At 59.8% G+C, this 56,906-nt stretch carries 50 protein-coding genes (1 of these 50 running past the window's edge); 19 read left to right on the forward strand and 31 right to left on the reverse strand.

All coding sequences use genetic code 11. The annotated features are described in order from the left end of the window. Nucleotides 1-168: 168 nt before the first annotated feature. Both AC1D2Q_RS27920 and AC1D2Q_RS27925 read right to left on the reverse strand, forming a co-directional pair. Nucleotides 169-546, reverse strand: coding sequence for a DUF6124 family protein (locus AC1D2Q_RS27920; protein ID WP_477815355.1), 378 nt, complete (start codon nt 544-546; stop codon nt 169-171). Nucleotides 547-882: 336 nt separating this feature from the next. Further along, nucleotides 883-1,851, reverse strand: coding sequence for a LysR family transcriptional regulator (locus AC1D2Q_RS27925; protein WP_018927142.1), 969 nt, complete (start codon nt 1,849-1,851; stop codon nt 883-885). A 270-nt stretch (nt 1,852-2,121) separates the two neighbouring features. Here AC1D2Q_RS27925 and AC1D2Q_RS27930 point away from each other — a divergent pair, with 270 nt between their 5' ends. From AC1D2Q_RS27930 to AC1D2Q_RS27945, 4 genes are read left to right on the forward strand one after another with little or no spacing between them, the layout of a single operon-like run. Next, nucleotides 2,122-3,621 (forward strand): efflux transporter outer membrane subunit, encoded by a 1,500-nt coding sequence (locus AC1D2Q_RS27930; RefSeq protein WP_477815313.1) that lies wholly within the window; start codon nt 2,122-2,124, stop codon nt 3,619-3,621. A gap of 59 nt (nt 3,622-3,680) precedes the next feature. Further along, nucleotides 3,681-5,873, forward strand: a complete 2,193-nt coding sequence (locus AC1D2Q_RS27935) for an FUSC family protein (protein ID WP_477815314.1) — start codon at nt 3,681-3,683, stop codon at nt 5,871-5,873. Next, nucleotides 5,863-6,063 (forward strand): DUF1656 domain-containing protein, encoded by a 201-nt coding sequence (locus AC1D2Q_RS27940; RefSeq protein ID WP_007896379.1) that lies wholly within the window; start codon nt 5,863-5,865, stop codon nt 6,061-6,063. The genes AC1D2Q_RS27935 and AC1D2Q_RS27940 overlap by 11 nt, the downstream gene beginning before the upstream one ends. 25 nt (nt 6,064-6,088) lie before the next feature. Beyond that, nucleotides 6,089-6,952, forward strand: coding sequence for an efflux RND transporter periplasmic adaptor subunit (locus tag AC1D2Q_RS27945; RefSeq protein ID WP_477815315.1), 864 nt, complete (start codon nt 6,089-6,091; stop codon nt 6,950-6,952). A gap of 45 nt (nt 6,953-6,997) precedes the next feature. On the opposite strand, the gene AC1D2Q_RS27950 is transcribed toward AC1D2Q_RS27945, so the two are convergent. Genes AC1D2Q_RS27950 through AC1D2Q_RS27960 form a run of 3 tightly spaced genes read right to left on the reverse strand, consistent with a single transcriptional unit; the run spans nt 6,998 to nt 8,765 of the window. Continuing rightward, nucleotides 6,998-7,396, reverse strand: a complete 399-nt coding sequence (locus AC1D2Q_RS27950; RefSeq protein WP_477815316.1) for a DUF4440 domain-containing protein — start codon at nt 7,394-7,396, stop codon at nt 6,998-7,000. Nucleotides 7,397-7,443: 47 nt separating this feature from the next. After that, nucleotides 7,444-8,268: an SDR family oxidoreductase gene (locus AC1D2Q_RS27955; protein ID WP_477815317.1), complete on the reverse strand. Its 825-nt coding sequence runs from the start codon at nt 8,266-8,268 to the stop codon at nt 7,444-7,446. A 32-nt stretch (nt 8,269-8,300) separates the two neighbouring features. Next, complete coding sequence (locus AC1D2Q_RS27960) at nt 8,301-8,765, reverse strand: multidrug transporter (RefSeq protein ID WP_477815318.1); 465 nt, start codon at nt 8,763-8,765, stop codon at nt 8,301-8,303. Nucleotides 8,766-8,943: 178 nt separating this feature from the next. Between AC1D2Q_RS27960 and AC1D2Q_RS27965 the strand changes: the two genes are divergently transcribed. Next, a complete protein-coding gene (locus tag AC1D2Q_RS27965; protein ID WP_477815356.1) occupies nt 8,944-11,649 on the forward strand; it encodes an RHS repeat domain-containing protein in 2,706 nt (901 codons plus the stop codon). A gap of 82 nt (nt 11,650-11,731) precedes the next feature. On the opposite strand, the gene AC1D2Q_RS27970 is transcribed toward AC1D2Q_RS27965, so the two are convergent. From AC1D2Q_RS27970 to yaaA, 13 genes are all read right to left on the reverse strand, one after another. Then, complete coding sequence (locus tag AC1D2Q_RS27970) at nt 11,732-13,183, reverse strand: mannose-1-phosphate guanylyltransferase/mannose-6-phosphate isomerase (protein WP_477815319.1); 1,452 nt, start codon at nt 13,181-13,183, stop codon at nt 11,732-11,734. Nucleotides 13,184-13,331: 148 nt separating this feature from the next. Beyond that, entirely contained in the window at nt 13,332-14,000 is a 669-nt protein-coding gene (locus AC1D2Q_RS27975) for an alginate O-acetyltransferase AlgF (protein ID WP_477815320.1), read from the reverse strand. Between the two features lie 17 nt (nt 14,001-14,017). Continuing rightward, nucleotides 14,018-15,193 carry an alginate O-acetyltransferase gene (locus AC1D2Q_RS27980; RefSeq protein WP_477815321.1) on the reverse strand — a complete coding sequence of 392 codons (1,176 nt, stop codon included), beginning with the start codon at nt 15,191-15,193 and terminating at the stop codon, nt 14,018-14,020. Nucleotides 15,194-15,204: 11 nt separating this feature from the next. Continuing rightward, nucleotides 15,205-16,770: an MBOAT family O-acyltransferase gene (locus AC1D2Q_RS27985; protein ID WP_477815322.1), complete on the reverse strand. Its 1,566-nt coding sequence runs from the start codon at nt 16,768-16,770 to the stop codon at nt 15,205-15,207. 208 nt (nt 16,771-16,978) lie between these two features. Beyond that, on the reverse strand, nt 16,979-18,112 hold the full coding sequence (locus AC1D2Q_RS27990; RefSeq protein WP_477815323.1) for a mannuronate-specific alginate lyase: 1,134 nt from the start codon (nt 18,110-18,112) through the stop codon (nt 16,979-16,981). 11 nt (nt 18,113-18,123) lie between these two features. Continuing rightward, entirely contained in the window at nt 18,124-19,575 is a 1,452-nt protein-coding gene (locus AC1D2Q_RS27995) for an alginate O-acetyltransferase (protein ID WP_477815324.1), read from the reverse strand. Nucleotides 19,576-19,585: 10 nt separating this feature from the next. Continuing rightward, the gene (gene algG, locus AC1D2Q_RS28000; protein ID WP_477815325.1) at nt 19,586-21,187 is read right to left on the reverse strand and encodes a mannuronan 5-epimerase AlgG; all 1,602 of its coding nucleotides are present in this window, start codon (nt 21,185-21,187) and stop codon (nt 19,586-19,588) included. 26 nt (nt 21,188-21,213) lie between these two features. Then, complete coding sequence (locus AC1D2Q_RS28005) at nt 21,214-22,701, reverse strand: alginate export family protein (RefSeq protein WP_477815326.1); 1,488 nt, start codon at nt 22,699-22,701, stop codon at nt 21,214-21,216. Next, nucleotides 22,698-24,122 carry an alginate biosynthesis TPR repeat lipoprotein AlgK gene (algK, locus tag AC1D2Q_RS28010; protein WP_477815327.1) on the reverse strand — a complete coding sequence of 475 codons (1,425 nt, stop codon included), beginning with the start codon at nt 24,120-24,122 and terminating at the stop codon, nt 22,698-22,700. Before algK ends, AC1D2Q_RS28005 begins: the two co-directional genes overlap by 4 nt. A gap of 9 nt (nt 24,123-24,131) precedes the next feature. Next, nucleotides 24,132-25,301 (reverse strand): PilZ domain-containing protein, encoded by a 1,170-nt coding sequence (locus AC1D2Q_RS28015; protein WP_477815328.1) that lies wholly within the window; start codon nt 25,299-25,301, stop codon nt 24,132-24,134. 35 nt (nt 25,302-25,336) lie between these two features. Further along, complete coding sequence (gene alg8 / locus AC1D2Q_RS28020; RefSeq protein ID WP_477815329.1) at nt 25,337-26,818, reverse strand: mannuronan synthase; 1,482 nt, start codon at nt 26,816-26,818, stop codon at nt 25,337-25,339. 229 nt (nt 26,819-27,047) lie between these two features. Then, complete coding sequence (locus AC1D2Q_RS28025; protein ID WP_305480130.1) at nt 27,048-28,364, reverse strand: nucleotide sugar dehydrogenase; 1,317 nt, start codon at nt 28,362-28,364, stop codon at nt 27,048-27,050. Between the two features lie 837 nt (nt 28,365-29,201). Further along, complete coding sequence (gene yaaA / locus AC1D2Q_RS28030; RefSeq protein WP_477815330.1) at nt 29,202-29,981, reverse strand: peroxide stress protein YaaA; 780 nt, start codon at nt 29,979-29,981, stop codon at nt 29,202-29,204. Nucleotides 29,982-30,146: 165 nt separating this feature from the next. Here yaaA and AC1D2Q_RS28035 point away from each other — a divergent pair, with 165 nt between their 5' ends. The 6 genes from AC1D2Q_RS28035 (at nt 30,147) to AC1D2Q_RS28060 (ending at nt 35,339) form a co-directional block, all read left to right on the forward strand. After that, a complete protein-coding gene (locus AC1D2Q_RS28035) occupies nt 30,147-31,271 on the forward strand; it encodes a polysaccharide deacetylase family protein (protein WP_477815331.1) in 1,125 nt (374 codons plus the stop codon). Between the two features lie 335 nt (nt 31,272-31,606). Next, nucleotides 31,607-32,998 carry a PhoH family protein gene (locus AC1D2Q_RS28040; protein WP_018927120.1) on the forward strand — a complete coding sequence of 464 codons (1,392 nt, stop codon included), beginning with the start codon at nt 31,607-31,609 and terminating at the stop codon, nt 32,996-32,998. 157 nt (nt 32,999-33,155) lie between these two features. Beyond that, nucleotides 33,156-33,629 carry a cyclic pyranopterin monophosphate synthase MoaC gene (gene moaC / locus AC1D2Q_RS28045; RefSeq protein WP_305410093.1) on the forward strand — a complete coding sequence of 158 codons (474 nt, stop codon included), beginning with the start codon at nt 33,156-33,158 and terminating at the stop codon, nt 33,627-33,629. After that, the gene (locus AC1D2Q_RS28050; protein WP_477815332.1) at nt 33,626-33,868 is read left to right on the forward strand and encodes a MoaD/ThiS family protein; all 243 of its coding nucleotides are present in this window, start codon (nt 33,626-33,628) and stop codon (nt 33,866-33,868) included. Before moaC ends, AC1D2Q_RS28050 begins: the two co-directional genes overlap by 4 nt. Before the next feature lie 3 nt (nt 33,869-33,871). Beyond that, on the forward strand, nt 33,872-34,324 hold the full coding sequence (gene moaE, locus AC1D2Q_RS28055) for a molybdopterin synthase catalytic subunit MoaE (RefSeq protein ID WP_477815333.1): 453 nt from the start codon (nt 33,872-33,874) through the stop codon (nt 34,322-34,324). Nucleotides 34,325-34,562: 238 nt separating this feature from the next. Further along, nucleotides 34,563-35,339, forward strand: a complete 777-nt coding sequence (locus AC1D2Q_RS28060; RefSeq protein WP_349745729.1) for an ABC transporter substrate-binding protein — start codon at nt 34,563-34,565, stop codon at nt 35,337-35,339. An 86-nt stretch (nt 35,340-35,425) separates the two neighbouring features. On the opposite strand, the gene AC1D2Q_RS28065 is transcribed toward AC1D2Q_RS28060, so the two are convergent. The 5 genes from AC1D2Q_RS28065 to AC1D2Q_RS28085 form a co-directional block, all read right to left on the reverse strand. Continuing rightward, nucleotides 35,426-36,067: a helix-turn-helix transcriptional regulator gene (locus AC1D2Q_RS28065; RefSeq protein ID WP_477815334.1), complete on the reverse strand. Its 642-nt coding sequence runs from the start codon at nt 36,065-36,067 to the stop codon at nt 35,426-35,428. 93 nt (nt 36,068-36,160) lie between these two features. Next, nucleotides 36,161-37,288, reverse strand: coding sequence for an NAD(P)/FAD-dependent oxidoreductase (locus AC1D2Q_RS28070; protein ID WP_477815335.1), 1,128 nt, complete (start codon nt 37,286-37,288; stop codon nt 36,161-36,163). 60 nt (nt 37,289-37,348) lie between these two features. After that, the gene (locus AC1D2Q_RS28075; RefSeq protein ID WP_477815336.1) at nt 37,349-38,296 is read right to left on the reverse strand and encodes an ornithine cyclodeaminase family protein; all 948 of its coding nucleotides are present in this window, start codon (nt 38,294-38,296) and stop codon (nt 37,349-37,351) included. A gap of 140 nt (nt 38,297-38,436) precedes the next feature. Further along, nucleotides 38,437-39,924, reverse strand: a complete 1,488-nt coding sequence (rhlB, locus tag AC1D2Q_RS28080; RefSeq protein WP_477815337.1) for an ATP-dependent RNA helicase RhlB — start codon at nt 39,922-39,924, stop codon at nt 38,437-38,439. Between the two features lie 85 nt (nt 39,925-40,009). Further along, the gene (locus AC1D2Q_RS28085; RefSeq protein ID WP_007936275.1) at nt 40,010-40,666 is read right to left on the reverse strand and encodes an alpha/beta hydrolase; all 657 of its coding nucleotides are present in this window, start codon (nt 40,664-40,666) and stop codon (nt 40,010-40,012) included. Nucleotides 40,667-41,136: 470 nt separating this feature from the next. Here AC1D2Q_RS28085 and AC1D2Q_RS28090 point away from each other — a divergent pair, with 470 nt between their 5' ends. From AC1D2Q_RS28090 to AC1D2Q_RS28115, 6 genes are all read left to right on the forward strand, one after another. Then, nucleotides 41,137-42,168, forward strand: coding sequence for an amino acid ABC transporter substrate-binding protein (locus tag AC1D2Q_RS28090; RefSeq protein WP_477815338.1), 1,032 nt, complete (start codon nt 41,137-41,139; stop codon nt 42,166-42,168). A 65-nt stretch (nt 42,169-42,233) separates the two neighbouring features. Next, nucleotides 42,234-43,415, forward strand: coding sequence for an amino acid ABC transporter permease (locus tag AC1D2Q_RS28095; protein WP_305410087.1), 1,182 nt, complete (start codon nt 42,234-42,236; stop codon nt 43,413-43,415). A gap of 10 nt (nt 43,416-43,425) precedes the next feature. Continuing rightward, entirely contained in the window at nt 43,426-44,523 is a 1,098-nt protein-coding gene (locus AC1D2Q_RS28100) for an amino acid ABC transporter permease (RefSeq protein WP_477815339.1), read from the forward strand. 11 nt (nt 44,524-44,534) lie between these two features. After that, entirely contained in the window at nt 44,535-45,299 is a 765-nt protein-coding gene (locus AC1D2Q_RS28105) for an amino acid ABC transporter ATP-binding protein (protein ID WP_253418977.1), read from the forward strand. A 190-nt stretch (nt 45,300-45,489) separates the two neighbouring features. After that, a complete protein-coding gene (locus AC1D2Q_RS28110) occupies nt 45,490-46,149 on the forward strand; it encodes a FadR/GntR family transcriptional regulator (RefSeq protein WP_477815340.1) in 660 nt (219 codons plus the stop codon). Continuing rightward, entirely contained in the window at nt 46,139-47,446 is a 1,308-nt protein-coding gene (locus AC1D2Q_RS28115; protein ID WP_477815341.1) for a CynX/NimT family MFS transporter, read from the forward strand. Before AC1D2Q_RS28110 ends, AC1D2Q_RS28115 begins: the two co-directional genes overlap by 11 nt. A 1-nt stretch (nt 47,447) precedes the next feature. Here the strand turns inward: AC1D2Q_RS28115 and AC1D2Q_RS28120 are convergent, their stop codons facing one another. The 8 genes from AC1D2Q_RS28120 to AC1D2Q_RS28155 form a co-directional block, all read right to left on the reverse strand. Further along, nucleotides 47,448-48,098 carry a DUF1120 domain-containing protein gene (locus AC1D2Q_RS28120; protein WP_477815342.1) on the reverse strand — a complete coding sequence of 217 codons (651 nt, stop codon included), beginning with the start codon at nt 48,096-48,098 and terminating at the stop codon, nt 47,448-47,450. 78 nt (nt 48,099-48,176) lie between these two features. Then, entirely contained in the window at nt 48,177-48,839 is a 663-nt protein-coding gene (locus AC1D2Q_RS28125; protein WP_477815343.1) for a DUF1120 domain-containing protein, read from the reverse strand. Nucleotides 48,840-48,872: 33 nt separating this feature from the next. Next, entirely contained in the window at nt 48,873-50,003 is a 1,131-nt protein-coding gene (locus AC1D2Q_RS28130) for a DUF1120 domain-containing protein (RefSeq protein ID WP_477815344.1), read from the reverse strand. A gap of 11 nt (nt 50,004-50,014) precedes the next feature. Then, nucleotides 50,015-52,471 carry a fimbria/pilus outer membrane usher protein gene (locus AC1D2Q_RS28135; protein ID WP_477815345.1) on the reverse strand — a complete coding sequence of 819 codons (2,457 nt, stop codon included), beginning with the start codon at nt 52,469-52,471 and terminating at the stop codon, nt 50,015-50,017. Nucleotides 52,472-52,602: 131 nt separating this feature from the next. Then, complete coding sequence (locus tag AC1D2Q_RS28140; protein WP_477815346.1) at nt 52,603-53,319, reverse strand: fimbria/pilus chaperone family protein; 717 nt, start codon at nt 53,317-53,319, stop codon at nt 52,603-52,605. A 50-nt stretch (nt 53,320-53,369) separates the two neighbouring features. Further along, on the reverse strand, nt 53,370-53,990 hold the full coding sequence (locus AC1D2Q_RS28145) for a DUF1120 domain-containing protein (RefSeq protein ID WP_477815347.1): 621 nt from the start codon (nt 53,988-53,990) through the stop codon (nt 53,370-53,372). Nucleotides 53,991-54,058: 68 nt separating this feature from the next. After that, nucleotides 54,059-54,688, reverse strand: a complete 630-nt coding sequence (locus AC1D2Q_RS28150) for a DUF1120 domain-containing protein (protein ID WP_477815348.1) — start codon at nt 54,686-54,688, stop codon at nt 54,059-54,061. Nucleotides 54,689-54,932: 244 nt separating this feature from the next. Next, nucleotides 54,933-55,562 carry a DUF1120 domain-containing protein gene (locus AC1D2Q_RS28155; RefSeq protein ID WP_477815349.1) on the reverse strand — a complete coding sequence of 210 codons (630 nt, stop codon included), beginning with the start codon at nt 55,560-55,562 and terminating at the stop codon, nt 54,933-54,935. A gap of 353 nt (nt 55,563-55,915) precedes the next feature. Here AC1D2Q_RS28155 and AC1D2Q_RS28160 point away from each other — a divergent pair, with 353 nt between their 5' ends. Further along, nucleotides 55,916-56,548, forward strand: a complete 633-nt coding sequence (locus AC1D2Q_RS28160) for a response regulator (RefSeq protein WP_477815350.1) — start codon at nt 55,916-55,918, stop codon at nt 56,546-56,548. A 103-nt stretch (nt 56,549-56,651) separates the two neighbouring features. Beyond that, nucleotides 56,652-56,906, forward strand: the 5' portion of a protein-coding gene (locus tag AC1D2Q_RS28165; RefSeq protein ID WP_477815351.1) for a nuclear transport factor 2 family protein. The gene runs 216 nt beyond the window's last position; the window shows 255 of its 471 coding nt (coding positions 1-255); it begins with the start codon at nt 56,652-56,654; its stop codon lies beyond the right edge, outside the window.

Genomic DNA, 56,906 nt, shown 5'->3' on the forward strand with positions numbered 1-56,906 from the left:
GCTGCCGCCGAAGGCTGCGATCTTTTGATCTTGATTTTTAAGATCAAAAGATCGCAGCCTTCGGCAGCTCCTACGTGAAGTGGACTTGCTCGCGGTATAGGCGTGTCAGGCGACATCCATGTTGAATGTGAGAAAGCCTTCGCGGGCAAGCCTCGTTCCTACAGGGGATCAGCTGTGTGGCGCGGGTTTTGGTACGTTGACGTTATCGAGCATCCGGTTCACCGCCAGCTCGGCCAGCATGACGATCTGCTGAATCGCCATCGCCGTGTGCCGATGCGGCCCTTCCAGATACCGCGCAAAATCACTCGCCATCACACTGGCCTGGGCCAACGACTCACAGGTGTGGGCCAACAGGTCTTCGTCTTTGATATCCGGTGCAACCATAAACATCGTGCTCGGCTTGCGGGCCACGGGGGATTTGAGGGCGGAGGGGTTGAGGTAGTGATCGAGCGCGCGTTCGGCGGCGTCGTGGAGCTTTTTCGAATCGAGGGATTCGTAGGGGGAAACGTCGTCGGTTTCCGGAGGGTTCGGTGTTTCTTTAATCATGCGGAAGTTACTCATTGGCAGGTGAAGTGAAACTGCCATCTTTCGTTTTCCAGACGAAAGGGTGGCAGCCATGCGCGGACTGGAAAAACCGGTACACCTACCAAAAACCGGCACACCCGAAGGTCTCCCGCGCACAGCTGCCATAACAAGGAATTGCGTGCAGAAAAAAGCGCCGCAGTATGCCATGGGCTGTGGTCAGTGTTCGCCAGGTTTTCCAGACCTGATCGCTGATTTGGCAGCGACCCACAAAGCCTACCCACTTCGCTTCCGACGCAACAACCGCCAAAACTTGTCGGAAACCTCCCCAAAAACCACCGCGTCTGTAGGACCGTGAAATCAGTTCGCCAGCCGAGCCCCACCCAAACTCCCACTCAACTCATACGCCGCTAATTCCGCCTGATGCGCCGCCAGAATCTCCGGCAACGACCCACGCAAGTATTCGACCCAGGTCTTGATCTTCGCATCCAGGTACTGCCGCGAAGGATAAATCGCGTACAGGTTCAATTCCTGCGACCGATACTTGGGCATCACCCGCACCAGTGTGCCGTTGCGCAAGCCTTCAATCGCTGCATACACCGGCAACACACCAACACCCATGCCGCTGGTGATCGCTGTCTTCATCGCATCAGCGGAGTTCACCAAAAACGGTGAGCTGTTGATGGTGACCATTTCCTGGCCTTCGGGGCCATCGAAAGCCCACTTTTCCAGCGGGATCACCGGGCTCACCAGGCGCAAGCACATGTGATTGAGCAAATCGCTGGGCTTCTGCGCGCAGCCGTTGGCTTTTACATAGGCTGGGGATGCGCAAACGATGCTGTAGGTGATGCCCAAACGCTGGGAGACGAAGCCCGAGTCGGGCAGTTCGCTGGCGAGCACGATGGACACGTCGTAGCCCTCATCGAGCAGGTCCGGCACACGGTTGGCCATGGTCAGGTCGAAGGTCACGTCGGGGTGGGTCTTGCGGTAGCGGGCGATGGCGTCGATCACGAAGTGCTGACCGATGCCGGTCATGGTGTGCACCTTGAGTTGCCCGGCCGGGCGCGCGTGAGCATCGCTGGCCTCGGCTTCGGCTTCTTCTACATAGGCCAGGATCTGCTCGCAGCGCAACAGGTAGCGCTTGCCCGCTTCGGTCAGGGCAATGCGGCGGGTGGTGCGGTTGAGCAGGCGGGTTTGCAGGTGGGCTTCCAGGTTGGAGACCGCGCGCGAGACATTGGCCGTGGTGGTGTCCAGTTGCACGGCGGCGGCGGTGAAGCTGCCGGCCTCGGCCACGTAACTGAAGGCGCGCATGTTTTGCAAAGTGTCCATGGGGTGCTCTCTTGACGAATGGCAAATTGTGACACGAAGTTTCAGAGACTGAGACCCCGACCAAGGGATTATCTCGTTAACGGTAACAAAGATTCACAAGAATCCCGGCTTATCGCCAACAAGGCCCACCCCTAGAATTACGCCGACTGTAGGAGCCGGCTTGCTGGCGATGGCATCACTGCGGTCTTCAGATAGACCGCGGCGTTCCCATCGCCAGCAAGCCGGCTCCTACAGGACTTCGTACCTTCCCTATTTCAGGAAATCGCAGCAGTGCCGCGTCGCATCAACAGAGCGCTCAAGACGCTCAGTGTTTTGGCTTTAACCGTGACCATCAGCGGCTGCATCGGAACCGGCGGGATTGCCCCGCAAGGCAAGGCACTGGAGGCCGATTCACTGGCCACCGACGAAGCCATTCAGAGCGCCGCCCGGGACGCTCACTGGCCCACCGCCCAATGGTGGCAAGCCTACGGCGACCCCCAACTGAACCGCTGGATCTCCCTCGCCCTGCAAGACAGTCCGAACATGGCCATGGCCGCCGCGCGAGTGCGTCAGGCCCGGTCCATGGCGGGTATTGCCGAGTCCGCCGAGTCGCTGCAGATCAATGGCCAGTCGACCCTCAAACGCCACAACTGGCCCACCGATCAGTTCTACGGCCCCGGTGAGTTGGCCAATACCACCACTTGGGACAACAACGCCGCGCTGGGCTTCAGCTATGCCCTCGACCTCTGGGGGCGCGAAAGCAACGCCACCGAGCGTGCCGTGGACATGGCGCACATGAGCGCCGCCGAGGCGCGGCAGGCCCAGCTCGAATTGCAGAACAACATCGTGCGCGCCTACATCGAACTCTCGTTGCATTACGCGCAACGGGACATCGTCGCGGCGACTTTGAAGCAGCAACAGCAAATCCTCGACCTGGCGCAAAAACGCCTGGACGGTGGCATCGGCACGCACTTCGAAGTCAGCCAGGCCGAAACGCCGCTACCGGAAACCCATCGCCAACTCGATGCGCTGGATGAAGAAATCGCCCTCAGCCGTAACCAGCTCGCGGCCTTGGCCGGTAAGGGACCGGGGGAGGGCGCGCAGTTGCAACGGCCGACGCTGTCGTTGGGAACTGCGCTGAAATTACCGTCGTCGCTGCCGGCGCAATTGCTCGGGCAACGCCCGGACGTGGTTGCCAGTCGCTGGCAAGTGGCGGCCCAGGCGCGGGGCATCGATGTCGCTCACGCAGGTTTCTACCCCAACGTCGATCTGGTCGGCAGCCTCGGCTACATGGCCACTGGCGGCGGTGCGCTGGAGTTCCTGACCGGCAAGAAGCTCAACTACAGCGTGGGACCTGCGATTACATTGCCGATTTTTGACGGCGGCCGCTTGCGTTCCGAGCTGGGTGAAGCCTCGGCCGGTTATGACATCGCCGTGGCCAAATACAACCAGACGCTGGTCAACGCGCTGAAGAACATCTCCGATCAGTTGATCCGCCGCGAGTCGATGGACAAGCAGCAAACGTTCGCCGCCGAATCGGTGGCCACGGCGCAGAAGACCTACGACATCGCGATGATCGCCTATCAACGTGGGCTCACCGATTACCTCAACGTGCTCAATGCGCAGACTTTGCTGTTCAAGCAACAGCAAGTGCAGCAGCAGGTTCAGGCTGCGCGGTTGAGTGCTCATGCTGAGCTGGTGACGGCTTTGGGCGGAGGCCTGGGCGCTGGCAACGACGTCCCGAGTGCCGAGAAAACCCAGCCCCCGAAAACCCCGAGCCTTTTGAAGTGAGCACGACGTTTCAGGCACACCCACAGTTCCTCAAGCCCTAGACCATTGAGCAAAATTTCATGACTCCCTTGCCCGCACCTTTGCGCTGGCTGTATTCCCTTGAATGGCGCCGGGGGTTCTTCGACTGGGCGCGCAGCGACGGCGTGACCTGGGTCTACATTTTCAAGGTGCTGTTCGCCGCATTCCTCACCCTGTGGCTGGCCATGCGCCTTGAATTGCCGCAACCACGCACCGCGATGATTACCGTGTTCATCGTCATGCAACCGCAAAGCGGCCAGGTGTTCGCCAAGAGTTTCTATCGCTTCCTCGGCACGTTGGCCGGTTCGGCGGTGATGGTCGCGCTGATTGCCTTGTTCGCACAGAACACGGAGCTGTTCCTCGGCTCGCTGGCGATCTGGGTCGGCCTGTGCACGGCTGGCGCAGCGCGTTGTCGCAACTTCCGCGCCTACGGATTTGTGCTCGCCGGTTATACGGCGGCGATGGTTGGACTGCCCGCTCTGGCGCATCCGGACGGCGCATTCATGGCTGCGGTCTGGCGGGTGCTGGAAATCTCTCTGGGGATTCTCTGCTCGACGCTGGTCAGCGCCGCGATCCTGCCGCAAACCGCCAGCGCCGCGATGCGCAACGCCTTGTATCAGCGCTTCGGCGTGTTCGCGTTGTTCGTCACTGATGGCTTGCGCGATCGGAGCAAACGGGATGCTTTCGAAGCCAGCAACGTGCGCTTCATCGCCGAGGCGGTGGGCCTGGAAGGACTGCGCAGCGTCACGGTGTTCGAAGACCCGCACATGCGTCGACGCAACGGACGACTCAGTCGCTTGAACAGCGAGTTCATGGGCATCACCACGCGTTTCAACGCCCTGCATCAGTTGCTCGAGCGCCTGCGCAGTAGCAGCGCCGATCATGTTGTCGCGGCGATCAAACCAGGGTTGCAGGACTTGGCCGAAGTACTCGACGGTTTCAGCGGCCGTGCGTTGACCAGCCCTGATGCCGCTCGCCTGGCCAGCGCCTTGGCGACTTACAAGGACAACTTGCCGGCGCGGGTGCGCAAGCTGCGGACGAGGTTTCAGGAGAGCGACCCGAGCGACGCCGAGCAGCTGGATTTTCACACCGCCTACGAACTGCTTTATCGCTTCGTCGACGACTTGCACAGTTATGCACAGACCCACGCGTCGCTCGCCGATCACAGCCACGAACGGGAGCGTTGGGACGAGCCCTTCACCCCGCAAACCAACTGGCTGGCCTCGGCCGCGTCGGGGATTCGCGCAGCGTTCATCCTTGTGGTGCTCGGCAGCTATTGGGTGGCCACCGCGTGGCCGAGCGGGGCGACCATGACCCTGATCGCTGCCGCCACCGTCGGCCTGTCAGCCGCGACGCCAAACCCCAAGCGCATGGCGTTTCAGATGGCCTGCGGGACCTTGCTCGGGGCGCTGATCGGCTTCGTCGAGATGTTTTTCATCTTCCCCTGGATCGACGGTTTTCCATTGCTTTGCGTGATGCTCGCGCCGGTGATCGTGCTCGGCTCGTTCCTCACTTCACGGCCGCAATACGCCGGGGTTGGGCTGGGGTTGCTGATCTTCTTCAGCACCGGTTCCGTGCCGGACAACCTCACGGTCTACAACCCTTACGCCTTTATCAACGACTACATCGCCATGGTCATGGGCATGCTGGTGTGCGCGGCGGCCGGGGCAATCATTCTGCCGCCCAACAGCCGCTGGTTGTGGCGGCGGCTGGAGCAGGACTTGCGCGGGCAAGTGGTGTACGCCATCAGCGGCAAACTCAAAGGCCTGGCGTCGAGTTTTGAAAGTCGCACGCGGGACTTGCTGCATCAAGCCTATGGCCTCGCCGCAGGGCAGCCGCAGGTGCAGCGGGACTTGTTGCGCTGGATGTTGGTGGTGCTGGAAGTCGGCCACGCGATTATCGAACTGCGTAAGGAACAAGCGATTCTGCCGGTGCACCCGGCGTATGCCGAATCCCAGCCGTGGCGCCAGTCCATCCGGGTGATGGGGCGTTCGCTGGTGCGGCTGTTTCTGCAACCGGGCCAGAGCAATCTGGAGCGTGCGCTGGTCGCCGTCGACCACGCGATCGGCCGCGTGCAGGCCACCGACGAACCCTTCGCGCCGCACTTCGACACCTCTGCCTTGCGCCGGGTGAAGAGCTATCTGCACTTCATCCGCACCTCGTTGCTCGACCCGCAATCGCCGCTGGCCTCATACACCACTGCCAAGCCCGAAGGACTTGAACATGCCTCGTGAAATCGCCTTCCACGGCGTGTACATGCCGACCATGACCCTGATGTTTTTCATTGCGGCGGCGCTGGCCTGGGCGCTGGACCGGTTCTTGTCCGGGTTCGATCTGTACCGTTTCTTCTGGCACCCGGCGCTGCTGCGCCTGAGCCTGTTTACCTGTCTGTTCGGCGCCCTGGCGCTGACTGTCTACCGTTGACTCTCTATCACTGAAGAAGGCCCTGATGAAAAAGCTTTTCAGCCTGCTCGCGACCCTGCTGGTGCTGGCCCTTGCCCTGTGGATCGGCCGGACCTTGTGGGTGCATTACATGAACACGCCCTGGACCCGTGACGGCCGGGTGCGCGCCGACATCATCAATGTCGCCGCCGACGTGACCGGTGAGGTGGTGGAGGTGCCGGTGCGCGACAACCAATTGGTGAAAAAGGGCGACCTGCTGATGCGCATCGACCCCGAGCATTACCGCCTCGCGGTGAAACAGGCGCAGAGCCTGGTGGCCTCGCGCAAGGCCACGTGGGAGATGCGCAAGGTCAACGCCCATCGCCGCGCCGACCTCGACAACCTGGTGATCTCCAGGGAAAACCGCGACGACGCCACCAACATCGCCGACTCGGCCCTGGCCGATTACCAGCATGCCCAGGCGCAACTGGAAGCCGCCGAACTGAACCTGCAACGCACCGAAGTGCGGGCGGCGGTGGACGGCTACGTCACCAACCTCAACGTCCATCGCGGTGACTATGCGCGCATCGGCGAAGCGAAAATGGCGGTGGTCGACATGAACTCGTTCTGGGTTTATGGCTTCTTCGAAGAAACCAAACTGCCGCATGTTCGCGTGGGTGATAAAGCCGACATGCAATTGATGAGTGGCGAAGTGCTCAAGGGCCACGTGGAAAGTATTTCTCGCGGTATCTACGACCGCGATAACCCGGAAAGCCGCGAGCTGATCGCTGATGTAAATCCGACCTTTAACTGGGTTCGTCTGGCGCAGCGGGTACCCGTAAGGATTCACATTGATGAAGTGCCGCAGGGGGTGCTGTTGGCGGCGGGGATTACGTGTACGGTGGTGGTGACCCCCCCGGCTGGCGAATAACCTGTGGCGAGGGGGCAAGCCCCCTCGCCACAAAAAGCGGCGGTGTCAGCCTTGGCAAAACGTCTCATGCAAATGCCGCCAAACCACCTTGCCATCGGCCTGTTTCTCAAACACCACCGAGGACCGCCGATCAGAATGCAGTCCCGTCGCATCGGTCTGTTGCTCGCGGTAACTGACCACTGCGCCACCGTCATACAGCGCGACACCTCGCAACTCGCTGAGCTCGATCCTGAACCCGAGCTTCTTCCCGCCCGCCAACAGAAACAATTCATTCAACGCCCCGAAATCCAGCACCCGGCCCAACGGCGAGACCATGGAAAACTGCGGTGAAAAACGCGTCAGCAATTGCTCGAGCTCGGCCTCGTCTCGCTCCTCGGCCAACCATTGCTCGATGGCTACGTGGGCCTGGATCACTTCGTCAAAGTATTCGGTGTAGTCGGTCATGCTGTTTCCTGAAAGTCTGAAAAGTGTGTTCTGACGCCTTCGCGGTCTCAGAGCTGCCCGCGCAACCCGAACCGCTTCATCAACCCCGACTCCAGCAATCCTTTTGGCAATAACCCCGCCATCAACGGCAACGCCCGGCTGCCGTTACCCAAACGCACCAGACGCGGCGTTTTGCTCTGCTGCACAGCCTTGAGTAAACCGGCGGCAAATTCACTGGCCGGCGTTGGTTTATCTTGGGAGGCCTTGGCCCGTGCACGAATACCTTCACGCAGTGGAAACCACGGTGATTGTTCGGTGATCAGTTGCTCGGCTTCGTGGCCGGCATTCTTCGCGAAGCTGGACGCGATAGCGCCGGGCTGAACTTCCATGACCCGCACGCCGAAAGGCGCCAGTTCCATGCGCAGCGCATCGCTCAAGGCATGCACGGCGGCTTTCGAGGCGCAGTAGGCACCGGCAAACGGCGTGACCAGAACCCCGGAAACGCTGCCGATGTTTACCACCAGCCCCCGGGCGCGACGCAGTACAGGGAACATCGCGCGAGTGACGCCGACAATCGCAAACACGTTGGTTTCGAACTGGCGCTGCATGGCCGGCACGCCACCATCGAGCAGCGGCCCCATGGCGCCGTAACCGGCATTGTTGATCAGCACATCGAGGCCGCCGCGTTGCTGGTTGATTCGCTCGCTCAGCTGTTCGAGGGCCGGGCCATCGTTAACGTCCAGCTGCACGGCGGTGAAACCGGCGGCGGTAAGGGTTGCCACGTCTTCAGCCTTGCGGGCACTGGCCCAGACTTCGTAACCGGCATTTTTGAAGGTGTCGGCAAGTGCGCGGCCAATGCCGCTGGAGCAACCGGTAATCAACGCAACAGGCATGGCGCGGTCCTTGTGCAAAAGAAAAAGGGGGATCAGTCGGAGAAACTACCCTGCAACCGTTCAGCGCGAAATTCCAGGGTTTGTGGTCGGTAGCCGGGGCGCAAGGGCGGTAGCGGCAAGCAGTCTTCCCAATTGCCGCCGGCCTGCAGTTCGCCGGGGCCGCGATAACGTGGCGCGGCGTATTGATTGTCGGCCAGGTTCACCGTATCGCCCGGCGCATACGCCGCGATGCGCCAGCGCAACTCGGTCAGTGGCACGTCGTTGCCGTTTTTCATCGTGAGTTTCAATGGCCGATCTGCCGGGCAGTGTTCGGGTGCGTAGGTGATGCGCAGCTCAAGGCGCGCCAGTTGCTTGACCTCGCGGTTGTCCAGCCAGATCACCCACGTCGCCACCAGGCCCAATCCGACAGCGGCCGCCACGGAAACCGGCACAGCCTTGGCCGGATAACGCAGCAGCAGGATCAGCCAGGTGATGACCAGCAGGACGCCAATGAACATGTTTGAACGCTCCTTGAACGGATAACCACCATCCTACCGAAGGGATGCGGGAATGGACATTCGGTGAGCAAGGGATTGTACCGCTGGTCGGCACTGTAATTTCTGACAGTAGCCAGCCATGCTCTTGAAACGTTAGAAGACATTGGCCGACAGGGCTGTTATTCGATGGACGGTGGCGATGGAAATGCACCACAAGACACCCAAACTGACGGTCGTCGATCCGCGTGGCTTGTCGATCCGTTCGGTTGATTATTGGCGTGCCGTCGAAAACCTGCCCGCTGAGGTCCGCATCAATCGCACTGTTCACGATGGTGCAGGACGTGCGGTGAAACAGTGGGATCCGCGATTGTGGGCGCTGCAAACAGCACCTCCCAATCTGACCACGGTGTATTCGCTGTCCGGGAACGCGCTGCGTACCGACAGCGTCGACGCCGGAACGCAGATCAACTTGCATGGCTTGGCCGGTGAAGTGTTGGTGGGGCGGGACAGCCGCGAAACCCGTCGCGAGGTTGAATATGACGATTTGCTGCGGCCAGTGGCGGTGTTCGAGCAGGGCGCTGCGCAGCCAAGTCGCTGTACCGAACGTTTTACCTATGGCTGCCCCGGCCAGGGCAATCAGGACCGTAACCAGTACGGCCAACTGATTCGCCACGACGACCCGGCGGGCAGTGTGCTGTTCGACGCGTTTGCGATCAGCGGCCAATGTGTTGAAAACACCCGCCACTTCACCCTCGATCCGGTCACTCCCTACTGGCCGGAACTGATCAATGATCGCCAACGGCTGCTCGAACCGGGGGCGGGGGCGATGTCCAGGTGGCGATTCGGTCCGCTGGGTTATGTGCTTGAACAGACCGATGCCAGGGAAAATCGCCAGACCTTCGCCCTGACCGTCGATGGCCGATTGCGCGAGAGTCGACTGCAATTGAAGGATCAACCCGTTGGGCAAACGTTAGTCAGCGAGATCCGCTACAACGCCGAAGGGCAAGTCGAACGGGAGGTCGCGGGCAACGGGGTGCAAACAACCTTCGTTTACCGTCCCGAAGATGGTCTGTTGATGGAGCGTCGGGCACTGGATGCCGGCGCCCGAATGTTGCAGCATCTGATCTATGACTATGACCCGATGGGCAACGTGTTGAGCATCGAGGACAAGGCTCTGCCGGTGCGCTACTTCGCCAACCAGCGCATCGACCCGATCAGTCGCTTCATCTACGACAGCCTGTACCGGTTGATCGAAGCCTTTGGATGGGAAGCGGGCGGTCCCGTTCAAGGACCCGAGTCGGTTGGTCGCACCGATCCGGCGGCGGTTAGCAACTATCGGCAGATTTACCGCTATGACGAGGGCGGCAATCTGCTGAAGCTGACCCACGTCGGCGCGCAAAACCATGGGCGCGATTTGAAAGCCGCCCGCTACAGCAACCGCTGCCTGCCCTGGCGCAACGGCGTGCCGCCTACTGAAGACGAAATCGCCGCCGCGTTCGACGCCAAAGGCAATTTGCTGGATCTGGATCAGGGACGGTTCTTGACCTGGGATCTGCGCAATCAGTTGCAATCGGTCAGCCCGGTGGAGCGCGCCTCCCGGCGCAATGACGGTGAGTGCTATTTTTACGATGGCGCTGGCCAGCGGGTGCGCAAAATCCGCGCGTTGCAGACCAGGGCTCGCACCGTGATAGCTGAAGTGCGTTACTTGCAGGGCTTGGAACTTCGTACCGACAGTGGCACCGGGGTGGTGTTGCAGGTCATCACCGCGCAGGCTGGCCTCAACACCGTGCGGGTGTTGCATTGGGACAGCGAGCCACCGTCCGGTGTCAACGATCAGTACCGCTACACCCTGGTCGATCACCTGAGCTCCTGCACCGTGGAACTGGCCGATGACGCGCAAATCATCAGCCGGGAAATTTTTTATCCCTTTGGCGAGACCGCGTGGTACGACGCGATTGAAGTGGACTATAAAACCATTCGTTATTCGGGCAAGGAACAGGATGCCACGGGGCTTTATTGCTATGGCTTCCGGTACTACATACCGTGGTTGCAGCGATGGGCGAGTACCGATCCGGCAGGCGCTGTGGATGGCTTGAACCTGTATCGGATGGTTCGAAACAACCCGTTAACGTTCTTTGACGAGCAGGGTGAAAACTCAAAATCCAACTCGGCAGTGCGTACAGCGATCGAGATTTTTGAATCGTATAAGGACAATTACAGCGATACGGATAGAGTGACTCCTTACAACATGATGAACACAATCACTCAGGACAAACTGAAGTTCAAAACAGCAAAGGCAACACCTGCGGTGCTTGAAAAGACCAAGCCCCAGAGCTTTACCTTGCGCCATTACACGGTCTACGGGAGCAGCGGCGAAACACCTCCCTTTATGGAAATCGCGTCTAACTTTTCTTTGGTTCACAAGAACTTGAAGACGTTGGGCGGAAAGGGCGGCAATACCAATGAAAAGGATTGGACCAAGGCCGGAAACATGGGCTTCACCTTCTTTCTTCTGGCGATAAATGGAGAAGTGAATGAACGCAAGTTTCTCGGCTCGATGACACACTTTGCCGAATACGATCTTGAGGATGACAAGGCGCTGGAGGCAGCCTTGGGTAAAGATTTCGATAAGGTAGAGTTTTTTGCTTCTCCCGATGTACTCGATCCCAAACACTCTTCGGACCTGAGCGCGGTGCCAATGGTTAAAGGCCCACTGAAAGAATTGAAGGCGCTGCTGTTAGGCAACTCGGGAATCAGTCCGGTTCAGGTGGGAAGAATGAGTTCACGAGCATTACTTGACAGTATCGATAGTGCGTTTCATGGAACACTTGAGATCAAAATACCAGGATCAATAAAGGTCAGTGGCTGGCATAGAAAACCAGCCACAACCCGTAAGGCTGCATGAATGTGTAAAAAAGCCCCCGCCCAACCCGCTGCGGATAGGGAACGCAGCGGGCTGGACGAGGGCTTTTTGATTTGCTGATTGATTACTGCGCGATGGTTTTCACCGACACGCCGCGCTCGATCGGAGTGGAGCGACCGTAGATATCTTCAAACCGCTCGATATCGTCTTCGCCCAGGTAGCTGCCCGATTGCACTTCGATGATCTCGAGTGGAATCTTGCCCGGGTTGCGCAGACGGTGTACCGAGGCGATCGGGATGTAGGTCGACTGGTTTTCACAGAGCAGGAACACGTTTTCGTCGCAGGTCACTTCAGCGGTGCCGCTGACCACGATCCAGTGTTCGGCGCGGTGGTGGTGCATCTGCAGCGACAGGCACGCGCCCGGTTTGACCGAGATGTGCTTGACCTGGAAACGACCGCCCATGTCCACCGAGTCGTAGGAACCCCACGGACGATAGACTTCGCAGTGGTTCTGGGTTTCGCTGCGGCCCTGTTCGTTGAGGGTGTTGACCATCTGTTTGACGCCTTGGACCTTGTCCTTGTGGACGATCATCATGGCGTCCTTGGTTTCGACTACCACGATGTTTTCCAGGCCGATCACCGACACCAGTTTGCCGTTGCCGTGGATCATGCAGTTTTTGCTGTCCTGGATGACCACGTCGCCTTTGGTGACGTTGCCGTTGGCGTCTTTTTTATTGACTTCCCACAGCGACGACCAGCAACCGACATCGCTCCAGCCCGCGGTCAGCGGTACGACGCAGGCACGCTGGGTTTTTTCCATCACTGAATAGTCGATGGAATTGTCCGGGCAGCAGGCGAAAGTGGCGGGGTCGATGTCGACGGTGTCGGCATCCTGCGCGCTACGTTCCAGGGTCAGTACGCAGGTGTCGTAGATGTCCGGATCGTGCTTTTTCAGCTCTTCGAGGAAGCGACTGGCGCGGAACAGGAACATGCCGCTGTTCCAGAAATAACCGCCGGACTGGACGAACTCGGTGGCGCGTTTCACGTCGGGTTTTTCGACGAAGTGCGAGACACGGCTGACGCCTTCCGGCAGCAGGGCATCGTTGGTGGATTTGATGTAGCCGTAACCGGTTTCCGGTTTGGTCGCCGGCACGCCGAACAGCACCATCTCGCCACGCTCGGCCGCCACGGTGGCCAGGGCCAGGGCGCGTTGCAGGGCTTTCTGGTCTTCCAGGACGTGGTCGGCCGGCAGCACCAGCATCAACTCGTCGCGACCTTCATTGACCAGCATCATCGCGGTCAGGGCCACGGCCGGCGCGGTGTTACGGCCGAACGGTTCCATCAGGATGCGCTGGGTTTCCAGTTTACGGGCGCTCAGCTGCTCGTTGACGATGAAGCGGTGATCCTTGTTGCAGACCACGATCGGGGTATCCATGCCTTCGAACACCAGGCGTTCCAGGGTTTGCTGGAACAGCGTGTGTTCGCCGGTCAGGGCGAGGAATTGCTTGGGGAATTGCTTTCGGGAAAGCGGCCAAAGACGTGAGCCGCTACCACCTGACAAGATCACCGGAATCATGTTGTTACTCCTTTAAAATCGATTGGTTAGAGCCACGAACGTTCTGTCGTTTCACTCTTGTTCTTGTTCCGTATCCAAAGGCTGGTCAGATCCCCCGTAGGGGCCCGTTTCAAGGCCCCAATGGGGTGTCAGCCGTTCGGAAAATTTATTAGCGCGTCGACACCGGGCGCTTGACCCAGACTGGCGACAGGCTGCTGCCGTTGCCGGTGACGTACAGCACCGCCGCTTCACCGCGCTCCAGGGCAACCGGCTTCACGTCGCCGACTTTCTTGTCGCCCTCGTACAGCGCCAGGCTGACTTTCACCGGGTTGATTTCACGCTCGCCACGGCCCTTGGCGGCCACGTTCGGCACCACATCGGTCTTGCCGTCGGCGGTTTTCAGGGTCAGGGCCTTGTCGCTGAGGTTCTGCACGCGTACCAGGGATTTCTGTTTGTTCTTGAACGGCGGCTCTTCGATCAGTTGTGGCGCGCCGCTGGCGTTGTTGACCAGAGTGTAATAGTGATCACCGGCCAGTTTAACCGGCAGGGTCTGGCTGCCGATCTTGGCGCTGTAGTCGCCGCCCGGCATGAAGCTGAAGTCTGTGCTGGACAGCGGCGCGACTTCGTTCAGGTTGGTGGTGCCGACGGTGGCGCTGACTTCGGCGTTGCCGGCGTTATAGACACGCACGAAGCTGGAGCCTTTCGGTGCGGTCGGGCCGTAGAGGGCGGCGTCGCCACCGGCGAAGGCCTGCATTGACAGCACGCTCATGCCGGCGACGAGAGCAACTGCCTTTAAAGAGCGAGCGGCGAGACGGCGATGAGTAGTAGTGAAAGTCATGGTAGTACCTCTCTCTTTCAGTTTTGCGCCCGGTCGGGCGTCTCGGATTTGGTGTTTACAGCTACGTTTTGTTGGCGCGCGCCGGCTTGTTTAAGCTCTGCGACCCACTGTGGGTCGGCGTCACCGATTTCGTTGTTCACAGGCAGATATCGTTCAGGGAACTCCCAGATCAGCACTTGTGGCGGGCTGTTCTTGAAGGCATCGCTTTTCAGGTAGCTGAGCATCGGCAGAATCGGGCCGTGGCCGTCTTCGGCGTAATTGACCACGTCGCTGTGCAGCGCTTCTTTCAGCGCGCCGACGAAGTTCCAGTTCGGGTTGGCGCTGTAGCTGGTGCCGATCAGGGCCACCGGCACTTCCGTGTTGGCGAACAGTGCGTCATCACCGGCAGGCTGGTCCTGGGCAGCCACGGTATTGCGCTTTTGCAAAGGTTCTGGCGCCGGCATCAGGTTTTCGAACAGCGGGTCCAGCGGCAGGAACAACCGCAGGTCGCCCTTGTGGGTCACCTTCTCTGCAGGTTCGGTGACGAAGTTTTGCGGTTCGCCGCTGAGCGGAGCCTTGTCGGCGATGGTTTTGGCCAGGGTCTGGGCGGCGATTTGCGCGCCTTCCGGAGTCCAGTGGGTGTCGGTGCGCAGGAACACTTGCTGACCGTCGTGCTTGGCTTGTTGCAGCGGGCCGAGCAGGTCAGGGGCGAGGATCTTGTCGGCCGCCACGCGAGCGTGGAAGTCCTTGTACAGATTGGCGTGGATACTCGCCGGCTTCACTTCACCCAGGTGTTCCGGGTACAGGCGCGTCTTGGCCGGAACAATCGCCATCACCAGTTGCACGCCTCGCTTTTTCAGTTCCTGGCGCACGCCTTCGACCAGCGCGTAGTTGCCTTGCAGGTTCAACTCTTCGTTGACGATCGGGTGGAACTCTTCATCGCTGTAGAGCCACTGATCGCGACCGAGCACCACGCCCGGACGACCTTCGTTGAACAGTTTGAAATCCAGCGCGGCCCAAAGGTTGGTGCCCAGGCGCTTGATCGGGAACTCGTCGTCATAGTGCGTCTCGACGGCTTTGGTCCAGCGCCCGTTGAGCACGGTGGCATCGGCGTTGGTACTGAAGCCGAAGAAGCTGCGTACCGACCACACGCCCAGGACCAGCAAGGTCACCAGGAACAGGGCGATGTAGAAGATGCGTAATGAGCGGGTCATGGTCAGATCCCTCAGAACTGGAAGTAAAGGAACGGCGAGAAGCTTTGCGCCGAGAGTTTGAGAATCGAAGCGATGAACAGCAGCAGCACCAGGGCGCGCATCACGTAACGGGACCAGTCAGCGGTCCAGTAGGCCGGTTGCACAGTCGCTTCAACACCGACGGTGTAACCCGGTTCGTGGATGCTGGCCGGGTTGTCGCCTGGTACGGCTTTGATCATTCCGGGCGTCGCCGCGGCCGGGCCGTCGGTTTCGATGTTCACCGCAGGTTTGGTTTTGACCGGCGGCTGGTTGGTGTAGAAATCACGCAGGCCGAAGAACGCCAGGGTCACGTAAGCCACCACCAGGGTTGCCACTTGCAGACCGGTGAGGCTGGCCTGGTTGAGTTCCGACAGCGACCATTCGCCGAAGCTGAACATTGCGCCGTACATGCGACCGGCGACGTGCAGGTTCTCTGCGCGGAAGATCACCCAGCCCATCACCACCAGCAGGAAGGTCAGGACCCAGCGGATCGGGTTGAAGCTGCGCGGCGAGGTGTTCAGGCCGATGGCTTTTTCGATTGCCAGCCACATGCCGTGCCAGGCGCCCCAGACGATGTAGGTGATGTTCGCGCCGTGCCACAGACCACCGAGCAGCATGGTCAGGAACAGGTTGCGATAGGTCATCAGCGTGCCTTTACGGTTACCGCCGAGGGTGATGTACAGGTAGTCACGCAGCCAGGTGGAGAGGCTGATGTGCCAGCGACGCCAGAACTCGGTGATCGACTGGCTGACGTACGGCTGTTTGAAGTTTTCCATGAAGCGGAAACCCATCATCAAGCCCAGGCCAATCGCCATGTCGCTGTAGCCGGAGAAGTCGAAGTACAGCTGCGCGGTGTAGGCCAGGGCGCCGAGCCAGGCATCGCCCGTGGTCGGGTTCTGCAAGGCGAAGCAATGGTCGGCCACGACCGCCAGGGTGTCGGCGATGAAGACTTTCTTGATGAAGCCCTGCATGAACCGCGTGGCACCTTCGGAGAACTTGTCGAGGGTGTGGGTGCGGTTGTTGAACTGGTCGGCCAGGTCGCGGAAACGCAACACGGGGCCCGCGATCAAGTGCGGGAAGATCGCCACGAATGCGGCAAAGTCGATCAGGTTGCGGGTGGCCGGGGTATCACCGCGGTAAACGTCGATGATGTAGCTGATGGACTCGAAGATGTAGAACGAGATCCCGATCGGCAACAGCACGTGGGTCAGGATGAACGGCGACAGACCGACCGAGGTCATCATCGCGTTGATGCTCTCCACGCCGAAGTTGGCGTACTTGAAGTAGCCCAGGATGCACAAGTCCACCGCGACGCCGAGCAGCAGCCAGCGCTGGGCCGGTTTGGTCCGGACACCGGCGGCGCCAACTTTCAGGCCGATCCAGTAGTTCCACAGCGTGACGGCTGCGAACAGCGCAAGGAAGTCCACACGCCACCAGGCGTAGAACACGTAGCTGGCGATCAGCAGCAGCAGGTTGCGATAGCGTATTCCGCTCAGGTAGTACAAGCCGAGAAAGATCGGCAAGAACAGAAACAGGAATACGTTGGATGAAAATACCATCCCGATCTCTCCATGTTTAACCAACAGTCAAGGGCCAACGGCCCCCCCAAACCCCCCACGAAAATCTGGGGGCATCACACAAAAAAACACAACGATCGTTCCCACGCTCAGCGTGGGAATGCCTCACTGGACGCTCTGCGTCCACTTCGGCATGTGACGCGGAGCGTCACGGGCTGCATTCCCACGCGGAGCGTGGGAACAATCAACCCTAAGAACCCTTGTTGCCTTTTTCATTGGCCGGGTCGAAGACCTTGGTCAAATCCCCACCCAGTCGGAACGTCTTGAACGGTTGCATCTTGTGCTTGAGTTCCAGCACGTCCGGCGGGCAGGTGTAGAGCGAGCAGAACGGTTCGAGCCAGGCGAATTTCGAGTCGATCTTGAGATCGGTCATGTCCTGGTCCTTGCCGTTTTTCTTCTCGAACTCATCCGGGTCTTTCACTCCCGCAAGCACGCGATCACCCAGGCGTTTCAAGGCACCGTTGTTTTCCTGACGCAGATCCACACCGTTGGCCTGGGCGAAACTGGCGATCATCGCCAGCGGCGGCAGGGCGTAGTTGTGGTAGGCGAGGGCGCGTTGCTGGCGCTTGAGTTCGTTAGGCAGGAAGCCTTGGGCATCGATCTGATTGGCGCCGACCTTGAATTCCTTCACGGCCCAGTCGAACAGGTCGCGGCGGTTGATGGCGACCGACGTGGCCATCACCGACCAGGCGGCCCAATACGAGTGGTTGTTGGTCTGTTCAAGCGGCAGGTTGTCCCAATCGCTGACCACCTGATCGGCCATTTTGCTGAACCAGGCTTCAATCACCTGCGCTTGTTCCTGGTGGGTGGCCAGGGGATGCGAGTCAGAGAATTTCAGGCGGATATAGGACGAAGCCATGCTGCCCAATGCCCATTTGCGCATGGACTTGCCGGTGTGGTTGAAGTCCTTGGACATCAATGCATCGGCCTTGGCCCAGGCGGTCAACCAGTCGAGGGTGCATTCCAGTTGTTCCGGGCGACCGTCACGCATGAACTGCATCACTCGCTTGCTGGTGCCGCGCTCGATCTTGGTGATGTCGGCGGTGGTATCGCGGAAGGCCTTTTCCGACTCCTCGTTCAGAGTCGAACGAGCCTTGTCGGAGCCTTCGTATTTGCTGCGAAACTGCAGGGCGCCGGTGTAGGGCGTCGGCATTGCGTCGCAGCCTTCGCTCTTGTCGCCGGTCTTGAATTTATCCACTGGCGCAAAATACCCCTGAGGCGGGCGCAGTGGCGCGGCGGCCTGGGTGGCGCCAGCGAACATCGCCAGAGCCAGCAGGGAAGGCGCGAGCAACTTTTTCAAAGTTCGGGTTTGCATACAGTTCATAAGAGGTAGCCTCATTGCCCGGCTTGAGCGGTACGCTGCTCGGCGCCGGAGAACACGTTGCGTTTGCAGATTTTCGCTTCGACTTTCTGCGGCGCGGCGCCTGGTGTTTCAGGCCCCTGGACTTCAACGGCCAGCAGATTCTGCGAGGCCCAGTCTTCGTCCGTGCGCAACTCGAAGGCGAAACGCCCGTCGGTATCGGAGGTTTCCGGTTTCTCGATCTTGATGTCCTCGTGGCGCCCATTCATGTACCAGAGGGTGGCTTGCAAGGTTTTCACCGACGTATCGGCGAAGCGGATATCGACCTGGTGGCTGCTGTTGCGCAGGTCCAGGTTCTTGCTGTTGACCATCAATTCGTTTTTGCCCGGCTTCAGTGTGGCGCTGCCGCTCATCTGTGCATCCTTGCCTTCGCAACCGTTGTCCAGCAGCGCCATCATCTGGCGGTAGATGGTTTCCTGGTCGAGGCGATAAAGTGGCGAGAACTCCCAGATGAGAATTTTCGGCGGCTTGGTCTGGAACTCTTCGCTGCCCAGGTACTGCAGCATCGAACCTTCCAGGCCACCGCCGGGGAATGCCACGTTGAGGATGTCGGCGCCGATGGCCTCTTCGAGGAAACCGGCGAAGTTGTAGTTCTTGCCACTGTGGCTGGTGCCGACCAGGGTGATTTCCGGGTTGCCGGATTCACCGAACAGATCGCCATCCGCCGCTTCGCCCTTGGGCTCGGTGGTGAACTGATCCATGTACTGGATCGCGTAGCTGGTGCCACAGAGTTGACCCGCCATGTTGTGCAACGTTCCGGTCTTGCCCATGCGACCCGACTTATGGGTCTCGAATTCACGCTTGGGAATGTCGGCGAAGACCGGCAACTGCTTGACCTTCTCGGCGACGATCTTCGCGGTGCGCTGGGCGCCATACGGGGTCCAGTGCTGGTCACCGCGGAAATAGAAATCGTGGGCGGGCAGGGTGTCGGGCAGCGATTCGTTGGTCAGTGGTGACAGGTCGGGGACCACGTAGCCCATCTGCGCGAAGCGCCCGAGCATGGTTTTGTAGTTGGTCAGGGCCTTGTCGAAATCGTATTTGGCTTTTTCTTCCGGGTTCAGCTTGTTGCGGTTCACCAGGCCACGGGTCGGCTGGTAAACGATGACCAGCTCCACGCCTTTGCTCTTGAATGCATCGTGCAGTTGTTTCAGGCGTTTGTAGCCGGCGGGTGTGGTGTCGAACTCGGTGCGCAAGTCTTCTTGCGTACGGAACAGCCAGTCGCCCTGGGCCTGCACCAGCGTGGTGAAGTTCTGCTGATAGCGGGTGGTGTAGTTCTTCGGGTCGTGGGCTGCCGGGCACAGGCTGCAGCACGGCTCGGCGCTGAAGCTCGGTGCCTTGGCGTCTTCGGCACGCACGCCAGTGCTGGCCGCGAGAATGCCCGCAGTCAGGGCCGACAGGCTGAGTAATTTGATCAAGTGTGGGTGCATAAAATTATCCTCAGTCCCGCATTTCGGTCTGGCGTTCGACAGGGTCGATCAGCACGGCTTTCTGCTGGCGCACCAGCAGGTCGAGAATTTCATCCTGGCGCTCGCCGAGAATCCCCGAAAAGCTGATGCCACTGGTTTTGGTCGGCGCGAGCATCGACACGCGATACAACTCCACGCTCAGCGGCGAGTCGATCGACAGTGGTCCGCTGCCATTGGCGGCCAGTTCACCACCGACCACGATCAGCGACACTTGGGCGTCGAACGGGTCGAGCTTGATGTCCCGGTCGGTGTCGCTCAGGTCTTTGATGTGCCCGTAGACACCGGTCAGGCCATTGGCCATTGAGATGTTTTCGTACAGGCGAATGTTCACGCTGTTACGAATCCGGATGCCGTGACGCTTATTGCTGATCACCTTGTTGCCCCACAACAGGTTGTCGGCACTCTCGTAGAGGGTGATGCCGTCGGTGTGGTTCTTGTAGATCTCGTTGTAGGCGATCAGGTTGTTCACGCTGTTACGGTCGATCACCAGCCCCGAGAGGTGGTTGTCGTAGCTGCGGTTGTTGAAGATGAAGCTGTCGTTGACCTCACGGGAAATAATGATCCCGTGCTTCTTCTTGGTTCCGTACACCGTGTTGTCGGCGATGATCAGGCCGTGGGAACGGTCATGGGGGTCGATGCCGTAGACGATGTTGTCTTTGTAGGTGTTGCCCTTGACCACGAAGTCGCGGGTTTCGTAGCAGTAGAAGCCGTACCACATGTCCGAGAACTCGGAGCCGACGATCCAGCCGGTCGGTTCAGGGCGCTTGAGCACCTTGGCCATGTTCGGCGTGTACTGGGAAATACTCACGCCGTAGGACTTACTGTTGGCGTAACCGAAACTGGCGATCTTGCTGTTGGCGATGTAGGTCTCGGTGCCGCCCCAGGACAACAGGAACGGCCGGAATTCCTTGGGCGACGAGAAGGCCGCCGGGCCGTTGGCCTTCTCGCTCCAACCGGTGATCCTGGTATCCCGCACAAACAGCTGACCGTCGTTGACCAGGAACGAGCCGGCCTCCTGGGACAGGCGCAGTTCCTGGGTCTGTTTGTCGATTTCCAGAATACCGTGTCTGCCCACCACGATCGGCAGCTTCGCCAGGAACACACCTGGCGACGTTTCGCTGAGGTACTGCTTGGGCAGCTTCTTGGTCAGATCCTTGAGGTTCATGTAGCCGTCGTCGACGAAGATCGCCTGCGGGATGCCGTGCTGACGCACCACCCACTCGGCCATCTTGTTGTCGCCGCCGATGAAGTCCTTCAAGGCGTCTTCCTGCATCATCCGGCGCACGCTGATCTTGCCGGGCTTGGTGCGCACGATTTTCGCGGCGATGGCTTGGGCGGTGTAGCCAGAAGTGTCCGGCAGTTTCGGCTTGGCCAGGTCCAGCGGCGCAGTTGGCGCGCTGCTGACGGTGTAGGTCTTGGCCTGTTGCAATCCCTTGGCTATGGTCGTCGGTTTACTCTGCTGTCCAGGCTGGTGCACAGACTTGGCCGGTTCGACGGTGGCGAAGGCGGTTGCGCTGGCCAGCAGCAGCGCGCCGGCCAGCAGGCGGATCGAGCCTTTCTTGGCGCTGTTCATGTCGGGCACTCCCTTCGCGGTTTGCATCAGAAGCGCCAGATCACGTCGATAAACGCACGGTGCATGTACGAGTCGACTTCTTTGCCATAGGCATCGCCGGGCTTGAACACACCGCCACGGAACCGCACCAGGGCCGAAGGCTCATCGATCGACTGGCTCAACGCCGCCGGCAACAGGCCTTGCTTGAAGTATTTGGTGACCACCAGGTCCATTTCCTGACCGAGGTCCTTGTTGCCATCTTCCAGCGGCAGGGAGGTGCTGGAGAGGATCGCGCCGGTCGCGTCGTCGGTGTTGTTTTCAACCGCGTTGATGCCGTTGCTGCCCACCGGCTTGTTGCCGTCCACACGCCAGAACTTGTGGTAGATCAGGCTGGCGTCGTATTCGTCGTTGAGCATCCAGGAACCGAACAGCGTGGCGGTCTGCATGTTGTTCATTTCGCCACGGAAGGCTTCGCCGAAACGGTGAACCCGCGAGCGCGTACCGGTGTAGTTCGAGCGGTTGCTTTCCAGGCCGTTCTGTTGGTACTCGGCGCTGGCGCGGGCGTAGGCTGCACCGACTTGCCACTGCGGATCGAGGCGCAGACGAACACCCACGTCGGAAGCCCAGCCGTTCAGGTCTTCACCACGCTTGGCTTCTGCCGGGCGAGTGCCGTCGGCATTCAGCGGGTTGACCGTGTCACGGTCGCCGCTCATGCCGGTGATGCTGCCCCAGTAATTGACGGTGTTGGTGTTGCGCCAGTTGTAGGCATCACTGTCGGCGGTGAGGCCGAGCCAGCTGATGTCGCCGTTCTGTTTCTTGTCCAGGGTATCGCCAGCCACGCCCGGCTCCGGATAGTCGAGCTTGCCGTTATCGTGGGTGTGATGACCGCGAATGCCGACCCAGTTACCGGGTGTCCACTGATACGCCGCATCGGCGTAGGCGTGCAGGCGATCCTTGTCTTTGGGGGCCAGCTCTTTCAGGTCGGTGCGGTATTCGCTGAAGCGTTCGGCGATACCGACGTTGGCGCGCAACAGGGTGGTGTCGAAGGTCCAGTTCAGGGCTTCGATGTTGGTGTCGCGCCATTGGCCGTCGTCGTTGCGCAGGCGTTGGCGACCGAACTTGAGGATCTCGCCAGGGTAGGGCGTGAGGCCGCTGTAGCCGACCCAGAACTCGCGCATCGCCAGGTAGTTCTTCCTGGTCTTGCGATCACCGCTGTCGGTGGTCTGGGTGCCGCTGTTGTCGGACTGCTGCAGGGTGTCGGTTTCGATGATGTCGGTGGACGTCACGGCCTGACCCATGGCGTAGGCGCTCCACGCGCCGCTTTCGCCATAGACCCATGGGCGCAGGTCGAGGCCAACGCCGTTAACGTCGCCGCCACCGGCGGTGCCCAGGTCACTGTCGTTTTCGGACTGGCTGGTAACTTTGACTTCGAGGCCGAAGTTCTTGTCTTCGGTCAGGGCCGCCAGGGTCGGGCACGACCACAGCAGGGCGAATGTCAGGCCAATACCGGCCTGCACGAATGGATTGAGTTTCATAGGGATTCCTCGCCGTCTTCTTCTTGCAAAGCGTGCAGTTCCAGCGTGTCCGGACTCACGGTGCTACGAATGGCTTGCTCTTGTTTGAGCAGGCGTTGGGCCTCGGCCAGCCGGTCAGGCGGCAGTTGCGCTTCGAGTGTTTGCGCAAGCTCAGTGGCTTGTGGGGTGTCTTGAGCCTTGGCCAATTGGCTGAAGACGTAAGCGTTGACCGGGTCGGGCCGGGTGCCCTTGCCTTGGGAGAACAGTTGGGCGATGGCGAAATCGGCGCTGTTCTGGCCGTTGCGCGCAGCGGTCAGCAGGTGATCCAGGGCTTTCTGCGGATAGACCTTGCCCAGGTAACCGCGACGGTAAATCTGCCCGAGGTAGTAATCGGCGGCGACTTCCCTGCCGACAGCTTTCTGGAAGTGCTCTTCGGCGACCTTGGCGTCAGCCGGCACCATTTTGCCTTCGTAGTAGAGCTTGCCCAGCAACAGTTCGGCACGCGGCTGATCGGCGGCGCGGCCGTTGTCCAGGTACTTCATCATCGTGTCGACGTCGCCCAGTTCAGGGAAGTCGTAGAGCAATTGCGCCAGGCTGACCCAGGACGCCGGGTAGCCAGGGGCGATGCCTTCGAGCAGCGACTGCGCGGTTTTTTCGTCGGTCTTGCCCAGGCTCGCATCGCCCAGCACGCGGGCCACGCTGTCCACACGTTGCGCAGAGACGGTGCCACGGCTGTGAGCGGCCTGCATCTGCTTGATCAGCTCGGCCTGTTGTTCGGGCTGGCCACGTTTTTGATAGACCGTGGCCAGTTCGACGTAGCAGATGTCGGTGGTGTTGAGCGCCGCTTTGCAGATTTTTTCCACGTCATCCAGGTGCTGGTCGTAAGTGCCTTGGGTGCGATAGAGCAGCACCTGGGCCAGACCTGCTTCCGGTTTGCCTTCGGCACGCCATTGGCTGATCTGCTGCTGCGCGTTGACGTTGGGGAAACTGTGCGGGAATTGCAGATACAGCATCGCCAGCGGAATCAGGGTGTTGCCTTCGCCATTGGTCGCGGCTTTCTTCAGCAGTGCTTCGGCTTCGTGGTGTTCGGCTTCGGTGGCGCCGGGTTTAGCCACCAGCAGGCGACCCAGGCGAGCCTGAGCCCGTGGCGAAACGCTGGCCGCGGCGCGGTAAGTCGCCTCGGCTTTTTTGATTTGCGCCGGGTCGCGGCTGTCGACCTGAAGATCGGCCAGCCCAACCTGGGCTTCGCTGTAACCCAGGTCGGCCAGTTGTTGGTAGTTCTGCGCCGCCAGCGTGGTGTCACCGCGCTTGAGGGCTTCATTGGCCAGACGCTGGTCGGGCAGACCGGCGCAACCGGCCAGGCTTACGGCCAGTGCAACTGCACACAGTGATCCTATGTGGGTGCGCGGTGTTCTGAGGATTTGTGGAGTCGTCACGGGCATGTCCTCTTTTTAAAGACCGGCGGCCATGGCTTTGTTGATCAGCCAGTTCAGGTTCGGGCCACGGGTGCTGTTCACTTCCGCCGGGCGACCGGCGAGTGCGCTGTCCAGCGGCTCGTCAGGTTTGATCTGCACGCGGATATCGGATGACAGGTCTTCGCTTTTCAGGCTGGTGCTGCTGACGATCTTGCCGGTACGGGTCTGGTCTTCGCCGGCGATCTGGAAGCTGACCGTGGTGCCTGGGCGCACGTCGCCGAACTGGCGATAGGAGAAGCGTGCTTCAACGTTGGCTTCGGTATTGCGTGGCACCAGTTGGAAGATCACGTCACCTTTGTTGGCGTATTGACCGTTAGCCACCAGTTGCTGGGCCACGGTGCAATCGCACGGGGAGGTCAGGGTGCCGGTCATTTGCTTGCCGAAGAGCTCTTCAACCTTGGACGGTTGCAGTTGGTTTTCGTCCAGATGGCCTTTGAGTACGTCGAGCATGCTGGTGCTGAAGGTTGCCAGCGGGGCGCCTTTGGCGGCAACGCCGTCAGCCTTGATCAGGCTCTGCACGGTGCCGTCGCGCGGCATGGTGATGTTCATGCCTTGCACGCTGACCAGGCCAGCCTGGGCGTGGCTGACGAAGTACATGCCGTACACCGATTTGAAGATAAAACCGAACGCCACCAGGCCGACCACGAAGATACCGGCGCTGAAGGTCACCGCTTTCAGACGGCCGAGCGCGGTCATGCCATGACCGCCGTCCTTGACCTTGCGCGCCTTGGTGAAGTTGTCGCGTTGCAGGGTTGCGAGCATTTCACCCACGCTGACGATGTCACCGGCCAGGTGCGAGGTGATCAGGTGGCGCAGGGTGGAAATGTCTCGCGGTTCCAGGTTCTGGAACTGGCAACCGGTGCGACCGGTCTGGCGGTCGACGGAGCGGATCTGCAATTCCACGTCCATGGCCAGGCCAAGGTTATCGATGACGAATTGCAGACGGGCCTTGTGCACATCGCCGACCTTCAGCGGCAGCTGACCGGCGTTGAACGCCAGGCCGCCTGCGGAAAGGTCGATGACGCGGGCTTCGACCGGGGTCCGGTCAGGGCCGAAGAAACGCAGCTTGGCCGGAATTTTCACACGGGCGTGTTGGCGCTGGGCTTCGGATTCGTGCACTACGTTGCTGTTGACGGCGGTATTCATATGGGCGATTTCCTAGTTAATTCAGGCGAGTTCGGTCAGACCATCATCAGCAGCACGGCGACAAAGATGCTGCCGGCGGAGAAGGTCATGGTCCGAGACGACCAGGTGTTGAACCAACGTTGAAAGCTGGCGAGATCACGGGTCAGAGAAGTGGGCTGGCGAGTCCAGGATTGTTTGTCGAGGCGGAAGAACACGTAGATTTTCACCAGCGCGCCGACGATCTGGTTGTAATAGAGAATGGCCGGGTACGCCGGGCCGATCCGGTGACCGGAACAGGACAGCAGCAGGGTCAGGATCAGGCGGGTAATGCCGATCCACAGCAGGTAAACCAGGATGAACGCGGTGCCGTATTTGAACGTGGCGATGAGCGCCACGGTCAGGCCCAGCAAGGACGTCCACATCGATACACGCTGGTCGAACAGCACCACTGACGTGAACAGGCCGAGGCGTTTCATCCCCAGGCCCAGGGCGCGGGAGTTCTGCCGCAGGTTGTTGCCGTACCAGCGGAACATCAGTTTGCGACTGGCCTTGATGAAGCTCTTTTCGGGTGGGTGTTCAACGGTATGGATCGCGGCGTCGGGCACGTAGAACGTGTCGTAACCCAGGCGCATCAGGCTGAACCAGCTCGACTTGTCGTCACCGGTCAGGAACTTGAAGCGGCCCAGGCGCCAGTGTTGCAGCGAGTCGCTTTCCACATCGGCGATGAAGTCCGGGTTGGTGACCACGGTGGCGCGGAACACCGACATCCGGCCGGTCATGGTCAACACACGTTTGGACAGGGCCATGGAGCACATGTTGATGTGACGCTGGGCGAAGCGCAGTTTGTGCCATTCGCTCATGATGTAGCCGCCGCGCACTTCGCAGAACTCGTTGGTGGTCAGGCCGCCGACATTGCCGAACAGCTGGAACCACGGCACGGTCTTGAGCACGACGCCTTCGGCCAACACGGTGTCGCCATCGATCACTGCAACCACCGCGCGGTCGTCCGGCAGGTGGCGGGAGATGGCGCGGAAACCGTAGGCCAGGCCATCGCGCTTGCCGGTGCCGGGAATGCGCACGAAGTCGAGCTTGACCCGTGTCGGTGGGTTCATGCGTTTCCAGAGGCTCTTGACCAGCAGCTCATCGGACATTTCGACGATGGAGCACACCACGGTAGTCGGCAAGCCGCAGTCGATGGCCTCGCGGATCACCGAGCTGTAGACCTGAGCGGTGGTCAGCGCGTCGATACGGAAGCTGGTGACCATCAGGAACACATGGGACGGGTCTGCCTCTTTGCCCAGCTTGCGCACTTTGCGCCGCAGGTGCGGGTAGACCACGTACAGAAACAGCATGCCGCGCAGAAAGTGCGTGGCACCCATCGAGTAGCGCCAGATACCGACGATACCGACCAGGAAGATGAAGTCCTTCGACTCGGAGTCGAACGTGGACGTAGGCAACGCCATGGCGATGCCCATCAATAAACTTAGGTAAAACAGCCAACCGGCGGCCTGAAGTAGGCCGTGCTTTAGCCTGTGCATAATCTGCATCCGTCTCGATCTCGGGCGAGCCTGTGGGGTGGCCCGATGGGGTTAAGGCAGGCCTGTGAAAACTGACGACACCCGCTCTGGATGACGCCAGAAATCCCGGTAGGAGCTGCCGCAGGCTGCGATCTTTTGATCTTTTGATCTTTGTCTTTAGGTTCACTCAGGACTCAAGTGCCCGGGAAAGATCGCAGCCTCGTTTCACTCGACAGCTCCTACAGGCGTGTTACCAGCAGATACCTTCGGTGCGCTTGCTGACGCTGGTGGCTTGAGACATGAAGCCGACCAGGTCGACCACTTGCTTGCCGTGCGGTGCTTCCAGTGCCAGGGCGCGGAATTTCTCATCACGGTTGCCGAGGATGATCACGTCGGAGTTGTTGATCACGTCATCGAAGTTCGAGTTGAGCAAGGACGAGACGTGAGGGATCTTCGACTCGATGTAATCCTTGTTCGCACCGTGGACACGGGCGTACTCGACGTTGCTGTCGTAGATGCTCAGGTCGTAGCCCTTGCCGATCAGCATTTCCGCCAGGTCGACCAGCGGGCTTTCGCGCAGGTCGTCGGTGCCAGCCTTGAAGCTCAGGCCCAGCAGGGCGACTTTGCGTTTGTCGTGGCTGGAGACGATGTCGAACGCGTTCTGCACCTGGGACTCGTTACTGCGCATCAGCGAGTTGAGCAGCGGTGCTTCGACGTCCAGGGAACCGGCGCGGTAGGTCAGGGCGCGGACGTCTTTCGGCAGGCAGGAGCCGCCGAACGCGAAGCCAGGACGCATGTAGTACTGGGACAGGTTCAGTGTCTTGTCCTGGCAGACCACTTCCATCACTTCACGACCATCGACGCCGACAGCCTTGGCGATGTTGCCGATCTCGTTGGCGAAGGTCACTTTGGTGGCGTGCCACACGTTGCAGGTGTATTTGATCATCTCGGCGACGGCGATGTCCTTGCGGATGATCGGTGCGTCGAGTTCTTCGTACAGTGATTGCAGAACGTCGCCCGAAGCCTTGTCGAACTCGCCGATGACGGTCATTGGCGGCTGGTCGTAGTCGGCGATCGCGGTGCTTTCACGCAGGAACTCAGGGTTCACGGCAACACCGAAGTCGACGCCTGCTTTCTTGCCGGAGCAGTCTTCGAGAATCGGGATGACCACGTTTGCCACGGTGCCCGGCAACACGGTGCTGCGCACGACGATGGTGTGGCGGGTGGTTTTGTCACGCAGAACAAAACCGATTTCGCGGCACACGGCCTCGATGTAATTCAGTTCCAGGTCGCCGTTCTTTTTGCTCGGCGTGCCGACGCAGATCATCGACAGGTCGGTGTCGCGAATCGCCTCGGCGAAGTTGGTCGTGCCGCGCAGACGGCCAGTCTCGATGCCCTGTTTCAGAAGTTCGCCCAGACCGGGTTCAACGATCGGCGAACGACCGGCGTTGATCATATCGATCTTGTCTTTGGCAACATCGACGCCAACGACGTCATGGCCCCGTGCAGACAGGCAACCGGCACAGACTGCACCGACGTAACCCAAACCAAATATGCTGATGCGCATCGCATTTACCTCTCAGTTAATCAAGACTGTGTTCAACAAGCCATTACATGGCCGGAGTTAATGGTGTTCAGCGGTCATAGTGCACTCGCAAGTGCGGCCTTAAAGGCGTCACAATGCCGGGTGCAGGCATGCTAAGTTCCGAGTGGCTAAATAAGTGCACTCAAGATGTGCGCAACCAGGCCTTATTGTTATGACGTGCCCTGTTATGCAGCCGACCCTCTAATCAGAGGACGTTCGTGCAAAGGTCTTGCGCGCTCAATGCCAGGCCAGAAGCCCGTAAATCAAGCGGTTGGGTGCTCGGGTGAGCACGTTTATAGGGGCGCAGCCGTGGCCTTGTAGGGGATATTAATGGTGCGTTATCTCCTGTCCTTCATGTGTTGCCCAAACAAGTGATCCATAAGTTCAAGTTAATGTGACAACTTCGCTATCGGGATCGCTTCTCTGTGTAAGTTATCTCGTACGTTCGCCGAGAGAATCGTTACGGATGGTATGAGCGACGCATTTGGACATAGTTCCTGTCCGCCCATCGCGATTTCTGAAATTTCTTGAAATATTGAAAAAGATGGCACTGCTTTCATATTGATAGCACTTGCCGTTTCGCCCTTTATATATAGGGTGATTATTGCCTTGGGTACTTTTTTGCCACTACTAACAAAAATTTTCAGTGCCACTACTGAAAAAAATCAGCAAAGTCGAGTGAAACAAAAGTTAGAAAATCGAGTGCTTGTTATTTGGCGTCAATAAGTCGGCGAAAAGGGCGGGGATTGTTCGAGGATCGAAGGGGAGGGGCGCACGACGAAGTTGTTGATGTCGTGCGCGAATTGAGTGCGGGTCTGGTTACTCCGGTGCGTGATCGCGCAGGAACACCAGATTGTCCGGTTTAGACTGCTCGCTACTGTAGCGATAACCCTGAACATCGAACTGCTTGAGGGCGACCGGGTCATTGATGCGTTCTTCGATGACGAAGCGACTCATCATCCCGCGGGCCTTTTTCGCGTAGAAGCTGATGATTTTGTACTGGCCGTTCTTCAAGTCCTTGAACTCGGTATTGATGATGCGCGCGTTCAAGGCGCTGCGTTTGACCGCCGAGAAGTATTCGTTGGAGGCCAGGTTCAGCAGCACATCGTCGCCCTGATCGGCCAGCGCTTCGTTCAGCCATTCGCTGATCCGCGTGCCCCAGAAGGCGTACAGGTCTTTGCCACGGGCATTGGCCAGCTTGGTGCCCATCTCCAGCCGATAGGGCTGCATCAGGTCCAGAGGGCGCAGCAGGCCGTACAGGCCGGAGAGCATGCGCAAGTGCTGCTGGGCGTAATCGAAGTCGGCTTCGCTGAAGGTTTGTGCATTCAGGCCGGTGTACACGTCGCCCTTGAATGCCAGCAACGCCTGCTTGGCATTCTCTGGGGTGAAGGCCGGGGTCCAGCTGCCGAAACGCGCGGCATTGAGGCCGCCAATCTTGTCAGAGACGTGCATCAGCTCGCTGATCTGCGCCGGTGTCAGGTCGCGCAGTTGCAGGATCAGTTCCTGGGAGTGGTCGAGGTATTGCGGCTGAGTGAATCGCTGGGTCGCCGGCGGTGTTTCGTAATCGAGGGTCTTGGCGGGGGAAATCACCATCAGCATGAAGTCGTCTCCTTTAATCGTGGGGGCGATTCTAGGGGGTTGTCCTTGTTGACTCCAGCTATCAAGTCCATAGGTGATCGGTGGCTATGCGCTCTAGGAGCCGCTGCGGGAATGTGAGCGGGATCGGCTATAGTGCCGCGCGGGTTTTGTTATGGAGACATCCCATTGCGTATCGTTTTTCTATTCTTCGCCTTGCTGTTGAGCTTCGGCGCCCAGGCGGCGCCGGGTGATGTGGCGACGCTGGATCGCAGCACCTGGCCTGAGCAGCTCAGCAACCCGACCCTGTTCGACGTTGCCTCCCGGGCCGAAATCCTCATGTTCGCCCGCGTCCTGCTCGCCAGCGAATCGCTCGATGAAGCAAGCCTGGCTCAACGCCTGGGCCTGCGCACCGTCAATCTGGAGTCGGTCAACCAGCTGCGCCAACGCATGTGGCAGCGGTTGCTGAGCAACTACAACTTCGCCCAGCAGAGTTGCGATCAGGATGCCTCTTTCTGTTTCCTGGTCGAGGACATGGATACCTTGCGAGAGCAAGCGGCCAAGTTTCAGATCAGCGACGACAGCTACTACATCAAGTGGGCCGAGCCGAGCCGGTTGTTCCACGCCCAGTACCTCGATGAGCAATTGCGCAAGGCCGCGCTGTTCCCGCAGATCAACAGCGAAGTCGATCGTTTTGGCGACTATGAGCGCAATGGCGATGCCATGAATGACCGCCTGTTCCTGCTGACCTTCGACAGCGCTGCCAATGCCGTGCCGGATAACACTGCCTGGGTCACCGAGTACCTGCGCAAATCGAACATGAGCGCGACGTTCTTCGTCCTCGGCAAGGACATCCAGGCCCGTCTGGCTGAAGGTTCGGCGACCAGCCTGCAAGGGACCTATTCGCAGCAATGCGTTGGTGTGCAGGGTTGGGAGTTCCGTTCCCACAGCCACTGGCAAGACTGGCAGGACTCGGTACGGCGCAGCGCCGAGCTGGTCAAGGGCAAGCTGCCGGAGAATTACGTGCCGCTGTTTCGTCCGCCCGATGGCCAGCGTCGGTCCGATGCTGAAGGCTTCTTCAGGTCTCAGGGTTTGCAGGTGGCATTGTGGGACATCGATGCCCAGGACGGCGCCGGCAAGCTCAAGGGCAGCCAGAGTGCGCAGCGGGTGCTGACCCTGATGCTGCTGTGGCGGCACGGGGTGATCAACTTCAATGTGAAGCAGGATGCGCTGAAAACCGCGATGCCCTGGCTCATCACGCAAACGGCGCCAAGCGGGATCGGTTGGGAAAACTGTCAGGACGCGTTTCGCTGAAACGGGGAAAGCCCGTAAACATTGGGGCAGGGACGTTTTTGGAGGAGATTTCGATGCAGGCGGACTTCCGACTTTAGCGGGGTGGTGGCAGTCCGCCAAGTGCTATTGGTCATTCTGAAAAATAAACTTCAAAAAAACGTCAAAGTGCTTTTTTCTGTCATGGGTTTTGGAGTATTAGGAAGACAGACCGCCGAAACCTGCAACACAGGTGGCGTCTTCCAAGACTCCGTTTGGGTTGCAATCACTTGAGTCTGAGCAGGTGATTTCGGTGGCCACTTCGAGGCGCAGCACTGTCATGGTATTGCGTCGACTGGCTCCCACAAAGGTGACCGAGTATGGATGATCACGGACGTAGCCCTTCCAACCAGCCAATCCTTTATGTACTCGATACCAACGTATTGATTCACGATCCAAACGCCCTGCTTAACTTCGAAGAACACCACGTCGCGATCCCGATGACCGTGCTTGAAGAGCTGGACAAGCTCAAGAGCGGGCCGCACAGCGTTGCAGCGGAATGCCGCCAGGCCATTCGGCTGATCGACAAGACCCTGGGCGATGCCAGCCCCGAAGACGTCGAACTCGGCGTTCCGATCCAGCGTGGCAAGGGCGGGCCCAAGGGCTTGCTGTCAATTCTGATGAGCAAGCGTGCCGAGCCGAACATCATTCTGCCCGAGCACCTGAACGACAACATCATCATCAACCAGCTGATCGACCTGCGCGCGCGTGATGCAAAACTGCCCGTGGTGCTGGTCACAAAAGATATCAACATGCGCCTCAAGGCCCGGGCTTGTGGGATCGCGGCCGAGGACTACAGTACCGACCAACTGGTCGACGACGTTTCGTTGCTGCCCAACGGTTACCACAACATGACCGGCTCCTTCTGGGACCGGGTGAGTAAAGTCGAAACCCGGCAGGATCATGGTCGCACCTGGCATCAGGTGCAGCTGATCGACAACCTGCCTGCCGTGCACGTTAACGAGTTCATCATCGACGAACAGGGCTTTGTCGGCTGGATCAAGGAAATCCAGGTCGACAAGTTGTTGATCCTCGACCTGCATCAGGAACCTCTGTTGCACCAGGAAGCCTGGGGCCTGAAACCGCGTGATATCTATCAAAGCCTGGCGCTGTACGCCTTGCTCGATCCGGACATTCATCTGGTGAACCTGTCCGGCGCGGCCGGTTCCGGTAAAACCATCCTGGCCCTGGCGGCGGCCATCGAGCAGACCATGGTCAGCAAACGCTACCGGCGCATCATTGCCACCCGCAGCGTGCAGGGGCTCGACCAGGAAATCGGTTTCCTGCCCGGCACCGAAGCGGAAAAGATGGAGCCTTGGCTGGGCGCCATCACCGACAACCTCGAAGCCTTGCACATGGATGACGAAAACACCCATGGCAGCGTCGACTACATCCTCAGCAAAGTGCCGTTGCAGTTCAAATCCCTCAACTACATTCGAGGCCGTAGCTTCCAGCAGAGTCTGATCCTGATCGATGAATGCCAGAACCTCACGCCGCACCAGATGAAAACCATCATCACCCGTGCTGGCGCCGGTTCCAAAGTGGTGTGCCTGGGCAACCTGGCGCAGATCGACACCCCTTACCTGTCCGCGACCAGCTCCGGGCTGACGTACCTGACCGAACGCTTCAAAGACTTCCCCAACGGTGTACACATCACCCTGCAAGGGGTGCCACGTTCGATTCTGGCCGAATACGCCGAATCGCATCTGTAACCTTGAACCACAAAAAAACGGGGCGACCTCACGGGTCGCCCCGTTTTTTTCGTCCCACATTTCCTCTGTAAGAGCGAGGCATGTCGATCGGATAATCGTGCGTGCGGAAAATTGACCCGCAGGTTTACAATCGATGCTCCTGATCAGGAGTAACCCTGTGCTGACTCATCTCGATTCCCAAGGTCGCGCCAATATGGTCGACGTCACCGAAAAAGCCGTGACGTTCCGCGAAGCGACGGCCCAAGCGCTGGTGCGCATGCTGCCCGAAACCCTGCAGTTGATCGTCAGCGGCGGTCATCCCAAGGGTGATGTGTTCGCCGTGGCGCGGATCGCCGGCATCCAGGCTGCGAAGAAAACCAGCGATCTGATTCCTCTGTGCCATCCGTTGATGCTCACCGGCGTCAAGGTCGAACTCAGTGCCGAAGGCGACGACACCGTGCGCATCGTGGCGCGCTGCAAGTTGTCCGGGCAGACCGGCGTCGAGATGGAAGCGCTAACCGCCGCCAGTGTCGCGGCGTTGACCATCTATGACATGTGCAAGGCCGTGGACCGCGGCATGACCATCGAGAGCGTGCGCCTGTTGGAGAAACTCGGTGGCAAGAGCGGTCATTACCAGGCGGATCAGTCATGAAGGTTACCGTGAAGTTTTTTGCCCGTTACCGTGAGGTGCTCGGCGTGGATTCGGTGAAGGTTGAAGGTGATTTCGCCACGGTCGACGATGTGCGTGCGCTGCTGGCCCAACGTGAAGGCGCCGAGGTGTTGAGCGAGCAGAACCTGATGTGCGCCCGTAATGAAGACCTCTGCCAGCTCGATGAGCCGGTCGGCGATGGCGATGAAGTGGCTTTCTTTCCAACCGTGACCGGGGGCTGAGCCATGGCGATTCGTGTGCAGCCCACGCCGTTCGACCCGGGCGCTGAAGTCAACGCCATGCACGCGGCCAATGTGGGCGTCGGTGCGGTGGTGAGTTTTGTCGGCTACGTACGCGACTTCAATGACGGCCTCGACGTCGCCGGGATGTTTCTGGAGCACTACCCGGGCATGACCGAAAAAGCCCTGGGCAAGATTGCTGCGGAGGCCGAGCAGCGCTGGCCGCTGTTGAAGCTGGAAGTGCTGCATCGCATCGGCGCGCTGGAGCCGGGCGAGCCGATCGTCTTCGTCGGTGCCGCCAGCGCCCACCGCCAGGCAGCGTTTGATGCCTGCGCCTTTGTCATGGACTACCTGAAAACCCGCGCGCCGTTCTGGAAGAAAGAAGACACCAGTGATGGCGCGCGCTGGGTCGAGGGCCGTGACAGCGATCATGCGGCGGCGGATCGCTGGAAGCAGTAATTCCTCTAGTGCTTTCGAATACGCCTTCGCGGTCCGAGTTGCCCGCGAAGAGGCCTTCTGCATCACCCAAAAACCCCCTGATTCCCCTCCCGACCAGAGGCTGGAAGATCTGTATGCGCCCGATTGACGGTTAATACATAAAAGTCCAGTATGGATTTATAAGTACAAAAAAGGCGTTCCCTGTTTCAGCTTTTTCTTCTGTCTTGCCAAACCAACAACAACCCGCGAGAGAACGAACATGAAGAAATTCCCCCTCATCACCGGTCTGGCCCTGAGCCTGTTGGCGTGCAGTAGCGTGTTCGCTGCCGAGAAAAGCCTGCGTATCGGTATTGAAGCGGCCTATCCGCCGTTCGCGTCCAAAACCGACAAAGGTGAAATTGTCGGTTTCGACTACGACATCGGCAACGCCCTGTGCGCGCAGATGAAGGTCAAGTGTGTGTGGGTCGAAGGCGAATTCGACGGTCTGATTCCTTCCCTGAAAGTGAAGAAAATCGACATGGCGCTGTCATCCATGACCATCAATGAAGACCGTAAGAAGTCGGTGGATTTCACCCACAAGTACTACTTCACCTCATCGCGACTGGTGATGAAGGAAGGCGCGGCGGTCGATGACCAGTACGCCAGCCTCAAGGGCAAGACAGTCGGCGTACAACGCGCAACCACTACCGACCGTTACGCCACCGAGGTTTTCGAACCGAAGGGCATCAACGTCAAGCGTTACGGCAACAACGAAGAAATCTACATGGACCTGGCTGCCGGTCGCCTCGATGCCATTTTTGCCGACACCATTCCATTGAATGATTTCCTGTCCATGCCGCGTGGCAAGGGTTACGCCTTTGTCGGGCCGGAACTCAAGGATCCGAAATACGTGGGTGAGGGCGCCGGGATTGCCGTGCGCAAGGGCAACACCGAGTTGGTCAGCGAACTGAACGCGGCCATCGACGGCATTCGGGCCAATGGCGAATACCAGAAGATTTCGGAGAAGTACTTCAAGTCCGACATCTACGGCGACTGATCGGAAAAAGATCGCAGCCTTCGCCAGTTCCTACAGAGGACCGCATTCCCCTGTAGGAGCTGGCGCAGCCTGCGATCTTTTGATTTTCAGCCCTTCAATTCCTTCAAATGCTTGTACACCGTCGCCCGGCCCATGTTCAGCACATTGGCCACGTAGTTGGAGGCGCTTTTGCCTTTGAAGGCGCCTTCGGCGTGCAGCRCCAGCACCAGTTCGCGTTTGTGATCGCGGGTCAGCACATTCAGGCTCAATTGGCGCTCGCGCAGCCAGGCATGCAGAAAAGTGTTGATCCGTTCCTGCCAGTCATCGCGAAACAGTGAGTCCGGTTGCGGAATCAGCTTGGTCGGCGACAGGAACAAATCCAGCGCCGCTTTCGCGTTCTCGAACAACGAGATATTCAGGTTGATGCACAGCACTGCCAGCGGTTGCCCTTCGCTGTCGCGTAGCACGCTGCTGAGGCTGCGAATTTTCTGGCCGTCCCAGTTGAGCTTTTCGTACGGCCCGATGTTTCGTTCACTGACCTCTTCGCTGAGCATGTCCTCCAGCGACGAGTCGTCTCCAATTTCCCGTTTGGACAGGTTGTTGGCGATGTAGTCGACCTTTTGTGTGCGCAGGTCGTGCAGCACCACCTCGGCGTGAGGGAAGAACAACGTGGCGATGGCATCGGCGATCGCGCGGAAGTTGTCCATGGACACATTGTCCAGGGCCGAGTTTTTTTCAGGTGCGTTCATACAGTGGAGCTCCAGGCCAGCGTCAGTGCCCCTTTAAAAAGGGGCACTGGAAGTTTGCCGCAATCGTGTGAGCCCGTCACCTGAGGATCAGGATCAACCCAGGCGCGCGGGGGAGAGCATCGCGGCGTCCAGACCGAAACGGGTGAGCTGTTCGGGCAAGGCCTCGCCGCGTACCAGTGCAGCACTGGCCTGGCCCATGGCCGGTGACGTCTGGATTCCGTAGCCGCCTTGTCCCGCCACCCAGAACAGGCCCGGTACGTGTTGATCGAAGCCGGACAGCAAATCCCCATCGTGCACGAAACTGCGCAGGCCGGCCCAGGTGCGGGTCGGGCGGCGGATGGTCAGGGTGGTGGCCTCTTCGATCTGGTAGATGCCCATGGCGATGTCCAGTTCTTCGGGCTGCACGTCGTGCGGCTCCACAGGGTCGGCATTGGCCGGTGAGCCGAGGAACATGCCGGCATCGGGTTTCATGTAGAACGATTCATCGAGGCTGACCAGCATGGGCCAGTCATGGCTATCCAGGCCCTCGGGGCCGGCGAAGATAAAGGCTGCCCGGCGCTTGGGCTGCAGGCCCAGAGGCCGGGCGCCAGCCAGCTCGCCAACCTTGTCGGCCCAAGCGCCGGCGGCATTGATAATGATCGGAGCGCTGAAGGTTTGGGTGGCGGTTTGAACCTGCCACAGCCCTTCGGTATCCCGGGTCAGGCTCAGCACTTCACTGTCGGTATGCACCTCGCCTTTATTGCGCCGGATACCGCGCAGATAGCCTTGGTGCAGGGCATCGGTATCGATGTCGCTGGCGGTCGGGTCGTAGATCGCGCCATGGACTTTTTCCCGACGCAGGATCGGTAGACGCACACAGGCTTCGTCGGCGCTGAGCAGTTGCATCTGCGGCACGGAGGCTTTGGCGCTCAGGTATTGATTGTTCAGCTCCGCTGGATCGCCCGTGAAGTCGACGGTCATCTCACCGCGCGGGGTCAGCAACGGGTGTTCGCAAAAACCGGGTGGCGGCGCGTCGAAGAAGTCGCGGCTGGCCAGGGTCAATGCCCGAACCTGGGCCGTGCCGTAGGCGGCGGTGTAGAGCGCCGCCGAGCGTCCGGTGGAGTGATAGGCCGGATGGGATTCGCGCTCGAGCACAATCACCCGTCCGTGCTGCGACAGCCAGAAACCGGTGGAAGCACCGGCAATCCCGCCGCCGATAATGATGAAATCTGCCTGGCTCATGAACGTCTCCTGATGGGGCGTAAATGCCGAAATTGTTGGGGATCCCTGTGGGAGCGGGTGTTAGCCCAGCAGGCGGTAAATGGCATTGGCCAGTGCGATGTCTTCCAGGCCCAGGCCGATGGAGCGGAAGAACACCGGTCGGTCGTAGTCCGGGCGCTGCACTTTTTCGCTGAGCAAGTCGGGCAGGTCGCCGACTATCGAGCGCTTGTCCCAGCCATGCTGTTCACCGGCGATCAGCATTTCGCCGGCCGAACCCGGGGTGGTCTGACGATAGTCGCAGAATACCTGCATGTCATTGAGGCTCTGCGGCGGCACTTCATGGGCACGCGGAGCATTGGTGCTGATGGACGTGATCAGCGCCGGTTTGCTCAACATGGACGGGTCGATCACCGGGCCGGCGGACGAAGTACAAAGCATGATCACGTCGGCGTCTTGAATCGCGGTTTCGCAACTGTCGGCGAGGGTCAGCCGTGGATCGAGGCTTTCGAGTTGTGCCAGCGCTTCGGTGTTCTTGCCGCGCAGGCTCGGCGAATACAGGCTGATGCTTTGCCAGTCTCGCAGGTTCTTCACGTAGTGCAGGTGCGCCTGGGCCACCTTGCCGCTGCCGATGATCGCCAGGCGTTGGGCCTTCAGCGGCGCGAGGGCATCGACCGCCACCGCCGTCGTCGCCGCGGTGCGTGCGGTGGTCAGTTCACCGGCATCGCAGAGCAGCAGCGGCTGGCCGGTCTGCATCGACATCAACAGCGTCCAGGCGGTCACCAATGGGCCTTGCTCACGCACGATGTAGGGCGACGTCTTGACGCCATACACGCCGTCTTCGGTCAGCACGCCCAGGTAGTTGATGAAGTCCCCGGCACCTTTCGGGAATTCCACCAACTGCTGGGCCGGTTGCACGGCTTGCCCGGCGGCCAGGTCGCGGAACAGCTTGCGCAGGATCTGCGGCACGTCGACTTGCGCCAGCAGTTCGCGGGCCTGGGGTTGGGTGATCACGTAAGGCGTGCTGGGCATGGTCGGCTCCTGGCGCTGAAAGTAAACTAATTTGTCCATTATGGACTTTTAGTTGTTTCGGGCAAGCTCCTGTTGAAAAAAACCGGACGAAAAAAAAGCGCAGTCCGTTTCCGGCTGCGCCTTTTATTCTGCGACCCGTGTTATGGGCGCTTGCGCTCAACCGCCCGCAGCAGATGCGTCGGTGGCGTTTCACAACTGATCTTGCGACCCAGCAGCGCCTCGATGGACGGTAGCTGGTAGGAGTCGTCTTCACCGGCAAAGCTGATGGATACACCGTCGGCGCCGGCACGGCCAGTACGACCGATGCGGTGCACGTAGTCGTCCGGGACTTCCGGCAGGGTGAAGTTGATCACGTGGCTGATGCCGTCGATGTGAATGCCGCGACCGGCCACATCGGTGGCGACCAGCACGCGGATCTTGCCTTCGCGGAACCCTTCCAGGGTCTTGATGCGCTTGTGCTGCGGCACATCGCCAGACAGTTGCGCCGCATTGACGCCATCGCGCACCAGGCGTTCTTCGATGCGCCGCACTTCGTCCTTGCGGTTGGCGAAGACCATCACGCGTTCCCAGCCGTTATCGTTGACCAGGTTATAGAGCAGTTTGTATTTGTCGGCGCCGGCCACCGCGTAGATGTGTTGCTCGACGTTTTCGCTGGCCACGTTCTGCGCTTCGATCTCGACGATCGACGGGTCGGTGGTCCATTGCTTGGCCAGGTTCATCACGTCGTCGGTGAAGGTCGCGGAGAACAGCAGCGTCTGACGTTCGTTCTTCGGTGGAGTCTGGCGAATGATCTGACGCACTTGCGGGATGAAACCCATGTCGAGCATCCGGTCGGCTTCGTCCAGCACCATGACTTCGACCATGTCCAGGTGTACGTCGCCGCGCTGGTTGAAGTCGAGCAAGCGGCCCGGAGTGGCCACGAGGATGTCACAGTGGCGGGCTTCGAGGTGCTTGAGCTGCTTGTCGAAGTCCATGCCGCCGACAAACGTCATGACGTTGAGGCCGGTGTACTTGGTCAGGTCGGCCGCGTCCTTGGCGATTTGCACCACCAATTCCCGGGTCGGGGCGATGATCAGTGCTCGCGGTTCACCCATGTAGCGTTCTTTGGGCGGCGGGGTTTGCAGCAGCTGCGTGATGATCGAAATCAGGAACGCGGCGGTTTTGCCGGTACCGGTCTGGGCGCGACCGATGGCGTCTTTGCCCGCGAGGGTGAAACCAAGCACCTGCGCCTGGATCGGCGTGCAATAAGGAAAGCCCAGGTCCTGAATGGCGTGCATCAGCTCGGGGGCGAGTTTGAAATCGTGGAAGCGGGTTTTGCCTTCCTGGGGTTCGACGACGAAGTCTTCGAGCTTCCAGGGAATGACCGGTGCCTTTGGCTTCGGTTCGCGGCGTGGTTTCGCAGGTTTCGGGGCTTCGCTGCGCGGCTGTTCAGAGACAATGGCCGGGGCAGGTGGGGCGGTCGGTGTGGTCACCGGCTCGTGTTTCGGTGCCGCTACGGTTGCGGTCCGGCCAGGCTGATTACCGTCGGTACGGTGGCTGGGGGTATGAGACGGAGCGCTGGAGCCTGGCGCGAGCTGCTCAGCCTCGCTTTTACCGAACATTTTCTTGAGTGCTTTGAGCACGGTCATCTCATCAATTGGTTAAGGAATGTACGCCGGCCAGTGTAATGCAAGAATCGGGCGCGGCGTAGTGCGATGGATCAAAGGGTAGCTTTTAGCGCAAACGCTCGGCGAGCCAGACGCCGATGTCGCGAATTTCTTCGGGTAACACTTCGTGGCCCATTGGGTATTCCTGCCATGTCACGGTGACACCATGCTGCTTTAAATACTCGTAGGCGGTCCGGCCCATGGAGTTTTGCACGACGTCATCATACTGACCATGCAACGACAACACAGGAATGCGCTGCTGGCTGGCGGAAAGCTCCAGTTCATCGCTGAATGTAGGGGCATAAGTCGAGAGCGCAAGTACTCCGCCCAACGGTCCCTGCCATTTCAGGAAGGCTGTGTGCAGTACCACGGCACCGCCCTGGGAAAAACCGGCGAGAAAGATCCGCGAGGCGTCTATTCCGCTGGCCTTCTGCACTTCAATCAAATCCACGACCCGTTGCGCGGACTCCTCCAACTGCTCGCGGCTGATGGCGCGTGCCGGGCTCATGGCCAATATGTCGTACCAGCTTGGCATCTCGTAGCCACCATTAATGGTAACGGCGCGAGTCGGGGCCTGGGGCAAAACGAAACGGGTAGTGAGCAGGTTTTCCTGTAGCGCTTCAGCTACCGGCAAAAAATCGTAGCGGTCGGCACCCAGCCCATGCAGCCAGATTACGCAGGCGTCTGCGGGCTTGACGGGTTGAAGAATCAGGGGCTCGGTCATGTCTGCTCCATTGTTGTGCATGCGCGCTCATTAAGTGCAAGGTTGAAGTGCGCGATGGGTTGATCAGTTAAGAAGATGTCGCAAGGTTGAAAGTTTTGCTATTGACCTTGCGCTGAATCGCTTTAGCGAGCGGTCTGGTACGGGCTTTGCTATGGGGAAACCTGTGCAACCAATCTCATGCCTGGCGGTAACACTATCAGTGTATGGCTAGTCGTGGGATAGCAAAGAATCCGGTAATGGATGTTCGCCAGTGGCCGCTACGGGCTTCGCGAACGTGAAAGGGGCTACAGCCCGTTCGGCCGATTGGTGAGAAGTGAGTTATCCATGATGTGGATTTTCTCCTACTAGACTCATAGCGACGGTCCTTACGTCGGTTGACCCTAAAAAAAGCCAACAAGGGTCAGCAACGCCTCAAAAGGGTGCGACAGGGCTCAAGCTCCGACACAACAAGAGCAAAACTGGAGGTTTGAATGAAGATGTTGAAATCCACCCTGGCCGTCGTGACTGCAGCTGCAGTGCTCGGTGTCAGTGGGTTCGCTCAGGCGGGTGCAACCCTGGATGCAGTGCAGAAGAAAGGTTTTGTTCAGTGCGGTGTGAGCGACGGTTTGCCGGGTTTCTCGGTTCCGGACTCTACCGGCAAGATCGTTGGCATCGATGCTGACTTCTGCCGCGCTGTAGCTGCTGCAGTGTTTGGTGATGCGACCAAGGTCAAATTCAGCCAGTTGAATGCCAAGGAGCGTTTCACTGCTCTGCAATCCGGCGAAATCGACATGCTGTCGCGCAACTCCACCATGACCAGTTCCCGTGACGCGGGCATGGGCCTGAAGTTTCCTGGCTTCATCACCTATTACGACGGCGTAGGCTTCCTGGCCAACAGCAAGCTGGGCGTGAAAAGTGCCAAGGAACTGGATGGCGCGACCATCTGTATTCAAGCCGGTACCACCACCGAGCTGAACGTGTCCGACTACTTCCGCGCCAACGGCCTGAAGTACACCCCGATCACCTTCGACACTTCCGATGAAAGCGCCAAGTCGCTGGAATCCGGTCGTTGCGACGTGCTGACCTCCGACAAGTCCCAGTTGTATGCACAGCGCAGCAAACTGGCCTCGCCGAAAGATTACATCGTTCTGCCTGAAACCATCTCCAAAGAGCCTTTGGGGCCGGTCGTGCGTAACGGCGACGATGAGTGGCTGGCAATCGTTCGTTGGGTTGGCTACGCGATGCTCAACGCCGAAGAGGCCGGTATCTCTTCGAAAAACGTCGAGGCGGAAGCCAAGTCGACCAAGAATCCGGACGTTGCTCGTCTGCTGGGCGGCGACGGTGAGTACGGCAAGGATCTGAAGCTGCCGAAAGACTGGGTGGTGAAAATCGTCAAGCAAGTCGGTAACTACGGTGAAGTCTTCGAGAGAAACCTCGGCAAGGGCACTCCGCTGGAAATCGACCGTGGCTTGAACGCCCTGTGGACCAACGGCGGCATTCAATACGCACCACCAGTGCGCTGATGGTTCTATCACCCGGTGGGCCAACCACCGGGTGATGTTCTGTTCCATTATTTCCGGGGCACTTCATGCAAAATTCAATCGGCGCACCAAAGCAGAGGTTCAGCCTCAGCGATCCGCGAGTGCGTGCGTGGCTGTTTCAGATCATTACGGTTATCGCCGTGGTCGGGATGGGTTGGTACCTGTTCGACAACACTCAAACCAACCTGCAACACCGGGGCATTACCTCCGGTTTTAGTTTTCTTGAGCGCAGCGCCGGTTTCGGCATCGCTCAGCACCTGATCGACTACACCGAATCGGACAGTTATGCCCGGGTGTTTGTCATCGGCCTGCTCAACACCTTGCTGGTGACGTTCATCGGCGTGATCCTGGCGACGATCCTCGGTTTCATCGTCGGTGTGGCACGGCTGTCGAAGAACTGGATCATTGCCAAGATGGCGACGGTCTATGTGGAGGTCTTCCGTAACATTCCCCCGCTGCTGCAAATCCTGTTCTGGTACTTCGCAGTGTTCCTGACCATGCCAGGGCCGCGCAATAGCCATAACTTCGGCGACACCTTCTTCGTCAGCAGCCGCGGCCTGAACATGCCGGCAGCGCTGATAGCGAACGGTTTCTGGCCGTTTGTGGCGAGCATCGTCGTGGCCATTGTCGCGATCGTGCTGATGTGCCGCTGGGCCAACAAGCGTTTCGAAGAGACCGGCGTACCGTTCCACAAATTCTGGGTAGGCCTGGCGATGTTCCTGGTGATCCCTGCGTTGTGCGCATTGATCTTCGGCGCGCCGCTGCATTGGGAAATGCCACAGCTGCAAGGTTTCAACTTTGTAGGCGGCTGGGTGCTGATCCCTGAACTGCTGGCACTGACCCTGGCCCTGACGGTGTACACCGCGGCGTTCATCGCCGAGATCGTGCGTTCGGGTATCAAGTCGGTCAGCCACGGCCAGACCGAAGCGGCCCACTCGCTGGGGCTGCGCAACGGTCCGACCCTGCGCAAGGTGATCATCCCGCAAGCCCTGCGCGTGATCATTCCGCCGCTGACCAGCCAATACCTGAACCTGGCGAAAAACTCCTCGCTGGCGGCCGGTATCGGTTATCCGGAGATGGTGTCGTTGTTTGCCGGTACGGTGCTGAATCAGACCGGACAGGCGATCGAAGTCATTGCCATCACCATGAGCGTGTACCTGGCGATCAGTATCAGCATTTCCCTGCTGATGAACTGGTACAACAAGCGCATTGCGCTGATCGAGCGGTAAGGAAGAGCGCATGACGACTCATACTTTCAAACCCGACATGCCTCCACCGAGCAGCAGCATCGGTGTCGTGGCGTGGATGCGGGCGCACATGTTTTCCAGCTGGATCAACACCCTGCTGACGCTGTTCGCGTTCTATCTGATTTACCTGATAGTTCCGCCTCTCGTGAGCTGGGCGATTCTCGATGCCAATTGGGTTGGAACCACCCGCGCCGATTGCACCAAGGCCGGCGCCTGCTGGGTATTCATTGAGCAGCGCTTTGGCCAGTTCATGTATGGCTACTACCCGATGGACTTGCGCTGGCGCGTGGACCTGACCGTGTGGCTGGCGGTGATTGGCGTGGCGCCGTTGTTCATCGCTCGTGTTCCGCACAAGGCGATCTACGGCCTGAGCTTTCTGGTGCTCTATCCGATCATTGCCTACCTCCTGCTGCACGGTGGCGTATTCGGCCTGAGCCAGGTGGCGACCAGCCAGTGGGGCGGCCTGATGCTGACCTTGGTGATCGCTACCGTCGGTATCGTCGGCGCATTGCCGCTGGGTATTGTTCTGGCCCTGGGCCGTCGTTCGAACATGCCGGCGATTCGCGTGGTCTGCGTGACCTTCATCGAGTTCTGGCGCGGTGTGCCGTTGATCACGGTGCTGTTCATGTCGTCGGTGATGTTGCCGTTGTTCCTGCCCGAAGGCATGAACTTCGACAAATTGCTGCGGGCGCTGATCGGCGTGATCCTGTTCCAGTCGGCCTACATCGCCGAGGTGGTGCGTGGCGGTCTGCAAGCGATCCCTAAAGGTCAGTACGAAGCGGCTGCGGCAATGGGCCTCGGTTACTGGCGCAGCATGGGCCTGGTGATTTTGCCGCAAGCCCTGAAGCTGGTAATCCCTGGCATCGTCAACACCTTCATTGCGCTGTTCAAGGACACGAGCCTGGTGATCATCATCGGCCTGTTCGACTTGCTCAACAGCGTCAAGCAAGCCGCCGCCGACCCGAAATGGCTGGGCATGGCCACTGAAGGCTATGTGTTCGCGGCCCTGGTGTTCTGGATTTTCTGTTTTGGTATGTCCCGCTATTCCATGCATTTGGAACGCAAGCTGGACACTGGCCACAAGCGTTAGGAGCGTAGTTTATGAGTGAAGCGATCAAACAGCCTGTGAGTCCTCAAGGCATTATTCAGATGCAGGGCGTAAACAAGTGGTACGGCCAGTTCCACGTGTTGAAAGACATCAACCTGAACGTCAAGCAGGGCGAGCGTATCGTGCTGTGCGGCCCGTCGGGTTCCGGCAAATCCACCACCATCCGTTGCCTCAATCGCCTGGAAGAACACCAGCAGGGCCGTATCGTGGTCGATGGCGTGGAACTCACCAACGACCTCAAGCAGATCGAAGCGATCCGCCGTGAAGTCGGCATGGTGTTCCAGCACTTCAACCTGTTCCCGCACCTGACCATTCTGCAGAACTGCACCCTGGCGCCGATGTGGGTACGCAAGATGCCCAAGCGCAAGGCCGAAGAAATCGCCATGCATTACCTGGAGCGCGTACGCATTCCGGAGCAGGCGCATAAATTCCCGGGGCAACTGTCCGGTGGTCAGCAACAGCGTGTGGCGATTGCCCGTGCCCTGTGCATGAAACCGAAAATCATGCTGTTCGACGAACCGACGTCGGCACTCGACCCGGAGATGGTGAAAGAGGTTCTGGACACCATGATCGGCCTGGCCGAAGACGGCATGACCATGCTCTGCGTGACCCACGAAATGGGCTTCGCCCGTACTGTGGCCAACCGCGTGATCTTCATGGACAAGGGTGAAATCGTCGAACAGGCTGCGCCGAACGACTTCTTCGACAACCCGCAGAACGAGCGGACGAAGCTGTTCCTGAGCCAGATCCTGCATTGATAGACGCTTGGCAGTGAAATAAACCCGGACATGGTTCCGGGTTTATTTTTGCCCTCGATTTGTCCCCGCCCCCTGGAGGAGGGGCCGGTGGTGGCAACTCCTACAGGGTTAGGTTGGGGTTGTTGCTCTGGACGAAGCTGACTAACATGTCAGAAAATTCATCCTATGATTGGATGAAAGGGCGAATCCTATGTCAGATATTTCTCCATTAATTAAACGATCCTTGGTCGATCAGGCCCTGGACCAGTTGCGCCTGCGCATCAATCAAGGTATCTGGACGGTCGGCCAGCGTTTACCCACCGAGCCGGAACTGGCGACCGAACTGGGCATCAGCCGCAACACCGTGCGCGAAGCCATGCGCGTGCTGGCGTTTTCCGGCTTGATCGAGATTCGTCAGGGAGACGGCAGCTACCTGCGGGCGGTAGTCGATCCTTTGGATACGATGAAGGCGCTGTCCCGCTGCTCTCAGGAGCAGGCTCGGGAAACCCGGCACATTCTGGAAGTCGAAGCCATCGGTCTGGCTGCATTACGCCGCACCGATGAAGACCTGGTGGCGTTGCGCGAAGCGCTGAGTGTCAGCGGCAGTCACTACCACGGCGATCTCGATACCTACATCGCCTGCGACCTGGTGTTTCACCGTCGTCTGGTGGACGCGGCGCACAACCCGACCCTCAGCGAGCTGTATCGCTACTTCTCCAGCGTCGTGGGTGCGCAGTTGCGTCAGACCCTGAACGTCACCCCCCGACGCCAAGCGGTGTTCGACCTGCATATCGAACTGCTCGATGCCGTCGAGCAGCGCGACCCGGAACGGGCCAAGGCCCTGTCGAGGCAGTTGATCAATGAACCTTGAAACCGAGAATTCCATGTCGAGCAGCAACAGCCACATCACGCAACCCAAGCGAACAGCAGAGCTCGAAGAGCTGCTGATCGATGCCGAGGCCGATGACGAAGAGGTCCAGCAAAGCCACCCGATCCTGCGTCGTCCGTGGCTGTTGTTACTGGGGCTGATTCTGGTGGCGCTGAACCTGCGTCCAGCACTGTCGAGCATGGCGCCGATGCTCAGCGAAGTGTCGAAGACCCTCGGTTTGTCGGCGGCGCAAGCGGGTTTGCTGACGACGTTGCCGGTGCTGTGCCTCGGTTTGTTCGCACCGTTGGCGCCGATTCTGGCGCGACGTTTCGGCGCCGAACGGGTGGTGTTGGGCATTTTGTTGATGCTGGCCGGCGGGATTATCCTGCGTAGTTCGTTCGGCGAGATCGGCCTGTTTGCCGGCAGCGTACTGGCCGGCGCGAGCATCGGGGTGATTGGCGTTTTGCTGCCGGGCATCGTCAAGCGCGACTTCCCGAAACAAGCCGGGACCATGACCGGCGTGTACACCATGGCCCTGTGTCTGGGCGCGGCGATGGCAGCCGGCGCGACGGTGCCATTGAGCGAGCATTTCGACAAAAGCTTGGCCCTGGGTCTCGGTTTCTGGGTGGTGCCCGCGTTGGTCGCGGCGGTTTTCTGGTTGCCGCAAGTCGGTCAGAAGCACGGCGCACATAACGTGGCCTATCGGGTTCGCGGTCTGTTGCGTGATCCGCTGGCCTGGCAGGTGACGTTGTACATGGGCCTGCAATCCTCCCTGGCGTACATCGTCTTTGGCTGGTTGCCGTCGATCCTGATCAGTCGCGGCCTGACCCCGACCCAGGCCGGCCTGGTGCTCTCGGGTTCGGTGATCGTCCAGTTGGCCAGTTCGCTGGCGGCGCCCTGGCTGGCCACTCGCGGCAAGGATCAACGGCTGGCGATTGTGGTGGTCATGCTACTGACACTCGGCGGTTTGTTCGGCTGTCTCTACGCACCGCTCGAAGGCCTGTGGGGCTGGGCGATACTGCTCGGCCTGGGGCAGGGCGGTACGTTCAGCCTGGCGCTGACCCTGATCGTGCTGCGCTCGCGCGATTCCCATGTCGCGGCCAACCTGTCGAGCATGGCCCAGGGCTTCGGTTACACCCTCGCGTCGATAGGGCCCTTCGCGGTCGGCATCGTGCATGACTGGACCGGCGGCTGGAGCGCCATAGGCTGGATCTTCGGCGTGATCGGCCTCGGTGCAATCATTGCCGGCCTCGGCGCCGGGCGTTCGCTTTACGTCCAGGTGGTCAGCGAAAAGGTCTGAGCTACAGGTAAACGACGTCCAGCGTTGCCGAGCCATCCAGTTTTACCTCGGTGCTCAAGTCCAGTTCGGAGGTGGGCGAGATGACCGTTTCGACGGTGACGCGGCTCGTCAGGTTCTGGATGGCCATCGGACCGGCGCTGCTGCCCGCCACGTCGGTGAAGCCGAGGTAGCTTCTGGCGCCAATCGCAATGGAGCGGCCGTTCGATGAGCTCCAGGCCACGCCGCCGGTGGTGGAGTCGGTTCGAAACGCTTGAGACCAGTCATCCACCACGGTACTGGCCGGATCGAAGTTCAGCGAATACAGGCCGACTTTGTTGCCACTGCTGTCGTGGTTCAGACCGTAGTAAATCTCGCTGTTGACGATGGCCGAGCCGTCGCGGTTGTCGCGCATCAGCAGGGCGAACCGTCCGGGTGCATTACACTGAAGGTTGAACTCCAGCGTTTGATCGCGCAGGCGCGTTCGTTTGTCGGCGCTCAGGTCTTGCCGGGAGATTTTTCCGAAGTCGACGAGGCCGTTGTTGGACAGGCTGGGTGTGCAGGCCAGCGGGGTGATGAGGCCCGTAACGGTCAGGTCAGTGCTCGATGCGACGAAGGTGAGTGGTGAAATCAGGACGATGAACGCCATCGTCAGGATGTGTGGAGTTTTTTTCATGGGACAGGTTTCGCTATGGCTAATGGGCTGAATCAGTCCTTGCCCGGAGCATGCCCCCGGGCAGAGGTGGCTACGGGGTTACGGGTAATCGACGATCGCCACTTCGTTAGTTAGGTCGAGTGAGTCGGCGCGGGCGATGTAGGTCCGTACCTGAAGACCGGTCACCAGATCCTTGATGGCTATTGGAGTGGAAGGACCACCAACGGCTCCGAAGGCACTTATGGCGTTAGGGATCAACCCGTTGAAAGTGCCCCAGGTGTCGCCATTGTTGTAGGAATGCAGGGCGCGTACAGCAACGCCGTCGCCCAGCGGAGCCTCGAATCGTGTCTCGAAGTAGCCGAGCTTTTGGTTTTCGTCGCCATTGATAAGACCCAGGCCGAACGAAGCGCCATCGTCTGCGTCCGACCCCGCCCTTTTATCGATCGGTTTCAGCCTGAATGCTATCGCCGAGTCGCAATTCACGGTGAGTTGCAATGTGTGAGTGGTCAGTCTCGTCCAACGGTCCTGATTCAAATCTTTGGACGAAAACTTGCCGTGATCAACGACCCCGCCTTCGGACAGCATCGGCGTGCAAGCGTTGGGGGTGATGATGCCGGTCACCGTCAAATCCGTACTCGAAGCCGCCAGCGCATAGGGTGCAATGCCGATCAACGCGGTGGCGGAGAGTGCTGCAAAGTACTTTTTCATCATTTTTTTACTCACTTCTATGGTTGTGTTGTCCTGACTGTCCCAGGTGCTCAAGCGCGCCCGGATTCAGCAGGATCGGGTTGGGTGTCACAGGTAAATAATCTCGATCGTTCCCGCGCCATCGAGGTTGATGGCGCTGCTCAAATCGAGGCTGTTGGTGGGGGCGATGACGGCGTCCACGGTGACGGTGACGCTGAGGTTCTGGATCAGCACCGGGCCGTTGGCGTTCGCGCTGTCGGTGAAGCTCAGGTAACTGGTTTTGCCGATGGGGATCGGGCTGGCGCTGGCCGAGCTCCAGGCGATGCCGCCAGTGGTGGAGTCGATTCGATAGAGGCGGGCGTAGCCGTCGGCGCTGGCGTCGGTCGGGTCGACGGTCAGGGAGAACAGACCGATGTTGTTGTGGCGGCTGTCCGTGCCCAGGCTGTAGTAAATGTCGCTGTTGACCGTCGCCGAGCTTGAGCGGTTGTCATGCATGATCAGCGCGAACGAAGTGGGCGCGTCGCAGCCCACCCTTAAATTCAACGACCTGGGCGGCAGGCGTGTGCTCTTGTCGGCGTTCAGGTCGTTTTTCGACAGGGTGCCGAAGTCGACCACGCCGCCGTTGGACAGCACCGGTTCGCAGGCCGCCGGCGCGAAGCGGGCGCGCAAGGTCGCCTCGCGGGTGCGCCCGGCCGCGACGGCGTCGAACACGCCGATGGTCTCCCAGGTGACGGCGTCGCGCACCTGCATCCCTTGCTCTTGAACCCAGGCCGTCAGCTCAAGTTGTGCCGAAAAAGTACGGCCCTGCAACGGCACGCCGGCCTGTACCGGAACGACGCCGTGCGCCGGGCGCCAGATCAGGCTCGATGCCGTTTCCGCCGGTGGCTGGCCGACACCGGCAATCAGCCCGACCTCGACCGATCGACCATCCAGCACCGCATCGCGAATGCGCATCCGGTAGCTGCCGCGTTCGGCAAAGTGAAAGCGTTCGGCGGTCGCCGCCATGGCTCGATAAAACACACTCATGTCGGTGGGTTGCGGGCAGCTCAGGCTCAGGCTCAGCTGGCGCTCGCCGAGGTTTCGTTCGGCTGCCGAATCGGGGCGAATTGCCCGGTTCATCAATCCGTAGTCGAGCACGGGCTGGCTCAGGTTGAACTGGCATTCATCGGCAGAGGCCCAGGCGAAGGGTGTGAAAGCGCTCAGCGCCAGGGGCAGCAGCAAATAACGGGACAGGTTCATCAAAGTCATCCTCAGAGCGCTCGGCACTTGGCGGGGGCGGTTTCGTAGTAGGCGTTGGTGTCGGCGTCTGCCGGCAGCTCGAAACGCAGTTCGCAACGCTCCAGTCCCGGCGCGGTGATCCACAGCGCACGGCTGTCGAGGACGTTGGGCAGAAACACCAGGCCGCCGTCCTGCACCAGGGTGACGAACTCGCCGTCCTCGGTATTCACGGCGGCACCGCGAGGCAGCGGTGCACCGTTGGCAGTGGTGGCTTTGAGCAGTGCACGGCGGGTCAGGGTGAGGCCGAACTCGATGTTGTCGACGGCACCGCGCCCGGTCGAAATCACCGCCAGACCGTTGTGGATGTCGGCGTTGCGCGGCAGGCTCTTGGTGTCGACTTCCACTGCGCTGCGGCCGTACGCCGCCACTTGCGGGACCACCGCCTGACCTTGCCAGTCGGTCCACACCGGACCGCTGGGGGTCGAGACTTTGATGGAACCCATGTCGCCCACCGACAGCAGGGCAAAGGTGTCGCTGACCGGGTAAGGCGACAGCGTCACGCCACCGCCGTGGATCACGGCGCCGCCACGGGCGCTGGCCTGATAGCTGGAACGCTCGGCATCGGAACGGGTGTAGTTCAGGTCCAGTTGGCTGTAGCGCGGCAACAGCGAAACACCGGCCGTAGACTGCACTTCTTTATCGCGAGTGTCGTGTTCGACGCCGACGCGGTAAGCCAGTTGATCGTTGATCTGTTCACTCAAGCCCACGCCGCTGCGGTATTCGCCTGCGGAGCTGCGCACCCAGGTGCGTGCGCGACGGTTCTCACCCAGGGGAATACTGAGGTTCAGGTAGACGCTGTCGTCGTTGCGGCTCGCGCCGCTGACCTGCCACTCCGCCGTCGCCGAGACCGACACACCACCGAAATTGGTACCCCAGGACGCGAGGGCGCGGCTGCTGCTTTGCCCATCGAAAGAACTCGATCGGCTGATGCCACCGCTGAACCCGCCGAGCCACGGGTTGGACCAGGACAGCGCGGCGCTTTGCTGGTCGCGGTAGCGGGATTTACTGTCGTCGTCGGTGTTGTCGAACACCGCGTCCTGCAGTTCACGATAGCCGAGGGTCCGGTAGGAACTGCCAGCATTGAAACCCCACTGCTCGCTGAAACGGTGCGATACGTTAAGGTCCGCCTGCAGCCCCTGGCTGGATTGTTGGCCACCGGCATCGGCGCCGGTCAGAGCGGCTTGAACCTGGGTAACCGGCGAGGGCAACAGGCCGACACTGGCACCTGCCGCGCGATAGTCGGCGGCACCGGTCAGGCCTGCGCTGAGCACGACTTGCTGCGTGAGTGCACCGCTCCAGCCGCCGCTGATTACCCACGGGTCGCCACCCTGTTCATCGCCGGTACTGCGCACCTTGCCGGCCGCCAGCGAATAACCGGGCGCCGGCAGACCGACGCCGAGCATCGCGGCAGGCACGGTAAAACTGCGCTCGCTGCCATCTTCTTCCTTGATCGTGACTTCCACATCGGAACGGGTGTTGAGGCGGCGCACGTTGGTGAGCGCGAATGGCCCGGCGGGCACCACCGTGGAATGGATCAATACACCGTTCTGCCGAACCTCGACCTGGGCCTGACTGTTGGCAATGCCTTCGATGACCGCGCTTTGTCCTTCGATTTGCAGTGCTTCTTCATTCAGTACTTGCACGCCGGTGATCTGCGCGCCGGCCAGCACCGGGTTGTACAGATTGATCTGGCCCGCTTGCAGCACCGCTTCGTGACTGGCGAACGTGCGCTGGGCGTAGGCGGCGATGTGCGTGGTGCGGGAAACGTCGTCCTGCCAGGTCTGCACCTGCCGGCTGCGCACGATCCAGTCACCGGCGTTGAAACCCACTTCGGTATTGGCCGAGGCGAAGCGACTGGTCTGATCGCCATAACGGCTGTGCAAACCGGTGACGTCGTAGTTGAGCAACCCGGCAATGCCCCCGGTTTGATAGCCGGAAAAATCCCGGGCAGTGGGGCGTATCGCATCGGTGGGCACGATCAATGACAGGGCCAGGTTCGCCGGGTCCGGATCGATAACGGTCTGCGGCGCGGTGCCGAGAAAATCGTAGCAGCGACCATCATCCAGCAGGTACTCGGGCACCGTCAGGTTGGCCGCATCGAGCAGGGCGCGATCGAAGCACAATTCGCCCTGGTCATTGAACGCGACGTCGACCCGGCCATGGCGCTGGCCATTGACCGACAGCGTGACCGGATGCCGTCCCGCGGTGAATCGCGGCGATTGCATCAGCAGCGTTGCCAGCGTCGGGTCGATGCCCCGCGCCTGCAACGTGTTTTTGTCGAACGACGGCGGCTGCGAAACCTCACCGTAGGCGTTGAGCGCCATCAGAGTGTTGGTCAGCAGCAACGCCAGCGTTGTCCGCTGTCGCAATGTAAAAGGGCGAATAACGGGCACGGCTTCGCCATCACGGCAATTCAATACTGTGTTCATTGGGTTCACTTGGGTTATGCCGGGGTGCTGGCCGATTCGCTGTGGTCAGGCACGCCTGTGGCAACGGCCGAAAGGCCGTAGCCTTGAAACATCGGCGCTCATGATTCCTTCATGGCGCTGTCGTGGCGGTTTCAGGATTCGATGGGTGCTTCGTAATGCGGCACGGCGAAACCGTAGACAGTCGCCGGTTGAAAGCGCACCTTCGTGGCGGCTCCTTCAGGTGCCTTGACGCTGATGTGTTCACCGGGCAACACGTAGGTTTTGGGCAACATCGCGTTGGTCGCGGCCGGCAGCAATTGCACTTCCTGACCCAGGCGCACCACGTACGGCGTGTCGTTGCGTACCGTCAGCTGGCCATCCTGCAGCGACCATTGCAGGTCAGTCCAGGGTGTGCGATTGGGCGCCAGGCCCTTGGGGTGAAGGATCACCGGCAGGTTCTGGCGCACCGTCACGCCCACCCGGGCATGCCCGGCTTCGGCGGCGGGTTTGCCTTCCGGGATGCCTTCGAAGATCACCCGTTTCAAACGCTGGGTCAGCAAGGGTTTTTCGGTTTGCAGAATGAAACGCACCAATTGGGTTTTCGACGCTTCGACGCGTGCCAGCGGTGGCGTGACGAACACCAGCGATTCGGTGTCCTCGGCAATGTCCTCGATGGTGACGTGCATCAACGCCAGGTTGGCATCGGTGTTGGTCACGGACACCGACGCTTTGCCGTCGGCCTCGTTGACGATCACCACCGACGTGTTCGGGACCATTCCGTCAGCCTGGGCCTGGGTGGCCTGCAGAAGGCCGAGCGCGCCGATGCCGGCATGCAGCAGATGGCGCGTGAGGGATAAAAACATCGTCATGACGTTTCTCGTTGAGTGTTCGAAAAAAAGCGGCCGGCAATACCGGCCGGTCAGTAATTCAGCTGCACGGTGACGTGCCCGTCGATGGGGACTTCATCGGTCAGGGTCAGGTCATTCGCGCGCACGATGGTGGTGAAGGCCGTCAGCCTGGCGTGCAGGTCTTTGATGGCGACCGGAGTGCTCAGGTCGGTCGGCGCTGCAAACGCGGTCAGGCCGGCATGCCCCAGGTAGGACGACACTCGCCAGCTGGCCCCGTCGTTGCTGGACATGATGGTTTTCACCGGTTTGCTGTCTGCTACCGCATCGAACAGACCAAACGCCACGCTGCCCAGGTTCTGATCATCGTTGACCACGCCCAGGCCGTGGTGGGCCGGGTTAATGGCGGAGGAGCCTCCGCGGTTGTCGAGGGTCGTTAGGGTAAACAGCGTGGCGGCTTCACAGTTAACGTACAGGTACAGCGTGCCGTTGGGCAGGCGGGTGGGCTGCTCCGCATCGAGATCCTTCACCGTCACTTTGCCGTGGTCGACGAGGCCGCCGCCGGACAGGTTGGGCGTGCAGGCGCTGGGGGTGATCACGCCGGTGACGCTCAGGTCGGTGTTGCTGGCGGCCAGGGCTGAAGGGGCGCAGGCGAGCAAGAGCGGAGCCATTAGAGCAAGGGAGCATCGTTCCATGATGGGTCGTCCTTTGAGTGAGCGGGCAGCGCCAGGTGGCTGGCGTTGCCCGTTGAGGGGGTGAAGGGTTACAGGTACTTGATCTGCAGGGTGGCGTTGCCGTCGAGTCTGACTTCGTCGGTCAGGGTCAGGCTGTTGGTGGGGGCGATGGCGGTGTGGAGCCACATATCCACCGTGACGTTTTCAACGAACTCAGGTGTCCAGGCGCCACTGACCCGGTTGCCAAACCCGATCCAATCGTTCGGTAGCATCGATACGTCATCGTCAAACCTTGACCAGGTAGCACCCTCGTTATGTGAATACATAGCGCTCACCGGAACGGCCGCGACCGGGTTTTTGAAACCCAACTGGTAGAAACCCAATTTTTCAGTCCCATTGATCAGGCCCAGTCCCATCCCGTTTGCCATGCTCGCTGTGTTTAGCCTGTTGTCGAGCGTACTGATCGCAAATTGCGCTGATGCACTGCAGTTCACTGTGAGTTGAATGGTTTCGACTCCGAGTACGGTGTGAGTAGTCTCATTCAGGTCTTTCGCAGAGATTTTCCCGTAATCGACAACACCGCCGTTGGCCAGGATCGGTTCGCACGCCACCGGCGTGATGGTGCCTGTAACGGTCAGGTCGGTACTGGATGCAGCAAAAGCGGACGATGCGCCAGTCAGCAGCAACGCAGTCGTCAAAAGGGATAAATGTTTGTTCATGTGTCGGCTCTTCCTTGAAGGAGGATTGTTGGTTATTGCCCTAAGCGGACAGGGCGCAATCTAACGATCGAGGTAGCCAGGCGGAATGCAACTAATACGAAAACGGCCGAGCGGGTGCATGAAAAGGAGTTGCGGGCTCCAGACCGTCATTTTTTCGGGGTGTTGTCTGTAGGCCTTTGGAGTGGACGACGTGGGTTGACGGGCAACGTTGAATCTCCGGTGTTGCCCGGTGAATTGATGCCCGTTACAGGTAATCGATCTGAAGGACGGCCGAACCGTCGATGGGCACTTCGTCTGTCAACGTCAGGCTGTCAGTACGAGCAATGCCGGTAGACACAACAAGATCCAGGGTCAGGTCTTTTATCCACATAGGTGTAGTGACGGGGCCGATAGCCCCAACCGCCCAGAGGTTTTTAGCGCCCCAGAATACAGTCGATCCTTCCTTCAGCCAGGTCGTGCCACCGTCATTGGAGAGAATGGCTTGGGCCGTGACGTTGTCAGCCATCACGTTGCGTGGGATGACACGGAAGTAACCCAGCTTTTCGCTGGTGTTGATCATCCCCAGGCCAAAGTAATTTCCATTTATTGATGTGTCGGGACGGTTATCGAGCGGGGCGATGGCGTATGGGGTTGCATGATCGCAGTTCACTGCCATTTGCAAGGTGACGGTAGGCAAAACGGTGCTCCTGTCAGGCTTCAGGTCTTGAACGGAGTGCTTGCCATGATCGGCGATGCCGCCGGCAGACAGGGTGGGCGTACAGGCCGCTGGCGTGATAATGCCGGTAACGCTCAGATCGGTACTGGACGCGGCGAACGCCGACGATGCCCCGCTCAGCAGCAAGGCGGCGGTCAGGAGGGATAAACGTTGATTCATGGGTGGTTCTTCCTTGGACGAACGATGACTGGGGATGCCCCTTTGCGGACGAGGCGCAATCTATCGGTCGAGGTAGCCACGCGGAATGCAACTAATACGAAAACGGGCAGCCCTGCGTATGAAAAGGTGTAGCGGGCTCCAGACCGTCAGCCTTCGGACTGTTGTCTGTAGGCTTTTGGTGTGGCCGACGTAGCTTAAAAATGTAGGGGGCTTCTCTTTGTTTTATAGGAGAAAGGACAGAGGCCCGAGGGCATTGGGCGAAGCCGTTTCGCGGTCGAGATTGGTCGTTGTGGTCGGCACAGGACGGCGCTACTTTTCGCCTATTTCAGTCACCAAACAGGAAAAATCCGACAATGCGCGTAATCATCGCTGACGACCATCCGGTCGTTCGTATCGGCTTGCGGATGCTCATCGGTCTGAGCAACACATGTGTGATCGTGGGCGAGGCCGATGGCCCGGACAGCCTGTTGAGCCTGCTTTCGACCACGCCTTGCGACCTGTTGATCACCGACTTCTGCATGCCGGGCAACTTGCAGGCCGATGGCCTGAAAATGCTGAGCATGGTGCGACGTCGCTATCCGTCAATGTCGATCATTCTGGTCACGATGTTTACCAACGTCACGACACTGAGGGCGGCGTTTGCTCAGGGCGTGATGGCGATCATCGCCAAAGACGGGTCGGCGAAGGAACTGCCCATGGCGATCAAATCAGTGGGCGAAGGTCGGCGGTTTATCAGCGCGTCCTTACGCACGGCGCTGGTTCAGGCCGACGCCGAGGCGCAGTCCGGTTCTCCTTCACTGTCGGCCAAAGAACATGAAGTGGTAAGAATGCTGGCCAGCGGCATGACCGTCAGCGAAATCGCCGGCCACTTCAAACGCAGCGTTTCAACGATCAGCAAACAAAAAAGCATGGCCATGCAAAGGCTGGGCATCTCCACGGATGTGGATCTCTTTGCCTATGCCCGTGACAGCGGCATGATGCATTAGGTCTCGGCGCACCTCAGGGTATTCCTGCCACGAATGCCAATAGTGTTCCGTGCATTTGCAGACTATCGTGCAGGCAATCCTGTAAAAACTTCGGAGCCTGCCCATGAGTGATGCCCACAGCGCATTGATCACCCAGTTCTACCAAGCCTTTCAGCGGCTGGATGCCGAGGCCATGAGCGCCTGCTACACCGACGACGTGGTGTTCAGTGATCCGGCGTTCGGTGAGCTGCGCGGCCACGATGCCAGCGACATGTGGCGCATGCTCACTACCCGGGCCAAGGACTTTTCCCTGACCTTCGATAACGTGCGCAGCGATGAGCGCACCGGCGGCGCCCATTGGGTGGCGACGTACCTGTTC

Source organism: Pseudomonas sp. P1_A1 (assembly GCF_056406935.1).

Excerpts from the sequence above, each read along its gene's own strand:
- AC1D2Q_RS27920 (WP_477815355.1), bottom strand. The coding sequence starts at position 546 with ATGATTAAAGAAACACCGAACCCTCCGGAAACCGACGACGTTTCCCCC.
- AC1D2Q_RS27925 (WP_018927142.1), bottom strand. The coding sequence starts at position 1,851 with ATGGACACTTTGCAAAACATGCGCGCCTTCAGTTACGTGGCCGAGGCC.
- AC1D2Q_RS27935 (WP_477815314.1), top strand. The coding sequence starts at position 3,681 with ATGACTCCCTTGCCCGCACCTTTGCGCTGGCTGTATTCCCTTGAATGG.
- AC1D2Q_RS27940 (WP_007896379.1), top strand. The coding sequence starts at position 5,863 with ATGCCTCGTGAAATCGCCTTCCACGGCGTGTACATGCCGACCATGACC.
- AC1D2Q_RS27945 (WP_477815315.1), top strand. The coding sequence starts at position 6,089 with ATGAAAAAGCTTTTCAGCCTGCTCGCGACCCTGCTGGTGCTGGCCCTT.
- AC1D2Q_RS27950 (WP_477815316.1), bottom strand. The coding sequence starts at position 7,396 with ATGACCGACTACACCGAATACTTTGACGAAGTGATCCAGGCCCACGTA.
- AC1D2Q_RS27955 (WP_477815317.1), bottom strand. The coding sequence starts at position 8,268 with ATGCCTGTTGCGTTGATTACCGGTTGCTCCAGCGGCATTGGCCGCGCA.
- AC1D2Q_RS27960 (WP_477815318.1), bottom strand. The coding sequence starts at position 8,765 with ATGTTCATTGGCGTCCTGCTGGTCATCACCTGGCTGATCCTGCTGCTG.
- AC1D2Q_RS27965 (WP_477815356.1), top strand. The coding sequence starts at position 8,944 with ATGGAAATGCACCACAAGACACCCAAACTGACGGTCGTCGATCCGCGT.
- AC1D2Q_RS27970 (WP_477815319.1), bottom strand. The coding sequence starts at position 13,183 with ATGATTCCGGTGATCTTGTCAGGTGGTAGCGGCTCACGTCTTTGGCCG.
- AC1D2Q_RS27975 (WP_477815320.1), bottom strand. The coding sequence starts at position 14,000 with ATGACTTTCACTACTACTCATCGCCGTCTCGCCGCTCGCTCTTTAAAG.
- AC1D2Q_RS27980 (WP_477815321.1), bottom strand. The coding sequence starts at position 15,193 with ATGACCCGCTCATTACGCATCTTCTACATCGCCCTGTTCCTGGTGACC.
- AC1D2Q_RS27985 (WP_477815322.1), bottom strand. The coding sequence starts at position 16,770 with ATGGTATTTTCATCCAACGTATTCCTGTTTCTGTTCTTGCCGATCTTT.
- AC1D2Q_RS27990 (WP_477815323.1), bottom strand. The coding sequence starts at position 18,112 with ATGAACTGTATGCAAACCCGAACTTTGAAAAAGTTGCTCGCGCCTTCC.
- AC1D2Q_RS27995 (WP_477815324.1), bottom strand. The coding sequence starts at position 19,575 with ATGCACCCACACTTGATCAAATTACTCAGCCTGTCGGCCCTGACTGCG.
- algG (WP_477815325.1), bottom strand. The coding sequence starts at position 21,187 with ATGAACAGCGCCAAGAAAGGCTCGATCCGCCTGCTGGCCGGCGCGCTG.
- AC1D2Q_RS28005 (WP_477815326.1), bottom strand. The coding sequence starts at position 22,701 with ATGAAACTCAATCCATTCGTGCAGGCCGGTATTGGCCTGACATTCGCC.
- algK (WP_477815327.1), bottom strand. The coding sequence starts at position 24,122 with ATGCCCGTGACGACTCCACAAATCCTCAGAACACCGCGCACCCACATA.
- AC1D2Q_RS28015 (WP_477815328.1), bottom strand. The coding sequence starts at position 25,301 with ATGAATACCGCCGTCAACAGCAACGTAGTGCACGAATCCGAAGCCCAG.
- alg8 (WP_477815329.1), bottom strand. The coding sequence starts at position 26,818 with ATGCACAGGCTAAAGCACGGCCTACTTCAGGCCGCCGGTTGGCTGTTT.
- AC1D2Q_RS28025 (WP_305480130.1), bottom strand. The coding sequence starts at position 28,364 with ATGCGCATCAGCATATTTGGTTTGGGTTACGTCGGTGCAGTCTGTGCC.
- yaaA (WP_477815330.1), bottom strand. The coding sequence starts at position 29,981 with ATGCTGATGGTGATTTCCCCCGCCAAGACCCTCGATTACGAAACACCG.
- AC1D2Q_RS28040 (WP_018927120.1), top strand. The coding sequence starts at position 31,607 with ATGGATGATCACGGACGTAGCCCTTCCAACCAGCCAATCCTTTATGTA.
- AC1D2Q_RS28050 (WP_477815332.1), top strand. The coding sequence starts at position 33,626 with ATGAAGGTTACCGTGAAGTTTTTTGCCCGTTACCGTGAGGTGCTCGGC.
- moaE (WP_477815333.1), top strand. The coding sequence starts at position 33,872 with ATGGCGATTCGTGTGCAGCCCACGCCGTTCGACCCGGGCGCTGAAGTC.
- AC1D2Q_RS28060 (WP_349745729.1), top strand. The coding sequence starts at position 34,563 with ATGAAGAAATTCCCCCTCATCACCGGTCTGGCCCTGAGCCTGTTGGCG.
- AC1D2Q_RS28070 (WP_477815335.1), bottom strand. The coding sequence starts at position 37,288 with ATGAGCCAGGCAGATTTCATCATTATCGGCGGCGGGATTGCCGGTGCT.
- AC1D2Q_RS28075 (WP_477815336.1), bottom strand. The coding sequence starts at position 38,296 with ATGCCCAGCACGCCTTACGTGATCACCCAACCCCAGGCCCGCGAACTG.
- rhlB (WP_477815337.1), bottom strand. The coding sequence starts at position 39,924 with ATGACCGTGCTCAAAGCACTCAAGAAAATGTTCGGTAAAAGCGAGGCT.
- AC1D2Q_RS28085 (WP_007936275.1), bottom strand. The coding sequence starts at position 40,666 with ATGACCGAGCCCCTGATTCTTCAACCCGTCAAGCCCGCAGACGCCTGC.
- AC1D2Q_RS28090 (WP_477815338.1), top strand. The coding sequence starts at position 41,137 with ATGAAGATGTTGAAATCCACCCTGGCCGTCGTGACTGCAGCTGCAGTG.
- AC1D2Q_RS28095 (WP_305410087.1), top strand. The coding sequence starts at position 42,234 with ATGCAAAATTCAATCGGCGCACCAAAGCAGAGGTTCAGCCTCAGCGAT.
- AC1D2Q_RS28100 (WP_477815339.1), top strand. The coding sequence starts at position 43,426 with ATGACGACTCATACTTTCAAACCCGACATGCCTCCACCGAGCAGCAGC.
- AC1D2Q_RS28105 (WP_253418977.1), top strand. The coding sequence starts at position 44,535 with ATGAGTGAAGCGATCAAACAGCCTGTGAGTCCTCAAGGCATTATTCAG.
- AC1D2Q_RS28110 (WP_477815340.1), top strand. The coding sequence starts at position 45,490 with ATGTCAGATATTTCTCCATTAATTAAACGATCCTTGGTCGATCAGGCC.
- AC1D2Q_RS28115 (WP_477815341.1), top strand. The coding sequence starts at position 46,139 with ATGAACCTTGAAACCGAGAATTCCATGTCGAGCAGCAACAGCCACATC.
- AC1D2Q_RS28120 (WP_477815342.1), bottom strand. The coding sequence starts at position 48,098 with ATGAAAAAAACTCCACACATCCTGACGATGGCGTTCATCGTCCTGATT.
- AC1D2Q_RS28130 (WP_477815344.1), bottom strand. The coding sequence starts at position 50,003 with ATGAACCTGTCCCGTTATTTGCTGCTGCCCCTGGCGCTGAGCGCTTTC.
- AC1D2Q_RS28135 (WP_477815345.1), bottom strand. The coding sequence starts at position 52,471 with ATGAACACAGTATTGAATTGCCGTGATGGCGAAGCCGTGCCCGTTATT.
- AC1D2Q_RS28140 (WP_477815346.1), bottom strand. The coding sequence starts at position 53,319 with ATGACGATGTTTTTATCCCTCACGCGCCATCTGCTGCATGCCGGCATC.
- AC1D2Q_RS28145 (WP_477815347.1), bottom strand. The coding sequence starts at position 53,990 with ATGGAACGATGCTCCCTTGCTCTAATGGCTCCGCTCTTGCTCGCCTGC.
- AC1D2Q_RS28150 (WP_477815348.1), bottom strand. The coding sequence starts at position 54,688 with ATGAACAAACATTTATCCCTTTTGACGACTGCGTTGCTGCTGACTGGC.
- AC1D2Q_RS28155 (WP_477815349.1), bottom strand. The coding sequence starts at position 55,562 with ATGAATCAACGTTTATCCCTCCTGACCGCCGCCTTGCTGCTGAGCGGG.
- AC1D2Q_RS28160 (WP_477815350.1), top strand. The coding sequence starts at position 55,916 with ATGCGCGTAATCATCGCTGACGACCATCCGGTCGTTCGTATCGGCTTG.